This is a genomic window from Microbacterium sufflavum (genome assembly GCF_023101165.1).
Lineage (GTDB): Bacteria > Actinomycetota > Actinomycetes > Actinomycetales > Microbacteriaceae > Microbacterium > Microbacterium sufflavum.
In genome coordinates this window covers 1,124,115-1,179,837 of the sequence record NZ_CP078076.1, presented here as the reverse complement: position 1 = coordinate 1,179,837, position 55,723 = coordinate 1,124,115, and the positions used below count along the sequence as shown (strand labels likewise).

Genomic DNA, 55,723 nt, shown 5'->3' with positions numbered 1-55,723 from the left:
CCTGATCCCGCGGGCGCCGCGCACCGTGATCCTGTCGGCGTGTGAGCTGGGGCGCTCGTCGGTGCGCTGGGGGGAGGAGGCGCTGGGCATGACGCGGGTGTGGTTGCACGCGGGCACCGAGTGCGTGATCGCGGCCCCCGTCGCGGTGCCCGACGACGATGCGTGCGAGCTGCTGGCGGCCGTGCACGCCGGGCTGACCGAGGGCGCTGCACCGGCGGACGCCCTGGCCTCCGCGGCCGTCACGACGGGCGTGATCGCGCCGTTCCAGTGCCACGGCGACGGATTCTGACCTTTTTCTCCAATCGGTGTATCAGAACCGCAGGCGGTGACTCCTGTTCTTCGGAAGGTGTCGCAGGCGAAGGGCCTCGAAGGAGGAGGCGCGAGGGAGGCGCCGTCGGATCTGGGGAAACAGCGCACTGGGGAGCGCGCACGACAGGGACACCAACTGCTCTGGGGAGCCGCGGATGCAGCCGCGACACCTCACAGGGCCTCGGCGATCTGGGGACGCCGGGGCCCTTGGGGTGCGCCCGCGCGGACTCAGGCGAGGAGCACGACGTACCCGGCGGTGCGCAGTGCCTCGACCAGCGCGGGCTCGGCCCCGCGGTCGGTGATGACGGTGTGGAACAGCTCGGGCCCGCCCACCGCGGAGAACGCCTCGACGCCGAGCTTGCTGCCGTCGGTCACCACGACCGCGCGCCGGGCACGCTCAGCCATCATGCGGTTCACGGCGGCCTCGCGCTCGTCCTGCGTGGTGGCACCCGCCGCGGCGTCCATGCCGTTCACGCCCAGGAACGCGATGTCGAGCCGCACCCCGCGCAGCAGCTGTTCCACGAACGGCCCCACGAGCTCGTACGTGCGGGAGTGGATGACGCCGCCGGTGACCACGACCTTGATGTCGGGCCGCGTGGCGAGCTGTGCCGCGATGTTGACCGCGTTCGTGACGACCGTGACGCCGCCGTCGGCGGCCAGGTCCTCCCTGGCGGCGAGGGCGGCCGCGATCGCAGTCGTCGTGGTGCCCCCGGAGAGACCCACCACCATGCCGGGCGACACCAGGTCGGCCGCGGCCTGGGCGATGCTCGCCTTCTCGTGCGTGCGCAGGTGGCTCTTGTAGCGGATGGGCAGCTCGTAGGCGACCGTCTGCGCCACCGCACCGCCGTGCGTGCGCGTGAGCAGGCGCTGCTCGGCCAGGGTGTCGAGGTCGCGGCGGGTGGTGGCCGGCGAGGCGCCGAACCGGTCGACGAGCTCGTCCACCGTGACCTCACCGCTGGCGGCGAGCAGGTCGAGGATCGCGTTCAGCCGTGCCGCCCGCTTCACCGCGTGCTCCCGGAGGAGTGCTGCGGCGGGAACCCGCGACCTCCGTGGTGACGGCCGACCGCGAGCGCCTGCGGCCCTGTCGCCGCCGCGCTCATCCCGCGGCCGCCGTGTCGGTCTGCAGCGCGAACAGCCGCAGCATCCGCGCCGCCTCCTGCGCCAGCGCGTCGCGGGCGGGTGCGAGGTACTTGCGGGAGTCGACCAGCCGCTCGTCGCGGTCCAGCACATCGCGCACCGCCCGCGTGAAGAAGCCGTTCAGATGGGTCGAGACGTTGATCTTGGTCATGCCCGCCCGCACCGCGTCGGCGATCACGGCGTCGGCCACCCCGGACGAGCCGTGCAGCACGAGGGGCACGTCCGCCCCGGCCGCCCCGGCGCCGCGCAGTGCCGCCCGCAGCCGCGCGATGAGGTCGAGGTCGAGCGACGCCGTGCGGTCGGTCATGGCGTGCGACGAGCCGACCGCCACCGCGAGGGCGTCCACCCCGGTCGCGGCTACGAAGGCCCTGGCCTCGTCGGGGTCGGTGCGCACTCCGGGTGCGTGCGCGCCGTCCTTGCCGCCCACCTCGCCCAGCTCGCCCTCCACGAACACGCCAGCCCGGTGTGCGCGCGCGGCGACCTCGGCCGTCAGCGCGACGTTCTCGTCGTAGGGCAGCGCGCCGCCGTCGAACATGACGGAGCCGAACCCGAGCGCGACGGCCTCATCGACCAGCTCCGGTCGTTCGGCGTGGTCGAGGTGCACCGCGACCGGTGTCTCCGCCCGCCGGGCCAGCGCGAGCGAGGCGAGCGCGATGGGCTCCAGGCCGCCGTGATAGTCGGCGCAGTTCTGCGAGATCTGAAGGATCACCGGGAGTCCCGCGAGGGCGGCGGCGCGCACCAGGCCCTCCGCGGTCTCGAGGTGGATCACGTTGAACGCGCCGATGCCGGTTCCGGCGTCCGAGGCGGCGGTGACGAGTTCTCTGGCGGAGACGAGGGTCACGAGGGGTCCTTTCGAAACAGGGCGGGGTCGGGGCGGGTCACGCGCAGGTGCTGCGCGAGCGCGGTCCAGCGGGGCGAGATGTCGCCGGCGAGCGGCATGAGCACGGCCGCCGCCGACCAGGCCGTCGCGCGGCGGAGCACCGTCTCGGGGTCGCGCTCGCCCTCGGCGTACAGCACGGCGCAGGCGGCGACCCCGGCGTCGCCCGCACCGGTCGGGTTCCCCGCGAGGGGCTCGTCGAGTCGCGCGTGCACGAGCTCGTCGTCGGTCACCGCGAGCATGCCGTCGGCGCCCAGCGAGAGCAGCACGAGCTCGGCACCGCGCTCCAGCAGGGTGCGGGCGGCGTGCACCGGGTCGTCGATGCCGGTGGATTCGGCGAGCTCGGCGGCGTTGGGCTTGAGCACGGTGGCCCCGGCGTCGGCGGCCCGCAGCAGCGCGGGGCCCGAGGTGTCGACGACCACGGGCACGCCGGCGTCACGCGCCACGGCGATCAGCATCGGCAGCAGCGCCTCGGGGGTGCCCGGCGGCACGCTGCCCGAGATCACGAGCACGCCCGCCGCGGGGAGCCGCTCGACCACCTCGGCCAGCACCGCCCCCCATTCCGCGTCGGAGGGGCTGACGCCGCGCTCGTTCACGATGGTGGTGTCGCCCGCGGATTCGTCGACGAGGGCGATGCTGCGCCGGGTCTCCGCCGCGACGGGCACGAGCACGTGCGGGACGCCGCTGGCGCTCAGCTCGTCCGCGAACTCGGCGCCCACGCGGCCGCCCGCGGTCGTGACGGCGAGCACGGGCGCGCCCTGCGCATGCGCGACCCTGGCCACGTTGAGGCCCTTGCCGCCCGCGCGCGCGGCCCCCGCGTCGGCGCGGTGGGTGCCGCCCTCCACGAGCCGGTCGACGCGCCAGGTCAGGTCGAGCGCGGGGTTGGGCGTGACGGTGAGGATCACGTCAGCTCCCTGGCCCGCAGGGCCGCACCGATCAGACCCGCGTTGCCGGAGAGCTCGGCGGGCACGAGCACCGGCAGCCGGTGGAAGCTGAGCCGCGCGGCCAGGCGGCGCCGCAGCTCGTCGAACAGTGCTCCTCCGGCGCGCGAGAGCCCCCCGCCGATCACCACGGCCTCGGGGGCGACCACCGCGGTGAGCTGCGCAAGCGACATCGTGAGCGCGTCGAGCGCGGAGTCCCAGATCGCGGCGGCGACCTCGTCACCCGCGGCCGCCCTGGCGATCACGTCTTTCGCGCCGTCGGGCACGACCCCGGTGGCCTCCCGATAGCGCCGGGCGATCGCACCGGCCGAGGCGACGGCCTCCAGGCAGCCGCGCGCGCCGCACGGGCAGGCCGGGCCGTCGGCGATGGGCGAGTGGCCGATCTCGCCGGCGTAACCGCCCGCGGTGTACGGCCGTCCGCCCACCAGGAGGGCGCCCGCGATGCCCGTGCCGATCACAAGGATCACGGCGTCGTCGTAGGCGCGTGCTCCACCGAGGCGGTGCTCGGCCCAGCTGGCCGCGCGCACGTCGTGGTCGAACGCGACGGGCAGGCCGAGGCGTTCGCGGGCGAGGTCCCGCAGCGGGGCGTCGCGCCAGCCCATGTTGCTGGCGAACACCCCGACGCCCGCGTCGGCGTCGACGATGCCGGGCACCACGAGGCCGACCGCCTGCGGCACGACCTCGGGGTGTGCGTCGCGGAGCTCGGCGGCGAGCGCGTCCAGCCGGTCGAGGATCGCGTGCGTGCGGTCGCCGGCGACGACGGGCGTCGGGGTGCGCCGCAGCCCGAGCGCCGTGCCGTCGGCGTCGAAGAGGGCCGACTTGATGTCGGTGCCGCCCACGTCGAACGCGAGCGCCGGGGCACCGGGGCCGAGCGAGCGTACCGCGGCGAGGGTCTCGCCGGAGGCGTCCTTCTCGACGTCGGGGATCGCGTCCGCTCCGTCGATCGGGGTCATCGTTCGGCTCCGGTGCGTGCGCGGGTCATGCATCCAGGATGACGGATCGCGTGAGGTTGCGCGGCTGATCGGGGTCGAGTCCCCGCGCGAGGGCACGGTCGAGGGCCGTGCGGTGCAGGCGCACGAGGTCGGCGAGGGGGTCGATGGCGCGGTGCTCGAAGCGGGCGCCCGTGGCACGCACCTCGTCGGCGAGCCCGTCGGGGGCGTCGCCGAACTGCCAGGTGACGCGGCCGGGGGCGGCGATCGCGATCGGGCCGTGGCGGTAGTCCATCGACGGGTAGGCCTCGGTCCACGACTGCGACGACTCGCGCAGCTTGAGGGCGGCCTCGTGCGCGAGCCCGATGGTCCAGCCCCGTCCGAGGAACGTGTACTGCTCCGCGTCACGCAGCTCGGCGTCGACCTCGGGCTCGGCGAGCACGGCGGTCGCGTCGGCGATCGCCCCGCTCAGGTCTTCCCCGAGCGAGGCGCGGAAGAGGGCGAGGGCCGTGGTGGCGAAGCGGGTCTGCACGACCGACTGCTCGTCGGCGAACGGCAGCAGCACGGCGTCGTCGACGAGCGAGACCAGCGGGGAGTCGGGGTCGCCGATCACGCCCACGGTGCGCACGCGTCCGCGCACGCGCTCGACCAGGTCGAGGACCTCGCTCGTGGTGCCGGACCGCGTGAGGGCGACGATGGCGTCGTAGCCGCGGTCGACGAAGGCCTCGGAGGCGGCGAACGCGTCGGTCTCCCCGTGTCCCGTGGACTCGCGCAGCGCGGCGTAGGACTGCGCCATGAACCAGGAGGTGCCGCATCCGACGACCGCGACCCTGGCCCCGCGGGCGGGCAGCCGCCCCTGCTCGGCGGTGAGATCGGTGGCGCGCTGCCACATCTCGGGCTGCGAGAGGAGTTCTTCGCGCATGTGCGCGCCGGGCAGGTTTTCGGTCATCGGTCGACCCTTTCAGACGAGTAGTTGCGTATTTGTGATTCTTTCGGATGCGTTTCGATCATAGTATGTCACCACCATCGAGCAAGATCGGGCGAACGCTTGATTTTGTTTGTTTGCCTGACAAATAATCTGTACGTTCCACCCAAGCTTCGGCTTGACCCGAGAGGTCGCCCTCACCGCGATCGATCACCACGCACCGTCGCGTGAAGAGTGTTCTGCGACTGTGCACCACCCCCGCTCCGTCGGACGGCGGCTCGCCCGCCCACCGACCACGGCACACACAGTGAGGAATGCAATGCCCATGAAGAAGTCACTGCGGTTCGGGGCGGCTGCCGTCGCGGCCGTCGCCACGCTGTCGCTCGCCTCGTGCGGATTCGGCGGTTCGGGCGGCGACAGCGGCGGGGACGCCGACGGCAAGACCACGCTCGACCTGCTCGTCCCCAGCTACTCCGACGCGACGAAGGGGCTGTGGGAAGACGTGATCGACGGGTTCGAGAAGGAGAACTCCGACATCGACGTGAAGCTCGAAGTGCAGTCGTGGGACAACCTCGAGAAGGTCATCTCCACCAAGATCCAGGCGGGCGAGGCTCCCGACATCTACAACGGCGGGCCGTTCGCCGGGTTCGTCGGCGACGAGCTGCTCTACCCGGTCAAGGACGTCGTGTCGGACGAGGTCTACTCCGACTTCCAGGACTCCTTCATCAAGAACGCCGAGATCGACGGCACGGCCTACGCCCTGCCGCTCATCGCCTCCGCGCGCGCCCTCTTCGTCAACAACACCCTGCTGCAGCAGGCGGGCGTCGAGGCGCCCACCAACTGGGACGAGCTGCTCGACGCGGCCACCAAGGTCTCCGCGCTCGGCGGCGGGGTCGCCGGATACGGCATGCCCCTCGGCTCGGAAGAGGCACAGGCCGAGGCGGCCGTGTGGCTGTGGGGCGGCGGCGGCTCGTTCGGTGACGCGTCCGAGATCACGATCGACACCCCCGAGAACCTCGTCGGTGCCGAGCAGATCAAGAAGATGATCGACGCCGGTGCGACCCAGGCCGACCCGGGCTCCACGCAGCGCTCCCCGCTGATGGACATCTTCATCCAGGGCAAGATCGGCATGCAGGTCGGCCTGCCGCCCACGGTCGGGCAGATCGCCGACAGCAACCCCGAGCTGGACTACTCCATCGTCCCGATCCCGACCAAGGACGGCTCGCCGTTCACGCTCGGCGTCATGGACCAGCTGATGGCGTTCCAGAACGACGACGACAAGAAGGACGCGATCACCAAGTTCTTCGACTACTACTACGCCCCCGACGTGTACGTGCCGTGGGTGCAGGCCGAGGGCTTCCTGCCCGTCACCAAGTCCGGCGCCGAGAAGCTGTCCGGCGAGGAGGCGCTCAAGCCGTTCCTCGACGTGCTGCCCGACGCGCAGTTCTACCCGTCGACGAACCCGAAGTGGTCGGCCGCCGACGGTGCGTTCAAGTCGCTGTTCGGTCAGCTCCAGTCGAAGCCGGCACAGGACGTGCTGACCGAGATCCAGGCGCAGGTCGACGCGGGCTGACCCGCAGAACGGAGAGGTTCGGGTATCCCATGAGCCAGACCACAGAATCCTCGAACCTCGCGGGGGCGGCGACCGGCCGCCCCCGCACCCCCGACGCCGGGGCCGCCGGTCGCGGTCGCCCCGGCGGACGGGACCTCCTCCAGGCGCTGCCCTGGATCGCACCGGCACTGGTGCTCATCATCGGCGTGGTGCTGTTCCCCGCCGGCGTCATGTTCTTCAACTCGACGCGCGACATCTCCCTCTCCGGGCTCGACAAGGGCTCGGTCGGCTTCGACAACTTCGTCACCGTGTTCACGTTCGCGGAGTTCTGGCCCATCTTCTTCCGCACGATCGTGTGGGTCGTGTCGGTGGTCGCGCTCACCGTGGTGATCTCGCTCGGGCTCGCGCAGATCCTCAACAAGGCGTTCCCCGGGCGCCAGCTCGTGCGCATGGCCGTCATCGTGCCGTGGGCGGCCTCGGTCGTGATGACGACCATGGTGTTCTACTACAGCCTCGAGCCGTACTTCGGCATCTTCAACAAGTTCCTCTACGACATCGGGCTCTCCGACGACGCGGTCGGCTACGGGTGGACGAAGAACCCCGCGACCGCGTTCACCTGGTCGATCGTGATCGCCGTGTTCGTGTCGCTGCCGTTCACCACGTACACGATCCTCGCCGGGTTGCAGGCCGTGCCCGCCGACGCGATCGAGGCCGCGAAGATGGACGGCGCCGGTCCCGCCCGCACCTACTGGTCGATCGTGCTGCCGCAGCTGCGCAGCGCCCTCGCCGTGGCGATCCTCATCAACATCATCAACGTGTTCAACTCGCTGCCGATCCTCAAGGTGATGACCGGGTCGATCCCCGGCTACGGCGCCGACACGATCATGACCCTGATCTTCAAGTACATCGAGCTGCAGAAGAAGGTCGACGTCGCCAGCGCCCTGTCCGTCGTCGCCTTCCTCATCGTGATCGTGATCGTCGCGGCGTACGTGAAGATCGTCAAGCCCATGAAGGAGGTCTGATCGTGACCGTGACCGAGACCGCCCTCGTGACCACCGCCGAATCCCGTGGTCGCCGCACCCCGCCGATCCCCGGCCGTCGGCGCCGCTACACCGCCGACCAGGTGTCGCTGCCGCGCGTGGTCCTGCGCACGGCCGCGGGGTTCCTCGTGCTGGCGATCTTCGTGCTGCCGTACCTCGTGATGTTCTTCGGCTCGGTGAAGACCAAGGCGCAGATCCGCTCGGTCGACCCGACCTACCTCCCGACCGAGTGGCACTGGGAGAACTACCTCACGATGTGGTCGACGCCCGAGACGCCGCTGCCGTACAACCTGGTGTCGACGATCGTCATCTCGGTGTTCGCGACGCTGCTCGTGCTGCTGGTGTCGCTCCCGGCCGCGTACTACACGGCGCGGTTCACGTTCCCCGGCCGCATGGTGTTCCTGTTCCTCGTGATCGTCACGCAGATGCTGCAGCCGGCGGTGCTCACGTCGGGTCTGTTCCGGCAGTTCACCACGCTCGGCCTCGGCGACACGTGGGCCGCGATGATCTTCATCAACGCCGCGTTCAACCTGTCGTTCGCGGTGTGGATCATGCACTCCTTCTTCGCGGGCATCCCCAAGGAGGTCGATGAGGCGGCACAGATCGACGGCGCAGGACGCCTGACGGTGCTCTTCCGCATCAACCTGCCGCTCGTGTGGCCGGGCATCGTCACCGCGATCGTGTTCACCTTCGTGGCCTGCTGGAACGAGTTCGCCGCGTCGCTCGTGATCCTGTCGACCGACAAGAACCAGCCGCTGTCGGTGGCGCTGACGAAGTTCGTGGGTCAGTACGAGACCAGCTGGCAGTACGTGTTCGGCGTCTCGATCGTCGCGATCCTGCCGGTGATCATCCTGTTCATGCTGATCGAGAAGCGCCTGGTCGGCGGCCTCACCGCGGGCAGCGTGAAGTAGCCCGCGCGGGCGGGTTCAGGGGCGGGGGGCCGCGGCGGCGCGCAGCTGCTGCGGACTCCAGCGCACCCCGAGCGCGGCGGTGAGCGCGGCCTGCGCGGCACCGGCGGAGAGCGGGACCCGGGGGTCGGCGTAGCGGATGGGCGGCTGCTGGGTGCCACGCGCCGGATAGCCGGACTCCTCCCGCACGCGCTCCAGGAACCGGGGTCCCAGCTCGGTCGCCGGTCCGCCGATCACGACCTCGATCGGGTCAAGCAGGGCGCTGATCAACTTGACCGCACGGGCGAGCGCACGGGCACCCTCGTCGATCTGCCCCTGGTCGGCGCGGGCGACGAGGGCGCGCACGGCCGGGAGGTCGAGCTCGTCGGTGAAGTCCTCGCCCAGCATCGGCCCGAGCGCGGCGGCGGACTCCAGGCACCCGCGCTGGCCGCACCGGCACGGGCGCGCGGCGTCTCCGAACACGACCTGCACGTGCCCGATCTCGCCCGCACGGTCGCGCGGCCCCGGGGCGAGCTCGCCGTCGAGGGTGACCGCCGCACCGACTCCGCCGCCGAGGTGCACGAACAGCCGGTAGCCGGACGGCGTCTCGTCCATCCCGGCCTCGGCGATGGCTTCCGCGTCGACGTCGTTGAGCAGCAGCACGGGCGCGCCCGCGATGGCCTCGAACCGCTCGGCCAGCGGCACGTCCTGCCACTCCAGCTGCACGCTCTCCAGCACGGTCCGCCCGTCGGTGGTGCCGGGCAGCTGCACGCCGACGGCGAGGAGCCGGGCGCCGAAGCGGGCCGCCGCCTCGGCCACCGTGTCGTCGAGCACGCGGTCGCGCGTCGCGGGGGTGTAGGCGACCGTGCGTGCGTCGAGCGCGGTCCCGTCGAGCGCGACGAGGGCGACGTGCGCGCTGGTGGGCTGCACGACGAGCACGAGGATCAGGTGGTGGGCGCCGTCGACGCTCAGGGTGGTGGCGCGTTTGCCGCCGGTGCTGACGGCCTGCTCGCCCTCGACCACCAGCCGGCTGTCGATCAGCTCGGCGACGAGCGAGGAGGAGGTGGCGGCGGTGAGCCCGGTCGCCCGGGCGATGCCGGCGCGGGTCTGGGTGCCAGACGCCTGGAACACGAGCTGCAGGGCTCGGCGCAGGTTCGCACGGCGGACGGCGGCCTGGGTGTCCAGCGCGTCGTCGGTGGTGAACATGCTCACGGTCCCCCGGGGGTGGGTGCGGTGATTGACAGCGCGCACGGCGCTCCGTACGCTCGACCCAGTTAGTTTATTCATTAAACTTAGTCGTCCGGGCGGAGCGGGGAGGAACGACGTGCACTACCCCCAGATCCTAGAGCGCCCCGGCGACCGGGCACGAGTCTCGGCACCCACCCACGCTCGCGCCATCCGTGAACGCAACCGCGCCCTCGTGCTGCGCACCCTCATGGAGCACGCGGCGGCGAGCCGCGCCGACCTGTCCCGCCTCACCGGGCTCGCCCGGCCCACGATCTCCGAGGTCGTGCGCGACCTGCTCGACGACGGCGTGATCCGCGAGAGCGGCATGAGCCAGGACGCCCGTCCGGGGAAGCCGGCCGTCATGCTCGAGTTCGACCAGCGCGCCGTGCAGGTGATCGCCCTCGACCTCAGCACTCCCGGACGGATCACCGGCGCCCTCGCGACCCCCGACGGCCGCATCGACCACCGTGCCGACGTCGCGCTGGACGACGCGGATCCAGCCACCGCGATCGCCGCCCTCGCCGTCGACCTGGCCGGGCGTGCGAGCAGCGCCCCGCTCGGCATCGGCATCGGCGCCCCGTCCGGATCGCCCGCTCTGCTCGGCCTCGGGCCGCGTCTGGCCGACGACCTCGCCCTGCCCGTGCACGTGTTCGACGACGCCGACCTGGTCGCCGACGCGGAGCTGCGGTTCGGCGCGGTCGGCACCGACTTCCTGCTCGTGCGCCTCGGCGGTCGCATCGGCACCGCGATCCGGGTGGTGGGCGACGACGGCGCGCCCGTCGAGCGGTCGATCGGCGCCCGCGAGCTCGCCCATGTGGTTGCCGGCGGAGACCCCGGCGACCGCTGCCTGTGCGGACGCGACGGCTGCGTGCACGCGTGGGCGTCGACGCCCGCGCTGCGCCGCCGTCTCGACGAGCCCGGCGCGGACCGAGACGCGGTGCTCGCCGAGGCGGGGGCGCGACTGGGCACCTCGCTCTCCGTGATCGCCGCCGCCGTCGACCTTCCGTCGATCCTGCTGAGCGGACCGTCCGACATCGCCACACCCGCGTTCGTCGAGGCCACGGCGACCGCGGTCCGCGCGGCGTCGCACCCCTCGCTCGGGCCCGCGGTCGCCTCCAGCACGCTCGACGACGCGGTGCTGCGCGGGGCCGCCGCCCGCGTGGTCGCTGCAGCGTTCAGCCCCCGCTGAGCCCGGTCCCGCCGACACCCTGGCCCTCGCGGACCCTCCCGTCGCGAAGGGTGCAAGACTCGAGCGGTGCGCGTCTGCGCGCGGAAGCAAGCGACCCCACGGAGGCACCCATGAAGGCACTGGTGATCGGCGCGACCGGCAGCATCGGCGGCGTGGTGGCCGCGACCCTGGAGACCCGCGGCCACCAGGTGATCCGCGCCTCCCGCAGCGGCGATGAGCGCGTGGACGTGACCGACCCGTCGTCGATCCGGGAGCTGTTCGCGCGCATCGGACGCCTCGACGCGGTCGTGGTGGCCGTCGGCTCGGTGCCCTTCCGGCCGCTCGGCGACCTGAGCCGCGACGACTACCTCGCGGCGTTCACGGGCAAGACGCTCGCCCAGCTCGACGTGGTGCGCGAGGCCCTTCCCGTCGTCTCCGACGGCGGCTCGATCACGCTGACCAGCGGGGTGCTCGCCCGGGAGCCCGTCGCCACCGGCGCCGCCGCCGCGATGGCCAACGGCGCCCTGGAGTCGTTCGTGCTCACCGCCGCCGCCGAGGCGCCGCGCGGCATCCGCATCAACGCCGTCTCCCCCGACGTGCTCGCCAACTCCCCCGGCTACTTCGACAGCTTCCCCGGCCACCGCCCCGTCACCGACGAAGAGGTCGGACGCGCCTACGTGCGCGCCGTCGAGGGCGTCATCACCGGGCGAGTGCTCGCGGTCTGACCCCCGTCAAGGGGGCCGCGCCATGCGCGCCCGTGACGCAGGATGAGAACATGACCGACTCCCGTCTCTCGACCCGCCCCTGGCTCGCCGCGTACGCGGAGGGCGTCCCCGCCGAGATCGACGAGCCGACCCAGACGCTGCCGCAGATGATGGCGGCGAGCGTCCGCCGGTACGGCCGGCGTCCCGCCCTGGAGTTCTTCGGCGCGGTGACGACCTACCGCGAGCTCGGCGCGCAGATCGACCACGCGGCGGAGGGTCTGCGGCGCCTCGGGGTGAGCGCCGGCGACCGGGTCGCCCTCGTGCTGCCCAACTGCCCGCAGCATGTGGTCGCGTTCTACGCCGTGCTCCGCCTGGGCGCCATCGTCGTCGAGCACAACCCGCTCTACACCGCCCGCGAGCTGCGCCACCAGTTCGAGGACCACGGCGCCCGCGTCGCGATCGTGTGGGACAAGGTCGCCGACACGATCGACGGCTTCCCCGACGACGTGCGCGTCGACCACATCGTGAGCGTCGACATCACGACCGCGATGCCGTGGTCGAAGCGCTTCCTGCTCCGACTGCCCCTTCCGAAGGCCAGGGAGTCGCGGGCCAAGCTCACCGCCGCACCGCGCGCACGCCACGTACGGCCGTGGAAGGGGCTCCTCGGTCACGGCCGCATCTCCCGCCGCGTGCCGGCGCCCGCACTCGGCGACACCGCGCTGCTGCAGTACACGAGCGGGACGACGGGCACCCCGAAGGGGGCGATCCTCAGTCACGCCAACCTCCGCGCGAACGCGATGCAGGGTCGCGCCTGGGTGCCGGGACTGCGTGACGGGGAGGAGACGTTCTACGCCGTGCTGCCGCTGTTCCACGCCTACGGCATGACGCTGTGCCTCACCTTCGCGCTCAGCATCGGCGCGACCGTGGTGCTGTTCCCCACGTTCGACCTGGGCCTGGTGACGACGGCCGCCCGCACGCGCCCGCCCACGTTCCTGCCGGCCGTGCCGCCCATCTACGACCAGCTCGCCCGGGCGGCCGGACGCGGCACCATCGACCTGTCCCGCGTGCGCTTCGCGATCTCCGGGGCGATGAGCCTGCCCGTCGCGACCGTGCGGCGCTGGGAGGACGCGACCGGAGGACTGCTCGTGGAGGGGTACGGCATGACCGAGGCGTCTCCCGTCGCGCTCGGCAACCCCATGGGGCCCACGCGACGACCGGGCACCGTCGGCGTGCCGTTCCCCAGCACCGAGATCCGGCTCGTCGACCCCGACGACCCGGAGAAGGACGTCCCCGCCGGCGAGCGCGGGGAGCTCTTGATCCGCGGTCCCCAGGTGTTCCAGGGGTACTGGCAGCGCCCCGGCGAGACGGCCGAGGCCCTCCTCCCGGGCGGTTGGCTGCGCTCGGGCGACATCGCCGAGGTCTCGCCCGACGGGTTCGTGACGATCGTGGACCGCCGCAAGGAGCTCATCATCACGGGCGGCTTCAACGTGTCGCCCAGCGAGGTGGAAGATGCGCTCGACGCCCACCCCGATGTCGTGGCGGCCGCGGTCGTGGGCCTGCCGCGGTCGAGCGGCGGTGAGGAGGTCGCGGCGGCCGTGGTGTTCCGTGAGGGTGCGGTGCCGGACGTCGAGGCGCTGCGCGACTTCTGCCGCACCCGGCTGACCGCCTACAAGGTGCCGCGCCGGATCGTCGCGGTGGATGAGCTCCCGCGGTCCCTCATCGGCAAGGTGCTGCGGCGCGAGGTGCGCGACCGGATGCTGCGGGACCGCTGAGGTCAGCGGCTCTCGGCGGCCTCGGTGTGGTGGCGGATGACCTCGGCGACCACGAAGTTGAACCACTTCTCCGCGAACTCGGGGTCGAGGTGCGCCTCTTCGGCGAGCGCGCGCAGCCGGGCGACCTGCTGCTCCTCGCGCTTCGGGTCGGACGGGGGCATCGCGTGCTCGGCCTTGAGGTGCCCCACCTGCTGCGTGGCGCGGAACCGCTCGGCCAGCATGAAGATCAGCGCCGCATCGATGTTGTCGATGGTGGCGCGCAGACGGAGCAGCTCGGCCTTCGGATCCTCTACGGCGGTCATCCCCCCACTCTAGGGGCGAGGGGCACCCCTGACCGGCGGGGGTCCAGCGCTATCGTGTGCACATGAGCAACGACGAGTCGCCGGCCCCCGCCTCCCACGACGACGCGCTCCCGCAGCCCTCGGACGCGGCCCCGGCACCCGTCGATGCCGCGCTCCCCGGGCCGCCCGACGCCGCGGCTCCCGCGACCACCGCGACCCCGCCGCGTCCGGTGGTGATCGAGCCGACCACACCCAGCCGCTCGTTCTGGACGCGCATCGACCGTCCGTTCGTGTTCGGCTTCCTGGTCACGCTGGGCGGCCTCGGCGCGTTCGTGATCGGCCTCGCCCTGTCGAACCTGTCCACCGTGCTCATCTACATCGCGCTCGCCCTGTTCGGCGCGCTCGGCCTCGATCCGGCGGTGCGCTTCCTGGAACGGCGCGGCCTCTCCCGGGCCATCGCCGTCGTCATCACGATCGTCGCCCTCATCGTGGTCTTCGGTCTGGTGCTGTGGATGATCATCCCGATCGTCGTCGACCAGATCGCCGAGTTCGTCCGGTCCGTCCCCGGCATGGTCCAGGACTTCACCGGAACCGACCTCTACAAGACCCTCAACGACCAGTTCGGCGACCAGTTCCAAGACCTCGTCGGCGAGGTGCAGAGCTTCCTGTCCGACTTCGGCAACCTCGCCACCATCGGCGGCGGAGCCCTCGCGGTGGGCGCCTCGATCGCCTCCGGCATCTCCGGCGCGATCGTGGTGCTGGTGCTGACGCTCTACTTCCTCGCGACGCTCCCGGCCATGAAGCAGGGTCTGCTGCGCCTGGCGCCCGCGCGCGACCGGGACCGCGCGAGCGACATCAGCGAGCAGATCACCGACTCCGTGGGCGGCTACGTGATGGGCATGGTCGTGCTGGCGTTCTGCAACGCGACCCTCGCCCTCATCCTGTACGCGGTGCTCGGCCTGCCGTTCCCGCCGCTCATGGCCGCGATCGCGTTCTGCGTGACGCTCATCCCCCTCGTCGGCTCTGTGCTCTTCTGGATCATCGGCACGGGTCTCGCGCTGTTCACCAACCCGATCGCGGCGCTGATCTTCGCCGCGATCTACCTCGTCTACATGCAGATCGAGGCGTATGTGCTCACCCCGCGGGTCATGAACCGCGCCGTGGCCGTGCCCGGCTCGCTCGTGGTCATCGGGGCGCTGGCCGGCGGCACGCTGCTCGGGCTGCTCGGCGCCCTGGTCGCTGTGCCCGTGACCGCGTCGATCCTCATCATCATCAAGCAGGTCCTGGTCCCCCGCCAGGACGCCCGCACCTAGCCTCGACCGTCGGCGGGTGTCATCCGGCTCGATGCAGTCGAGACCAGCCATCGCCCTGTGCGGCACGGCGATGTGCGGCTAACACTGCACCCGGGCGTGCGGGACTCGATGCGATTATTCCAGGGATACGGAGTGAAGCGGATCCGGTTCCGAGCGAGCATCGCGTGGAATCGGTGCGAGTGCGCCATTGGCGGGGTTCAACGGAGAACGGAGACCGTCATGCGTGGAGAGAGGTATCCCGGGTTCGGTGCAGCCGTGGCTGAGCTGCTCGCTGTGCGGTCTGTGAAACGAGGCGCGGCAAGGCTCGGAGGTCTGGCGGCGGTGGCGGTTCTCCTGAGTGGGTGCACGGCGACCGCTCTGGACGCCAGCGATGTCGTGGGGAAGACGTTGGCCGAGGTGACCGCGGCCGTCCCTCACGACGCCGAGTTCCAATCCAGGACGCATCACCCGGGATCGGAGAGGCGGCTTCGTTCTCTCAGGACCAACCAGGGAAGTCGTGGACGGTGGTGGCCAGCTGCGCCGACGCCGAGAGCATCCCGGACGCGAAGTCCGTGGAGGTCGCCGTCATCCCGACGAAGAAGTTCGATGCCGATGCTGCCGCCTCCGGGAAGCTCGACGATGCCGTGAGTTGCGACGGCAGGGGCTATCGCTGATCAACGGTCGCGTCGAACGTCGACTCACGCACGCGCACGGAAGCGCCCGGCCCCGCGAGGGACCGGGCGCTTCCGTCGAGCTCAGCTCAGATCGGCGTCTCCGACGATTCGCCTCGGTCTGCCGATACCGTCCGGCGCCTGCGCCGGTCCAGGAGGTACCCGCCACCCGCGAGAACGATCCAGCAGACGATGATCGTCACCGAGGTCGGCAGCGCGGGCGCGTCCGTCAACCCTTCGTAGACATAGGGGCTGACGAACGCGACCACGATCGACAGGACGAACCCGATCCCGAAGAACATGCCGACGACACTAGCAGCCGCTCTCTCTCCTGGTTGGTTCATCACGAGCCCCTCCCGATGCCTGGTCGATGGCGAGCGGCTCCACGCGACTTCCGTCACACGCACCGCGCGTTCGTGACGTTGCCATCGACGGTATAGGTGAAACGAATGGACTTGTTGCGCGCGGCGCACGTGAGTTGCTCGATCTGGGGGGCGATCGCCGAGCCGATGCTCCCCAGGATCACGGCACCGAGCGGTCCCATGAGCAAGCCGAGCGAACCCAGCATGAAACCGCCCCAGCCGCTGAGGAATGACCGCTGGTCGGCCGGGGAGAATTGAATGTACTGCCCGTTGTAGTCCGAGCCAACCGAGACAGCTGCGGCCCGTCCGTCGATGGACCCGCCGGAGGCATGAGGGCGTTCGAACACGGTAAGCACCGATCCCTGGCCGAACCCATACTCCTTCGCGACGCCTTTATCGGTGAGCGTGACATCATCGGGCGCAACGCGCTGGTCAATCGACGACAGCAGATCGGAGATCGAGTCGTTGTTTGCTGAAGAAGCCATAGTGACGGGTAGATCGCGATCTCCGACCGATCCGACAGCGCCCGTTACAAACACTGCACTCGCTGCGACTGCCAACGCGACCACCGCGCCAGACACCCTCCTGTTCAGAACCCTCGTTCGACCATGCATGCTGCCCTCCGTTCTCCGTTGAACAACTCCCAGTGGAGTCGAGTGACACGTTACACATTTGAGGACAGAATGCCGTTATACGAGGTATGACACCTACACGCACACGGAAGCGCCCGGCCCCGCGAGGGACCGGGCGCTTCCGTGTGAGCTCAGCTCAGGCGAGGTCGTTGTCGGCCAGCCACTGCTTCGCGATCTCCTCCGCCGACTTCTTGTCGACCGTGCTCTGCACGTTGAGGGCCACGAGCTCCTCGGCCGTCAGCTTCTCGCTGATGCCGTTGATCACGTCGGCGATCTCGTCGGCCACATCGCTCGACGCGATCGGCACGACGTTGGACGCCAGGATGATGTTCTCCGGGTCTTCCAGCGACACGATGTCCTCGGTCTGGAACGCCGGGTCGGCCGAGTAGATGTCGGCCACCTGGATCTCACCGGCCAGCAGCGACTCGAGCGTGGTCGGGCCCGTGGCCGAGAACGCCAGGTCCACGCCGTAGACCTCCTTGGCCTTCGCGGGGCCGTAGGGGCGCTGCTCGAACTCCGGCGCCGCGCCGATCGTGACCGGGGTGGTGACCTTCGACAGGTCGGCGATCGTGGTGAGGCCGTTCTCCTCCGCGAAGCTCTTCAGCACCGTGTAGGTGTCCTGATCGGTCGCTTCGGCGTAGTCGAGGGCGGTGAGGCCGTCGGGCAGGGTCTCCTGCAGTGCGGCGTAGACGTCTTCCGGGCTGGTGGCGGTGGCGTCCTTGTCGAGGTACTCGAGCAGGTTGCCCGTGTACTCCGGGAACAGGTCGATCGCGCCGGACTCCACGTCGGGCATGTAGGCGTCGCGCTGGCCGATGCTGAACTGGCGCTTGACCGTGAAGTCGGCGGCCTCCAGCGCCTGGGCGTAGATCTCGGCGATGATCTCGTTCGAGTAGTACGCCTGCGAGCCGATCACGATGGTGTCGCTGCCACCCGAACCGGAGTCCTCCGTGGGGGTGTCGAGCGGGTTGCTGCTGGTGCAGCCGGCGAGGACGAGCGCTGCGGCGATCGCGGCGCCGCCGGCGAGGGCGAAGCGGGACGTGCGTGCGGTGAACATGGGACTTCCTCTTCTCTGGGACCTGCGGATGCTGTGGTTCGGACGGATGCTGCGGTTCGGACGGATGCTGCGGCCTCGGTGGCGCTGTGGTTCAGGCGGTCGCCGGAGCGGGCGCGGCGACGGGCTCCTTGGCCCGGCGACGCTGCGGACGGGTGCGCACGCCGCGCGGGACGGCGGCGTGCTGCGCGAGGGCGAGCAGGAGGTCGACGATGAGGGCGAGCACCGCGACGAGGATCGCGCCGCCGAGCACCTGATCGAAGCGGCGCAGGGGGATGCCCTGGATGATCGGCCAGCCGAGACCGCCCAGGTTCACGTAGGCGGCGATCGTGACCGTGGCGATGACCTGCAGGAGCGCCGAGCGCAGACCGCCGACGAGCAGCGAGAGCCCGAGCGGCACCTCGACCTTCCAGAACACCTGCCACTCGGTCATGCCCATGGACCGCGCCGCGTCGAGTACCCGGCGGTCGATGGCCTCGAGTCCGGTGTACGCGCCCGCCAGCAGCGACGGGATCGCGAGCAGCACGAACGTGATGATCGCCGCGAGCGGGGTGCGCAGCACGCCCAGCAGCAGCACCAGGAGCACCATGAGGCCGAACGACGGGATGGCGCGCGCCGCCCCGGAGACCGCGACGGCGATCTCCCGACCGCGACCCGTGTGCCCGATCAGCCACCCGAGCGGCACGGCGATGACCGCGGCGATCACCACCGAGACGACCGTGTAGTAGATGTGCTGCCCGAACAGCACCGGCAGCGAGTACGCGCCCTGCCAGCGGTCGGGCGAGAACAGCCACGCGAAGGCCTCCGCGAACAGGTTCATGCGGCCGATCCGATCGCCGCCGTGCGGCCGGCCGCCGCCTTCGTCGCCGTCTTGGTGACCGCCCTCGTCCAGGGCATGAGCGCCCTACCGGCCAGGAGGAGCAGCAGGTCGACGATCAGGGCGATCACGACGACCGCGACCACGCCCGCGAAGACCTCCTCGATGATGCGGCGCTGCAGACCGTCGGTGAACAGGTACCCGAGGTTGCGCACGCCGATCAGGATGCCGACCGTGGCGAGCGAGATCGTGCTGACGGCCGTGACCCGCAGCCCCGCCAGGATCACCGGGCCGGCGAGCGGGAACTCGACCGCCCAGAAACGGCGGAACGGTGCGAAACCGGTCGCGGTGGCGGCCTGCCGCACGTCGTCGTCCACCGAGTCGAGGCCGTCGGCGACCGCGCGCACCAGGATGGCGACCGCGTAGATCGTGAGGGCGATCACCAGGTTCGGCTCGCTGATCGCGGAGTAGCCCAGCACCGCGGGCAGGAGGATCAGCAGCGCGAGCGAGGGGATCGTGTACAGCAGGCCCGTGAGCGCGATGATCGGGCCGCGCACCAGGCGGTAGCGCCAGGCCACCCACCCGAGCGGCAGCGACAGCACGAAACCGAGCACGATCGGCACGACGCTCTGCCGCAGATGCGCGACGGTGAGGTCGAGGATCAGGCCGAGGTTGTCGACCGCCCAGTTCACGGGGCCGCCTTCGCCGCGGCCGCCTCGTCGACCACGTCGTCGGGGGCGTCGACGATCGCGCCCTGGGTGCGGCCCTCGGAGTCGACCACGACCGTGCCGCGCGGCGTCTGCTTGAGGTGCAGCGCCCGGCGGCCACGGTCGGCGCCGATGAACGCGGAGACGAACTCGTCGGCCGGATTCTCGATGATCTCGCTCGGGCTGCCCACCTGCACGACCCTGGCGCCCTTGTCGAGGATGACCACCTGGTCGCCCAGCAGGAACGCCTCGTCGATGTCGTGCGTGACGAACACGACCGTCTTGTCGAGCTCGTGCTGAAGCCGCAGCGTCTCCTGCTGGAGGTCGGCGCGCACGATGGGATCGACCGCGCCGAAGGGCTCGTCCATCAGGAGGATGTTCGGGTCGGCGGCGAGACCGCGGGCCACGCCGACGCGCTGCTGCTGCCCGCCCGACAGCTGGCTCGGGTAGCGGTCGGCCAGAGCGTGGTCGAGGCCGACCGTGGTCATCAGCTCGCGCGCCCGCTCGTGCGCCTCCTTGCGCTCCACGCCGTTCAGGCGCAGCACGGTGGAGACGTTGTCGATCACGCTGAAGTGCGGCATGAGGCCGGAGTTCTGCATGACGTAGCCGATGCGGCGGCGCAGGGCCACCGGGTCGCCGGCGAGCACGCTCTCCCCGTCGATCTCGACCTCGCCCGACGTGGGCTCGACCATGCGGTTGATCATGCGCAGCAGCGTGGTCTTGCCGCAGCCGGACGAACCGACGAACACGGTGGTCTTGCGCGACGGCAGCACCAGGCTGAAGTCGTTCACCGCGAGCGTCCCGTCGGGGAAGCGCTTGGTGACGTTGCGGAACTCGATCATGAGGGGTTCTCTCCGACGGTCGTGCGGGCGAGGGCGCGGCTCAGGCCGACACCTCGACGCCCGGGGCGAAGGCGACGTAGCCCGAGAAGTCTTTTCCGACGCGGTCGAACGCCGACGGGTACGGGTGCGGGTACGACCAGGCGAGATCCTTGTGCAGCTCTCCGTCGGCCTCGATGGAGTAGTACTGGCACTCGCCCTTCCACGGACACGTGTACGGCGTGGGGCTCTCGACGAGCACGTCGGGCGAGACGGATGCGGGCGGGAAGTACCAATTGCCCTCGATGCGGATGAGGTCGTCCTGTGCGGCCTCGGCGATCACGGTTCCTGCGAGTACAGCCTTCATGGTCCTGCCTCCTCGGATGTGGGTTCGAGCGTATAAGACGCGTCCGACATCGGGTGATGCCTTGCGCGCGGGGTCGTCAATATGAGAAACAATCCGGATCGTGTTCGGTGCGGTCGCGGGATCGGATTGCCCGGCTCACGCCGAGTCGCGCCCGTAGCCCTCCAAGAGTCGCAGCCAGATCTCGCTGATGGTCGGGTACGAGGGCACCGCGTGCCACAGGCGCGCGATGGGCACCTCGCCCACGATCGCGACGGTCGCGGCCTGCACGAGCTCCGCCACCTCCGGGCCGACGAAGGTCGCCCCGATCACGACGTCGCGGTCGGTGTCGATCACGAGTCGCGCCTGCCCGGCGAACCCGTCCTCGTACAGGCTCGCGCCGGCGACCCACCCGAGGTCGTAGTCCACGACCTGCACGGCCGTGCCCGCCTCGCGCGCCGCGGCCTCGGTGAGTCCGACGGAGCCGACCTCCGGGATGGAGAAGGTGACCTGGGGGACCGCGGCGTGATCGGCCGTCGCGGCGTGCCGGCCCCACGGGGCGTCGTCGACCTCGCCGCCGTTCGCCCTGGCTGCGATCACGTCGCCCGCCGCCCGCGCCTGGTACTTGCCCTGGTGGGTCAGCAGCACCCGCCCGTTCACGTCGCCGACCGCGTACAGCCAGTCCACCCCGGGCACCCGCAGCGTGTCGTCGGTCTCGATCCAGCGTCCGGGTTCGAGCCCCACGACCTCCAGGCCGATATCGGCGCTGCGCGGCGAACGGCCGGTCGCGACCAGCACCTCGGCGGCCGTGACCTCCTCGCCGCTGTCGAGCGTGATGGTCACGCCGTCGTCGCCGCGGCGCACCGCCGTGGTGCCGGTGTTCGTGCGCACATCGACGCCGAGCTCCTCGAGGCCGGCCGTCACGCGCTGCCCCGCGAACGGCTCCATGCCGCCCAGCAGCCCGCTGCGCGCGAGCAGGGTCACGCGCGAGCCGAGAGAGGCGTACGCCGTGGCCATCTCGACCGCGACGACACCGCCGCCGATCACCGCGAGGCTCTCCGGCAGCTCTTCGGCGCTGGTGGCCTCGCGACTGGTCCACGGGGAGGCCTCGCGGAGCCCGTCGATCGGCGGGATCACGGCGTCGGAGCCCGTGCTGATCGCGACCGCGTGCCGGGCCCGCAGCACCCGGGTGGCGCCGTCGGCGTCGGTCACGGTGACCTCGCGCTCGCCCGTGAGACGCCCGTGGCCGCGCGCCAGGTCGATGCCGGCCGACTGCAGCCACGACACCTGCCCGTCGTCCGACCAGTTGCTCGTGAAGCTGTCGCGGCGCTCGAACACGGCCCGCACGTCGAGCGTGCCGGTCACCGCCTGCGACGCCCCGGCCACATGCTGCGCCGCCCGCAGCGCCTGCGCCGAGCGCAGCAGCGCCTTCGACGGCATGCACGCCCAGTAGGAGCACTCGCCGCCCACCAGTTCGCTCTCCACGATGATGGCGGTGAGCCCGCCCTGCACGGCCCTGTCGGCGACGTTCTCGCCCACCGGTCCCGCACCCACCACGATCAGGTCGTACTCGTCGGTCTTGTCGGCAGTCATGCGTCGCACCTCTCCGTCGCCCGTGTCAGGCAAGTCTTGCTCATGACGAACGTCGAGTCACGGGCGCGTTGTTCCCGCCGCGCCGAAACTCCCCGGAGACGAGCCGCTCCGGTCGCGTCGGCGCGCGACGGCGACCGGAGCGGCGGACGGCGTCAGGCGACGGCGGCGCGCTCGCGCGTGTCCGCGAACGCCCGCGGGTACGCCCGGCGCAGCGCCACCACGATCAGCGTGGCCGCGGCGACCTTGATCAGATCGCCGGGGAGGAACGCGAGGGCCGACAGCGCCGTGAGGTCGAGCGGCACTCCCGTGACGAGGGCCTGCACGGGGATGCCGAACGCGTACACCACGAGCACCCCGCCGATGAGTGCGGAGAGCGCGACCCGCCACCACGCCGGGCGACCGGTGCGCAGGAGGAGCCCGATCACGACGACGCCCGCGATCCAGCCGAGCATGTACCCCGCGGTCGGCCCCACGAACACGCCGACGCCGCCGCGTCCGCCCGCGAGCACCGGCAGGCCGATCGCGGCGAGCGCGAGCACGACCAGGATCGACAGCGGGGCGACGCGCGGCCCGAGGACGAGTCCGGCGAGCATCACGCCGAGGGTCTGCGCGGTGATCGGCACCCCGCCGGGCAGCGGCACGACGACCGTGCCGAGCACGATGATGAGGGCGGCGAAGACGGCGATGCGGCCGAGCGTCGCACCGGTGTCGCGGGAGGTGGGGGTCATCGGGTGTCCTTCCTGAACGGTGTTCACCTGAACACCGTTCAACAGAGTAGGGAGGCCGATGCCCTCCGCGCAAATCACTCCGCGTCGGGAACGAGCGCCTCTTCGCCGCCCCTCGGATCGCGGTTCATGCGACCGATCCCTTCGCCCCGTCGCCCATCGCGCTCGTCCCGGCGCGAACCCTCGGCGCGAGCACGGCGGCCGCCAGCGCGAGCAGCGCCGCCAGCGCGAACACACCGAGGAAGGGATCGGCGGCGGCCAGCGCGAGGAAGACCATGCTCGTCACCGCGAGGGCCAGCGCGCTGCCGAACGAGTCGGCCACCGTCATCGCACCGCTGTTGAACCCCTGCGTCTCCGGGGTCGACAGGGCGAGGGTGAGCGCGCTCGACCGCGGACTCATCAGGCCCATCCCCGCCCCCGCCACCACCCAGGCGGCCGCGATCAGCACCGCGTCCGCCCCGAACGCGGTGATCGCGACCGTCAGCAGGATCCCTCCGAGCACGAGAGCCGTCCCGAGGCGCACCGCGGTCACGCTCGACAGCCGCATGCCCATCCGCCCCTGCACGGTCGCGGCGAGCGACCACGCGAGGGCGCCGCCGGTGAGCGCGAGCCCGGCGACCGTCGGCGTCAGGGCGTAGCGGTCGGTGAGCAGATACGGCAGATAGATCTGCGCACCGAAGAACGCGGCAGCGGCGAGACCGCGCACCAGGATCACCGACGGCAGGCCGCGCACGGCCCGCAAGGTGCCGCGCGGGACCAGCGGTCGCACGGCGATGAGCGCCACGACGACCGCGACGACGGCCAGCGCCGGGCCGACGCCGGGCACGTCGCCCACCAGGTTCAGGGCGAGCACCGCGACCGCCGCCAGCACCGACCAGCCGAGCCGGGCGACCGCCCACGGCGTCGCCGCGTCACCCTCGTTCGACAGCCCCCGCAGCGCCGGCACGATCATCAGCAGCGCGACGAGCACCAGCACGACGACGCCGAGGAAGACCCAGTGCCAGCTCCACAGCTCGGTCACCGCGCCCGCGATCGTGGGACCGATCAGCGAGGGGATCACCCACGCGGCGGCGAACCCGGCGAAGATCGCGGGGTGCAGCGCCTGCGGGTAGACCCGGGCGACCACCACGTACAGCGCCACCATGAGCCCGCCGCTGCCCAGGCCCTGCGCGAACCGGCCGGCCACCAGCACCTCCATGCTCGGCGCGAGTCCCGCGATCAGGAGGCCGACCACGAACAGCGCGATCGAGGAGTACAGCGGGGCGACCGGACCGCGTCGATCCGCCCAGTTGCCCGCCGCCACCATGCCGATCACGCTCGTGGCGAGCGGTCCGGCGAAGGCGAGCGCGTACAGCCGCTCGCCGTCGAGGTCGGCGCTCACGGCGGGCATCACCGTCGTCACCGCCAGCGACTCGAACGCGCCGAGGAACACCAGGGCGCACGCGCCGATCGTGATCCACACGTACTCGCCGCCGAGGATGCGGGGGGTGGGTGGCGTCGGTGGCGTGGACGGCGCGGCGCGCCCGGTCTCGGTGGTCATGAGGTCGACCGTAGAACCTCAAGTTTCCTTGAGGTCAAGCGGATGACGCGCATCCGCGATGCATCGGCTCAGCGCAGCGGGAGGATGCTCGTGGGCGCCGGGGCCTGCGCCGCATGTCGCACGCCGAGCGGAGCACCCGTGCGCTCGTCGAGGTCGAGCAGCGTCACCGTGTCGGAGCGCTGCCCGGCGACGAGCAGCTTGCCCTGATACACGAGGTGATGGCGCGGCCAGTCGACTCCGGAATCGGCGAGCGCCACCGGCTCCAGCGCCTCTCCGCTGCCGCGCACACGCAGCGCCGCGATCGTGTTGCTGCCGCGCAGCGCCGTGTACAGGAACTGCCCGTCGCGCGTGCGGGCGAGCTCGGCGGGGAAGTCACTGCCGACCTGCGCCACCGGGCTCGCGGTCGTCGCCGACACCACGCTCCAGGTGCCGTCGGCCGACGCCGCCAAGGTGAACACCTCGCACGAGTACTCCGTGACCACGTGCAGGTGCCCGCTCGGATGCACGACCATATGACGCGGTCCCGTGCCCTGCGGCAGCACGACCTCCTGGTCGAGCGTCAGCCCGCTGCCGGTCAACCGCCAGAACCGCACCAGGTCGAAGCCGAGATCGGTCGTGACCACGCGGCCGTCGGGCAGGAACGCGGCCGAGTGCGCGTGCGAGGTGCGGTCCGGTCCGCCGTAGGGGTCGGTCGCGGCCACACCGTCGCCCGCGGGGGTCGCGGGGGCGGCGTCGGGGTCGCCCTCGCCGAACAGCGCCGCGCGCAGTGCCGCCGCCGCATCCTCCTTCGCCGGCACGAGCCGTCCGTCCGCCGCGATGCCGAACCGCACCACGCGTCCGTCGCCGTAGCAGCTCGCGATGAGGGTCTGCCCGTTCGGAGACACCGCGACGTGGCACACGCCGTCGCCCGTCGCCACCGGATCGCCCAGGGGCGCGAGGGCCGTGTCACCCGTGCGCGCGAAGGCCTGCACGGCCGCATCACCCTCCAGCGCCGCGTACACCACGTCGATACCCGGGTGCTGCGCGAGCCACGACGGCGACGGGGTCGCCGTCACCGCCCCGCGATACGCGAGAGTGCTCGCCTCACGACCCTCGTCGCCCGCGAGCACGCCGATGCCCTCGGCGGAGCCGTCCATCGCGGGGCCGTAGCCGCCGAGCCAGAAGCGCGTCACGGTCGCCTCCCCTCGATCAGTCGAGCAGGTCGTGGCGCACGATCACCTGGTCGCGCTCGGGGCCCACACCGATCACCGAGATGCGCGTGTTGCTCATCTGCTCCAGCGCCAGGACGTAGTCCTGCGCCGTCTGCGGCAGGTCCTCGAAGGTGCGCGCGGTCGAGATGTCCTCGCTCCAGCCGGGGAAGTGCTCCAGGATCGGCTTCGCGTGGTGGAAGTCGGTCTGGTTCACCGGAACCTCGTCGAAGCGCTCCCCGTCGACGTCGTAGGCGACGCACACCGGGATCTGCTCGAGCCCGGTGAGGATGTCGAGCTTGGTCAGCACGAGGTCGGTGATGCCGTTGATGCGCGTGGCGTAGCGGGTGATCGGCGCGTCGTACCAGCCGACGCGGCGCGGCCGCCCGGTCGTGGTGCCGAACTCGAAGCCCTGCTTGCGCAGCCACTCGCCCTGCTCGTCGAACAGCTCGGTCGGGAACGGGCCGGAGCCCACGCGCGTCGTGTACGCCTTGACGATGCCGACGATGCGGTCGAGCGCACCGGGACCGACACCGGAACCCGTCGAGGCCCCACCGGCCGTGGCCGACGACGACGTGACGAACGGGTAGGTGCCGTGGTCGATGTCGAGCATGGTGGCCTGGCCGCCCTCGAACACCACGACCTCGCCGCGGTTCAGGGCCTGGTCGATGAGGTAGCCGGTGTCGGCGACCATCGGGCGCAGCCGCTCGGCGTACGACAGCAGGTCGTCGACGATCTCGTCGCACGTGACGGCGCGGCGGTTGAAGACCTTCACCAGCAGGTGGTTCTTCTGGTCGAGGGCACCCTCCACCTTCTGGCGCAGGATGTTCTCGTCGAACAGGTCCTGCACCCGGATGCCGACGCGGTTGATCTTGTCGGCGTACGCGGGACCGATGCCGCGGCCCGTCGTGCCGATGTTGCGCTTGCCGAGGAAGCGCTCGGTGACCTTGTCGAGCGTGCGGTGATACTGCGTGATGATGTGCGCGTTCGCGCTGACCTTGAGGCGCGACACGTCGATGCCGCGGGCCGACAGGGCCTCGAGCTCCGAGAACAGCACCTCCAGGTCGATGACCACGCCGTTGCCGATGACCGGGGTGACCCCGGGCGACAGGATGCCGGAGGGCAGCAGGTGCAGCGCGTACTTCTCGTCGCCGACGACCACGGTGTGCCCGGCGTTGTTGCCGCCGTTGAACTTCACCACCCAGTCGGTGCGCTCACCGAGAAGATCGGTGGCCTTGCCCTTTCCTTCGTCGCCCCACTGCACGCCGACGATCACGATTCCTGGCATGGGTTCTCCCCTGCTTTCGCCGGGTTTGCACCGGCCGATGAGCTGGCCCTCTTCGGGCGTCCCCATCCTATCGGGCGGCCTCCGACACCCCTCCGGCCCTCGGCCTCCGGAGCGTGCGGGATCGGGAAGGCACCTCCGCTGGCCCTCGACCGCCCGTTTCCGATCCCGCACGGGCCGTCACGACGACCGTGCCGCTACAGTGTGCGACGGAGGTCGGTATGACACGGTGGTGGCCCTACGCGCGGCTCGCAGCATCGGCTCTCGCCGTGGCGGCCATCGTCGCCCAGCTCCTGCGCACGCTGGAGATCGCGCGCGACGCCGACACCGCGTGGGGCGGCCACCTCCCCACCGTGATCGCGAACTTCTTCAGCTTCTTCACGATCGAGTCGAACGTGCTCGCGGCGGTCGCGCTCGCCGCCGGGGCCGTGTGGGCGCTGCGCCACCGCGACACGACCGACCCCGAGCCGCGCTGGCTCGCGGTCCTGCTGATGTGCGCGAGCAGCTACATGATCGTGACCGGCGTCGTCTACAACACCCTCCTGCGCGGCATCGCCCTGCCGCAGGGTGCCACGGTCGCGTGGTCGAACGAGGTGCTGCACGTGGTGATCCCCCTGCTGATGCTGCTCGACGTGCTGGTCGCCCCGCGTCGACGCGCACTGCCGTGGAGCGCCGTCGCGGTCGCGGCGGTCTTCCCGATCGTCTGGGTCGTGTACACCCTGGTGCGCGCGAACCTCGTGGTCTCCCCGGGGACGGGCGAGCACTGGTGGTACCCCTACCCGTTCCTCAACCCGCACCAGCCGGGCGGCTACGGGACCGTGGCGCTGTACGTGCTGCTGATCGCCGCGATCATCCTCGCCACCGCCGCACTGGTCGTGTGGGTCGGCCGCCGACGCGGTGTCGTCCGCGCGCAGTGACGGCGCGGTCAGTCGAGCGCGTGTCCGCTGCGCGCGGCGGCCGCGGCCAGCTGACGGTCGAACGTCGCGAGACGGCATCCGTGGTGCACGGCCGTGGCAAGCACACACGTGTCCGGCATCTTCAACCGGTGCTCGGCGCGCAACCGTGCAAGAGCCAGCGGCTCGTCAGGGCCGAGGGCCGCGACCTCGACGCCGATCTCTTTCAGGTCGTCCCAGGCCTGAGCCTCGCGACCGACCCTGGCCGGCCCGACCAGCACTTCGGCCAGCGTGAGCGGATGCACCAGGTACGGCGGCGGCGTGCGCTCGAGCATCTCCAGTGCCGCCCGGTGGTGCGCGTCGCGGTCGTCGAGCAGACCGATGAGCACACCCGCGTCGACGACGATCACTCGTCCCAGCCTTCGCGGACGCGCTCCAGGTAATCGTCGCCGTAGACACCCGAGTACCGTCCGGCGAGAGAACGGAGTCGCTGCGCCCGCCGGGCATCACCCTCATCCGCGTGCTCTTCGACGGCGCGGGCGCCCTCCTCGAGAAGGAGGAGGATCAGGGCACTGTCGCGCTCCTCCTCCGGCCACCGCCGTCGTGCCACGTCAAGGGCGCGGGCGACCTGCGGCGTGTGCGTGATGTTGGTCCGCGGGTGCTTGGTCGGCATGCGGCAAGTGTAACACCAGCAGTCTGCGGTGTAACACCGACGTCGACGAAAGCGGACATCACCCGGGTGATCGCCCGCCGCTGATCTTGTGGAGCGCGTGACCCGGTGTCACGCTACCCCTGTCGCCACCGAACCGTTGGGTGCAGCGGACGGTGGCGTCGGGCTCCGCCCTTTACCCCGCCAAGGACGGCACCCGACGAGGTGCTCTCGCGCCGCCCAGGGGGCTGATCGTCGCGAGAGCACCCCGACGAATCCGATCAGGCGGGCAGCAGCGCCTCGCGCTCGTCGTCGTCCGCCGCCGCGTCGCCGGTGAGCAGCGCCGCGCCACGGGCATCCGGGTCCACGTCGAGGTAGCGGTCGAGCGAGTCGTCGAGCTCCTCCAGCCAGGGCGTGTGATGCACGGCGGCGAGGGTGCCCGTCATGACCGAGGCGTACACGCGGTCGCGGTACCCCATGATGTCCGCCTTCTTGTCGCGCTTCCACGCCAGGAAGATCTCGACGACGCGGTCGAGGTCGAACGCCGGATAGTCGGTGCACTCCAGGAGGTCACGGATGTAGTCCGCCTGGAAGCGGATCTCGGTCGCCGCCGAGTCGATCCGGTCGAAGCGCTCCCGCCACTGCGCGATCGAGGCCGCCCGCTCCGCCTCGTCGGGGAGCTCGATGCGACCGAGGATCACGTCGCGGACGAACCACGCCTGCGCGTCGAACATGTTGAACGTGAACCACTGGTCCTGCGCGCCCAGGTACGCCAGCCGCGGGTTCTGCTGCCACAGCACACCGCGGTAGAGCCCGTCCGGGTAGACGTTGTTGGGCGACGACAGTGCGAGGTCGCCCGGGAGGAAGGGGTACCGGTGCAGGTAGCCGGTGCAGAGGATCACCGCATCCACGCGCGTGGAGGTGCCGTCGGCGAAGTGCGCCACGCTGCCGTCGAACCGTTGCACGACCGGACGCTCCTCGAAGCCCTCCGGCCAGTCGTACCCCATCGGCGCGGAGCGGTAGCTGGCGGTGACGGAGCGGGCGCCCATCTTGAACGCCTGGCTGCCGATGTCCTCGGCGGAGTAGCTCGACCCGATCACGAGCACGTCGCGGCCGGCCAGCGCTTCAGCACCGCGGAAGTCGTGCGCGTGCGAGATCGATCCGGGGAAGGTCTCGATGCCGTCGACGTGCGGCACGTTCGGGAAGGAGAAGTGCCCGCTGGCCACCACCACGCGGTCGAACTCCTCCGTGGTCGTCGCTCCGGTGGGCAGGTGCTCGCTGGTGAGCGTGAACACCTCGCGCTCCTCGTCGAACTCCACCCAGCGCACGGCGGTCTGGAAGCGGATCAGGTCGCGCACCCGCGTCTTCGCGAGGCGTCCGGCGATGTAGTCCCACAGCACGGGGCGCGGCGGATACGACGAGATCGGACGGCCGAAGTGCTCGTCGAAGGTGTAGTCGGCGAACTCCAGCGCCTCCTTCGGGCCGTTCGACCACAGGTTGCGGTACATGCTGGAGTGCACGGGCTCGCCGAACTCGTCCAGTCCGGTGCGCCAGGTGTAGTTCCACTGGCCGCCCCAGTCGGCCTGCTTCTCGAAGCAGACCAGGTCGGGGATGTCCGCCCCCGCACGGGCCGCGGACTCGAAGGCCCGCAGCTGTGCCATCCCCGAGGGGCCGGCACCGATGATCGCTACTCGTTCACTGTTCGTCACGTATGGTCCTCACACTCGTCGTCATGTATCGGGCGCAGCCGTATCCGGGTGAGGAGGACAGTCCTTCTCCGGGGGGAGCGGAACGCTCGACCTGCCCGGACAGTGGCTGCTCTTCGACGTTAGCAGTGCCCCACCGGCGGCCTGGCGGGAAAGCGACGACGGCTGTCGCTCCCGAGGATCGCCCGCTGTCGGAGGCCGGTGGGAGGATCGGACGGTGCCGCACACCCCCACGCCAGAGCCCACGGTCGAGCAGCGCGCGCCCGACCGCCGTCAGGGCGTGCTCGTCCTCCTCGCTGCCGTGGTCACGGTGGTGCTGTGGGCCTCGGCGTTCATCGGCATCCGCGGAGCGGGCCCGCACTACGACCCCGGTGCACTCGCGCTGCTGCGCATGGCCGTCGGCACGCTCGCGCTGACGGTGATCGCGCTCCGCCACGGCATCCGCCTCCCCGACCGGCGGCAGTGGCTGCCCATCGTGCTGTGGGGCGTCGGCTGGTTCTGCGTGTACAACCTGGCCCTGAACAGTGCGGAGCGCACGCTCGACGCGGGGACGGCGGCGATGGTGGTCAATCTGGCTCCGCTCATGGTGGTGGTGTTCAGCGGACTGTTCCTGCGGGAGGGCTTCCCTCGCCCGCTGATCATCGGCGCACCCATCGCGTTCCTCGGCGTGGTGCTGATCGGCATGAACTCCACGAGCAGCACCGGTCCGGACATCACCGGGCTCCTGCTCGCTCTGCTGGCCGCGGTCATGTACGCCGGATGCACGCTGCTGCAGAAGCACCTGCTGAGCGGGGGTGCCGACGCGACGACGCTCACGTGGCTCGGCGCGGCCGCGGGCACGGTCGCCCTGCTGCCGTGGATCGGTCCGCTCGTGGCCGACGTGCAGTCCGCGCCCCTCGACGCGACCCTGTGGGTGGTGTACCTGGGCGTGTTCCCCACGGCGATCGCGTTCACCACCTGGGCGTACGTGCTGCAGCGCAGTACCGCGGGCAAGACGTCCGCCACGACCTACGTCGTCCCGGCGCTCGCGATCCTGATGTCGTGGATGATCCTGGGCGAGGTGCCGACGCCGCTCATGTTCGTCGGTGGCGCCCTGTGCCTGCTCGGGGTGCTCATCACGCGCCTGCGCTGGCGCCGCGCCCGCTGATCCGCGGGTTCCCCGAGGCCGACGCCGCCCTGTTCGGCGGGCGCGCGTCCCGTCGTTGCGATTACGCTGGTCGGCGGAGGGGCACGACGTGGTCCCGCGTGTGAACGAGGGAGACGAACCGACCGATGACCGAGCCCGACGCGCAGACTCCGCCGACGATCTCCGCACCCCCGCCCCCGCCCGCTCCCTCCGCCGCGACGGCGCCCGCCGCCACCCCGGCTCCGACGCCCGCGCCCGGCGAGAAGCCCGCACCCACCGAGGCCGAGATGGCCCGCGCCACCGGCGTGCTGAAGACCATCTCCGACGCGTACTCGGCGAAGATGGTCGGCCAGGAGCGTCTGCGCACCAGCCTGCTCGTCTCGCTCATCGCGGGCGGCCACATCCTGCTGGAGAGCGTGCCGGGTCTCGCGAAGACCACCGCCGCGAGCACCCTGGCCGACACCGTGAAGGCGCAGTTCAAGCGCATCCAGTGCACGCCCGACCTGCTGCCCAGCGACATCACGGGCAACCAGATCTACGACGCCGCGACCGGCACGTTCCGCACCGTGCTCGGCCCCGTGCACGCCAACTTCGTGCTGCTCGACGAGATCAACCGCTCCAGCGCCAAGACCCAGAGCGCGATGCTCGAGGCGATGCAGGAGCACCAGACCACGATCGGCGGCGAGATCCACCCGCTGCCGAAGCCGTTCCTGGTGATCGCGACGCAGAACCCCATCGAGCAGGAGGGCACCTACGAGCTGCCCGAGGCGCAGATGGACCGGTTCCTGCTGAAGGAGATCGTCGAGTACCCGAGCCCCGCCGACGAGTTCGAGATCCTCAGCCGCATCGACTCCGGCGTGCTCGACCCCGACCGGCACGTGTCCAGCGCCGTCACGCTCGACGACGTGCACCTGCTGCAAGACGTCGCGAGCCGTATCTACGTCGACCCCGCGATCCGCAACTACATCGTGTCGCTCGCCTACGTCACCCGGAATCCGGCGCCGTACATCGGCGAGGAGCGCGCCCGCTACATCAAGTACGGCGCCAGCCCCCGCGCGAGCATCGCGTTCCTGCAGGCGTCGCGGGCCCTCGCCCTCCTGAACGGACGCGCGCACGTGCTGCCGGAGGACATCCGCGCCCTCCGGCACCTCGTGCTGCGCCACCGCGTGCTGCTGACGTTCGAGGCCGACGCCGAGGGCATCCGCAGCGAGGAGATCATCGACCAGATCTTCGCCTCGGTCCCCACGCCCTGACGCACCGCCATGGCCAGCCTGATCACCCAGGTGAAGAGCAAGCTCTTCATCCACTCGTCGCGCAAGTCCCTGCACGCGCTCGACGGCGCCTACGCGTCGCTGCTGCACGGACGGAGCCTCGACTTCGAGGACCTGCGCAAGTACGAGTACGGCGATCAGGTGCGCGACATCGACTGGCGCGCGACCGCCCGGCTGGGCACCCCGCTGGTGAAGCGGTCGCGGGCCACGCGCATGCACACCGTGATGTTCGTGGTGGACACCGGTCGCTCGATGGCCGCCCTGGCCGCCGACGAGCGCTCGAAGAAGGAGCTCGCGATCCTGGCCACCGGGGCCCTCGGCGTGCTCACGCTGCGCCACGGCGACGACTTCACCGTGGTCTACGGCGATGCGTCCAGGGTGCGCCGCCTGGCTCCCGGTCGCAGCGAGGGCGCCCTCGAGCACGCCCTGCGCACACTCGATCGCGCGGTGGACGACGCGGCGGCCCCGAGCGACCGCGACGCGCTGCTGTCGTTCGTCACCCGCACCGTCGCCCGCCGCATGATCGTGGTCGTGCTCACCGACGAGGCCCCGGTCACCTCCGAGACCGAGCGACTGCTGCGGAGGCTGCGCGTGCAGCACGACGTGCTGTGGCTCACGCTGCGCGACGCCGACCCCGTGCTCGACCACCGCACCGGGCGGCTGCGCGTCGACGTGGACAGCCGGTGGCAGGTGCCCGACTTCGTGCAGGGCGACCGCGGCATCGTGCAGGAGCTCACGGCGCAGCGCGATGCCGACGCCGCCCGCCTCGCCGACCTCCTCACCCGCATGGAGATCAGCCACGCCGCGCTCGACGGACAGGACGACGCCGTGCCGCAGCTGCTGCGGCTGCTGAACCGGAGGTCGAATGCCCGGCTCTGACGAGCTCTACCCGCCGGCGCAGTACGGCTGGGGCTGGATGCTGCTCGCGCTCGGCATCCTGGCGCTGCTGGTGCTCGGCGCGTGGCTGCTGATCGTGCTCACGCGACCCCCGCGCACCCCGGCCCCGGCCGCCACGGGCGCGACGCCCTCGACGCTCGACGTGCTGTCGGTGCTGCGCACGGAGTACCTCGACCGCATCCAGGCCGTGGAGAACGACTACCTCGGGCGCCGGCTGTCGGCGCGGCAGGCCAACCTCGAGCTCAGCCGCGTGGTGCGCGCGTTCGTGAACGAGTACAGCGGCCTGGAGGCGCCCGTGCTCGCGCTCGACGACCTGGTCGCCCGTGGCGTGAACCCGGCCCTGATCGACGCGATGGGCCGGCACTACTACCCGAGCATCTTCCGGCAGGGTCCGGCGATCGACCCCGTGGCGGGGGCCGCGGCCGCCAGGACGGTGGTGCGCGCATGGCACTAGCGAACGTGTGGATGCTGATCCTCGCCGCGGCCGTCGTGGTGGTGGCGGTCGCGGTCGGGCTCGTGCTGGGGTTGCGGCGCCGGGGCGGTCGTGCGGCCGGCGCCACCGCGCGGGTCGCGCGAGCCGAACGGCTGCGCACGCTGCCGTCGTTCCGCCAGGCGCTGTCACGGCGGGTGCTGGCGCTGTCGGGGATCCTGGCGCTCGGCGCGGTCGCGGCGCTCGTGGCCGGCGTGGTGGCCGCGCGACCCATGGCCGCGCAGACCATCCAGCCGGTCAACAGCAGCCGCGACATCATGCTGTGCCTCGACGTGTCGGGGTCGATGAGCGAGGTCGACGTCGAGGTGCTGTCGGTGTTCGAGGAGCTGCTGGACGGCTTCGAGGGCGAGCGCATCGGGCTGACGATCTTCAACAGCTCTCCCGTGCAGATCTTCCCCCTGACCGACGACTACGACTTCATCCGCGAGCACCTGACGAGCATGGTGTCGAGCTTCGACTACGTCGACCGCATCCCCGAGCACTGGGTCGGGACCCTCAACGGCGACGGCGCCTCGCTGATCGGCGACGGCCTGGCGGCGTGCGCGATGGGCTTCGACCATCCCGACGACGACCGGTCGCGGTCGGTGATCTTCGCGACGGACAACGAGGTGAACGGCGCCTCGATCGTGACGCTGCAGGAGGCGGCGGCGTACGCCGCGTCGAACGGCGTGCGGGTTTTCGCGATCAACCCGGTCGAGGGCAAGGACGCCGCGGTGAGCGCCGAGCTGACCGCCGCCGCCGAGGCCACCGGCGGCGCGGCCTTCGGTCTGCGCGACACCACGACCGTGTCGGACATCGTCGACCAGGTGCAGGAGCAGGACGCGACGGCGTTGCGCGGTGAGGCGCAGGTGGTGTGGACCGACGCCCCGAACCTGTGGATCGCGGTGCTGTCGGTCGTGGCGCTCGGCTTCGTGCTGCTGGCGTGGAGGGTGCGACTGTGATCTTCCAGCCCGTCCTCCCCCTGATCCTCGTGGTGCTGCTGTGCGGTGCCGTGGCCGCCGCCGCGGTGTGGATGCTGGTGCGCGCACCCCGGGCCGGCGGCGAGCGCGTGACCGACCGCCGTGCGATCGCCGCGCACCGCTCACTGTGGGCCCTGCGACTGCTGATGGTGCTCGCGTGCTTCGCGATGCTGCTGCGCCCTGGCATCCCCGGCGGCGCGACCCAGACCCTCGCGACCGACACCGACGTCGTGCTGGTGGTCGACACCACCGCCAGCATCGTCGCGGAGGACTGGGACGAGGGCTCTCCGCGGCTCGACGGGGTGCGCGCCGACGTGCGCGAACTGGTCGCGCAGTACCCGGGGGCACGGTTCGCGATGATCACCTCCGACGCGTCCGCCCAGCTGCGGATGCCGCTGACCACCGACACCACCGCGCTGATCGGTTCGCTCGACGTGCTGCGCCCCGAGGTCACCAGCCAGTCGCGCGGCAGTTCGATCGGGGTCGCCGCCGGGCTGCTGGAGGACACGCTGCGCTCCGCCGCCGAGGCCTCGCCGGACCGGTCGCGCATGGTGTTCTACCTCGGCGACGGCGAGCAGACCACGGGCACCACGCCCGAGTCGTTCGACAAGAGCGCGAAGTACACGGATGCGGGGGCGGTGTTCGGCTACGGCACTGCGGAGGGCGGTCCGATGCGGGTGACGAGCGGCGGCGTGAGCGGCGGCGAGGGCGAGTACATCCAGTACGAGGGCTCGGACGCGCTGTCGGTGATCGACGAGCAGAACCTGCAGACCGTGGCCGAGCAGCTGGGCGTGGAGTACCAGCACCGCATCGCCGACACCGAGCCCGTGCTGCCGGAGGCGCCGTCGACCACGACCAGCTACGCCGAATCGGGCGAGGTCGGCAACGTCACAGAGCTGTACTGGATCGCGGCGCTCGTGCTGCTCGCGGTCCTCGGGGTCGAGCTGCTGCGGGCGACCACGCTCATCGCGCGGCTTCGGGGACTCGCACCCGCCCGCCGCCGCGACTTCGTCGACCCCGCACCCGCGAGAGACGGAGGCGGCGCATGACCGCGCACGACGACACGGCCGCCGCGCTGCTGCGGTCCCACCGACGCCGCCGCCGCATCCGCCGCTGGGTGGCCATCGGCACGCTGCCGCTCACCCTCGCCGCACTGCTCGTGGTGGGCAAGATCCTCAGCATGTACGCGTTCGCGCACCAGTCGATCACGTCGTACGTGGTCGACGACTTCGCCGGGTCGGAGTCCGCCGCCCGCGGCCAGGAGTTCCTGAACTGGTTCGAGCCGTACAAGGCGCCGTACAACATCGGCACCGCCCTCGCCGGTGCGGAGGAGCTGCCGGCGGCCAGAGCGGAGCTGGAGCGGGCGCTCGACCTCGCCACCGGACTGGAGGTGTGCGCGGTGCGCATCAACCTCGCGCTGGTCGTGGAGCGGATGGGCGATGCGGCCAGGGCGGACGGCGACGGTGCCGCGGCCGCGGAGCTCTACGGCGAGGCCCTCACGCTCACGGTGGAGACGCCGGAGGAGTGCCGCAGCGAGGAGGCGCAGCAGCAGTCGCCCGACCCGCAGCGCGACATGTCCGACACCCTCGACGGCGCGGAGGACCGGCTCAAGCAGAAGCAGCAGGAGCAGGAACAGGAGCAGCAGCCGCAGGAGCCCGAGGAGCAGGAGCAGGAGGAGCAGCCACAGCCGTCCGACGACAAGCTGCAAGACCTCCAGGACAAGCTCAACCAGGGCACGCAGGAGCGCGACCAGCAGCAGGGCGACGATCCGGGCGGCTCGGGAACGGACAAGCCATGGTGAGCGACAACGAGCGTCAGCGCGCCCGCTACGTGGGCGGGGCCGAGGGTGCGCCGCCCGTCCCTCCCCCCGGCGGGTATGCGGGGGCCAAGCGGCGACAGCCCGACCTCACACCTCCGCCGCTGCCCGCGGCACCGGTCGACGAGAAGCGCACCCCGGGCTCCGCGTTCGGCTGGATCGCCCTCGTCGCGGCGATCCTGTTCTCCCTGACCCTGCTCGGGGTGCTGGCCGCCGGCGGCACCGACCTGCTGTACGGGGTCACGTTCCTCACCCTGCAGCTGGTGGTTCTCGGCGTCGTGGTCGCGGCGCTGTTCTCCCCGGGTGCACGACGGCTCGGCGCGATCGCCCTGGTGGTGACGGTGCTGCTGAACGTGGCGACCGTCGGCGCGCTGAGCGCCCTGCGCACGTCCGCCTCGGGCGACTACGAGGGCGTGAAGACCGCGGAGCAGCGGCACGCGGAGGGGTATCCGGGCATCAAGGGCACCGACCCCCAGCAGGCGCTGTCGCAGCAGTCGCTGGAGGAGGTGCGGGCCACGGCCGACGAGCTGTTCGCGGATGTGCGCGCCCGGCTCACGGACGAGTTCGGCTACACGTGGACGCAGGTGGGCGCGGAAGACCTGCGGCCTGAGCGCAACGGCTACGGCGGTGAGTCGATGCTGTACGAGTTCACGACGGCCGCGTGGGCGACGAACGAGCCGGTGCAGGACTACGACCGCAAGCTCGAGGTCATGCGGGTGGTGAACGAGGTCGTGCTCGACCACGGGCTGTGGGATCTGTACGCGTTCAACGACCCGGCGAACTCGGGCATCGACCCGTCGATGATCGCGAAGCTCTACGGCAGCGACGACCCGCGCACGCAGACCACCTGGGAGTACTACACCGAGAACTACCCGGATCCGCTGCGGTTCTACGCCAACATCTACGACCTGTCGAACGACGTCGACGGCGGTTTCCGCACCTCGCGGGAGGCGCAGAGCGCCCGCACCGGCGAGCCACTGGAGGGCCTGCAGCTCGTGGTGATCGCGAGCGCCGTGCTGAGCGAGGCCGACCGTGCCGAGTTCCAGGAGAAGCTGCAAGACTACCCCGGCTTCGAGTGACCTCAGCCGGCGAGGGCGAGCAGCATCCGCGCCGCCACCGGTCGGCTCCGTCGGGGTGCTGCGAGGATGGCGGGATGCGGCAGGGTGCGGTCGGGACGGTGCGACTGGTCGAGCGCGACGGGCGCCGGCTGGTCGAGAAGCGGTTGTCCGACCCGGCGCGTCACGACACCGAGGTGCGCGCGCTGCGTGCCCTCGCGGATTCGGGGCTGCCGGTGCCACAGGTCGTGGAGGAGCGCGCCGGGGTGATCCTGATGACCGAGCTGCCCGGCGGCCGGCTGGACGAGGGTGATGCGGACACGCGGCTCGCCGCACTGCGGGCGTCGGCCGTCCTCCTCCGGCGGCTGCACGACCTCGTCGCCCCGGAGGACCTGCCGCCCGCGCCCGACGACGCCGCGATCATCGCCCGGTACCGCGCCGCCGACGGTCCTGCCCTTCCCCTGGCGCTCCCGCCCTCGGCCGGCGTCGTCTTCTGCCACGGGGACTGGACCGACGGCAACGTGCTCGCGGCGGACGGCCGCATCACCGGTGTCGTGGACTGGGAGGCCGCGCACGCGGGCGATCCGGTGCGCGAGCTGTCCCGCGCGGCATGGGGCGCCGCGCGCAAGGATCCCCGCTCGGCCGATGCGCTGATCGAGGGGTACGGCGCCGACCCCGTGGCGGTGCGGGCGTGGTTCCCGATCCATGCCGCGGAGCTCTGGCTGTGGTTCGCCGAGGCCGGTCCACCCGAGTACTTCGCGCAGCTCACGGCCGAGTTGCGCGCCTGGCCGGGCTGAACGAAGCCGGGCCGAACGAAGGAGCCTCGTCCGGTCCGGGCGATGGGCCCTCGAACATCCACCGGCCGCTGGTTACACTGGCGCCACACGGAGGGAGCATCCGCATGATCCGAGAGCTCGAGCCCGATCAGTCCTACGAACTGCTGACCACCACCACGGTCGGCCGCATCGGCTTCCTGCACGACGGCCGCGTGCACATCCACCCGGTCAACTACGCCCTGTCCGGCCGCGACATCCTGTTGCGCACCTCGGCGGAGGGGCTGCTGGCCGCCGTGACGACGGTGCCGGCGGCGGTCGCGTTCGAGGTCGACTATCACGACCCGCTGGGCGCCACGGCGTGGAGCGTGCTGATGCACGGCACCCTGTCGCGCGCGCCCGAGGAGGATGCGGCCGGCATCTCGGCCCGCGTGCACCCGTGGGCCGGAGAGGACCGCGACCTGGCCCTGCTGCTGCACATCGAGACGATGTCGGGCCGCAGCGTGCAGCGCGACAGCCGCACCCCGAAGGTCTGACCCCGCGTCAGGACGCGAAGGCGAGCCCCGCGGCGAGCGCGAAGCCGAGCACGGTCGCGAGCCCCGTCGACTCCTTGGCCTTGGACTGCGCCTCGGGCACCATCGAGTCCACGAGCATGACCAGCAGCGCGCCGGCCGCGAAGCCGCTCGCCCCGGAGCGGAACACGTCGCCGGTCACACTGGCGAGGGCGAACCCGGCGACCGTGGCGGCGGCGCACGCCACCGCGACCCCCAGCCACAGCAGCAGCACGCGCGACTTCGCCATCCCGCCGTCGAGCAGGTCGGCGGCGGACCCGATCGACTCCGGCAGGTTCGACACCAGGATGGCGACCACGAGCGCGATGCTCACCGGCTCCCCCGAGGCCAGACCGATGCCGAGCACGAGCTGCTCGGGAATGCCGTCCAGCAGAGCGCCGACGGCGAGCTGCCCGCCCCCGGCTTGCCCCTTCGTGCGGGCGGCGCGGGCGTCGAGGATGCGGGCGGCGACGTAGTAGCTGAGGGCGCCGAGCGCGACACCGGCCACGAGAGGGAGCGGTCCGCCGCGGTCCAGCCCCTCCTCCCACAGCTCGAACGCGATGGAGGCCATGAGGGCGCCCGCGCCGAAGCCGAGCACGATGCCGAGCCAGCGCGGCGGCCAGGTGCGCAGCAGGGCCAGGACCGCACCGACGAACAGCGGCGCCGCGGCGACGGCTCCCCACAGGATCGCTCCACCCATACGCACCTCCGGCCCCACTCTGGCACGGGGCCGGCGGGCGCGGGCGACCCACGCCATCCATATCGTCGAGGTACGCCTGATCTGACGCACGGAAAGGCGACACGCCGCCCGCCGATAGACTGGAAGGCATGTCCAAGGTCCTCCAGTCCCTGCCCGTCGGCGAGCGCGTCGGCATCGCCTTCTCCGGAGGACTCGACACCTCCGTCGCCGTCGCCTGGATGCGCGACAAGGGTGCGGTGCCGTTCACCTACACGGGCGACCTGGGGCAGTACGACGAAGACGACATCGCATCGATCCCCGGCCGCGCGCTGGAGTACGGCGCCGAGGCCTCCCGGCTGATCGACTGCAAGACCGCGCTGGTCGAGGAGGGCTTCGTCGCGCTGTCGTGCGGCGCGTTCCACATCCGCTCCGGCGGCAAGACCTACTTCAACACCACGCCCCTGGGCCGCGCCGTGACGGGCACGCTCCTGGTGCGCGCGATGCGCGAGGACGGCGTCGACATCTGGGGCGACGGCTCCACCTACAAGGGCAACGACATCGAGCGGTTCTACCGCTACGGCCTGCTGGCCAACCCGCGACTGCGCATCTACAAGCCGTGGCTCGACGCCGACTTCGTGACCGAGCTCGGCGGACGCAAGGAGATGAGCGACTGGCTCGTCGCCCACGACTTCCCGTACCGCGACTCCGCCGAGAAGGCGTACTCGACCGACGCGAACATCTGGGGCGCGACGCACGAGGCGAAGACGCTGGAGCACCTGGACGTGTCGCTGGAGACCGTCGACCCGATCATGGGCGTGAAGTTCTGGGACCCGTCCGTCGCGATCGAGTCCGAGGACGTGTCGGTCACGTTCGAGGGCGGCCGTCCCGTCGCGATCAACGGCGTCGAGTTCGCCGACCCGGTGGCGCTCGTGATGGAGGCGAACGCGATCGGCGGACGTCACGGGCTGGGCATGAGCGACCAGATCGAGAACCGCATCATCGAGGCGAAGTCGCGCGGCATCTACGAGGCCCCGGCCATGGCGCTGCTCTTCATCGCGTACGAGCGCCTGGTCAACGGCATCCTCAACGAGGACACCCTCGCGACCTACCACGAGCAGGGCCGCCGCCTCGGCCGCCTCATGTACGAGGGCCGCTGGCTCGAGCCGCAGTCGCTCATGCTGCGCGAGTCCATCCAGCGCTGGGTCGGCTCGACGATCTCCGGCACGGTCACGATCCGCCTGCGCCGCGGCGACGACTGGACGATCCTCGACACGGTGTCGCCGAACCTGTCGTACGGCCCGGAGAAGCTGTCGATGGAGCGCGTCGGCGACGCCGCGTTCGGTCCGGTCGACCGCATCGGTCAGCTCACGATGCGCAACCTCGACATCGCCGACTCGCGCGCACGCCTCGAGCAGTACGCGGGACTCGGCCTCGTCGGCGGCGCCACGGGCGAGCTCGTCGGTCGCGTGACCGCGGGCGAGTCCGCCGAGATCACGGGCGCCGTCGAGGGTTCGGTCTCCGAGGCCGACGAGACGCTGGCCGACGCGGTGGACACGGCATCGGAGCGCGCGGCCTTCGACTCCGGCACCGACTGAGCACGGTCACGACGAAGGGGCGCTCCACGTGGAGCGCCCCTTCGTCGTGTCAGGCGTCGGCCGGCGGCACGTCCACGTGGCGGCTGCGCTCCTCGGCGCGGTCGATGACCGCCGGGAGCACGGTGTCGAACAGGGTGATGAGAGCAGCGCGCGTGCCGACCGCGTCGCGCTGCGTCATGGCGAGACCGATCCCGGCGGTGGACGAGCGGAGTGCCGCGAAGTCGAAGTCGCCTCTCGCCTGCGCGCTGAAGCGACGGATCTGCGGGCCGAGGAACTCGATCACGTTCGAGCGCGTGGCGTTTCCCTCGATGCGCGCGTACGCCACCGCGATCGTGCGCAGGGCGGCGCTGAACGCGGCGACGTCGGACGCATCCACGGCGGACGTCATGTCCTCCAGCAGCTCCGACAGATAGGTCACGTCGTCGTCGCCCATGAGCGGGGTGGCGTGTCGCACCGAGCCGATCCAGACGTCGCCGAACAGGGCGATCGCGTCGCGCACGTCGTCGAGGTCGATCGGAGCGACCCGGGTGAAGCGATTGCGCTGCATGTCCACGAGACCCAGCTCGGCAAGGCGATCGAGCGCATGCCGCACGGGCGTCTTCGAGGTCCCGAGAGCGTCGGCGAGCTCGTGATCCCGCAGCCGCTCCCCCGGTCGCAGCTCGCCCGTCACGATCGCTTCGCGCAATCGCTCGTACACGTCGTCGCTCATCGTCCGCCGCTCCAGCGGACTGTCCATCCCAGGCACACCGCACCCCTCTCCGTCATGGCGGTTCCCCCCGCCTCCTCGGACACCGCTGCCGTCGGATTCGCTCCGATCCACAGGGCCCCCCTGAATCCGCGCCCGAGCGCAACGCGTAACATAACACAGTTGAAATGGGAAGGACCGACATGTCAGCGCGGCCGTAGCGACCAGCATCCGAGAACTATCTTGCACAACCTTGTGCACGAAAAGTATCCTGGATGCATGACCACCCGTGCCCCCCGCCGCGACGCCGTGGAGAACCGCGCCGGCATCCTCGCCGCCGCCCGCGCCGCCCTCGCCCTGGACCCGCACGCCTCGATCGACGCCATCGCCCGTAGCGCCGGCCTGTCGCGCCGCACGCTCTACGGCCACTTCGACGACCGCGAGGCACTGATCCGCGAACTCGTCTCCAGCGGCGCGCAGCGCTTCAACGCCATCGCCGCCTCGGTCGACGACGCCGACCCCCGCGTCGCCCTCGCCCGCCTCGCCTCCCTGCTGTGGCGGGAGGCCGTGCACGTGCAGGTCGCCGCGGCCCTCGCTCTCGACGAGGCGCACGTCACCCACACGGCCGCGGCGCTCTCCCCCCTTCGCGACACCCTGGCGGCCCTGGTGCGGTCGGGGCAGGACGCCGGCAGCTTCCGCAGCGACCTGAGCGGACCGACGCTGGCGCGGCTCATCGAAGAGATCGCCCGCACCGTCGTCTCGCGCACCGAGGCCGCCGACCCCGCCACGGGCGACCTCGCCGTGCGCGCGGTCCTGAGCATCGCCGGGCTGTCGTGGCGTGAGGTCGACGAGCTGCTCTCCGACCACCCGGAGCTCGCCGCGACCGGGCAGGAGGTCCGCGCATGAGAATCGCCCTGCACGAGGTGAGCAAGGGCCGCAACGGCCAGGCGCTCCCGGTCACGAGTCTGGAGTTCCACACGGGGGCCGTGCGCTACGCCCTCGCCGAGACCGAGCAACGGCCCACCGTGCTCGGCCTCATCGCGAGCGGGCGCATGCGCCCCGACAGCGGGCGGGTGAGCATCGACGGAGCGAGCGACGCCAAAGACCTGCGCCACCGCGTCGCCCTCGTCGACGCCCCCGACGTCAGCGACCCCCACCCCGACATCACGCTCGCGGGGGTCGTGGGCGAGGAGCTGATGTTCGCCGGGGCCGGTGCTACCCCGCTGCACGCGCGGCGCTGGCTCGCGCGACTCGGGTTCGAGGAGCTCGCGTCGGTCCCCATCGGGAACATCGACCCTGCCGCGCGCGTGCGCCTGCTGTGCGAGCTCGCAGTCCTGCGGCGCGGTGTGGAGGGCATCGTGCTCGTCGCCCCCGACCGCCACGGCGGAAGCCCGGACGGCTGGTGGCGCATCGCGGGCGAGTTCGCCGACCGCGGCTACGCGATGCTCGTGATCGTCGGGGGCTCAGCCGCCGTGGCCCTCGAGCGCATGCACGAGCTCGACGCCGTCAACGCCTCCGGCCCCGTCGAGCCGCTGGTCCTCGCCGCACCCGACCCCGCACCCGAGGCCGAGCCAGCACCCGAACCCGAGGCCGCACCCGAGGCCGAACCTGAGCTCGAGGCCGCACCCGAGCCCGAGCACGCACCCGAGCCCCCGTCCGAGCCAGCACCCGAACCCGAACCCGAACCCGAACCCGAGGCCGAGGAGAGAGGAGACGCGCGATGAAGGTCCCGTCCATGATCGCCGCCGAGCTCCGGCGTCTCACCGCCAGCCGGATGGGCATCCTCGCCCTGGTCGCCCTGGTCTGCGTGCCCATCCTCTACGGCGGCCTGTACCTGTGGGCCAACCAGGACCCGTACGCAAAGTTCCCCGAGGTGCCCGTGGCCCTCGTGGTCGACGACGAGGGCGCCCCCGCCCCCACGACGGGCACGGAGTCCGCGACCGGCGAGACCGTGAACTACGGCGAGGAGGTGGCCGAGAACCTCCTCGACGGCAACGCGTTCGACTGGCAGCGGATGACCGCCGACGAGGCCGCCGACGCACTGCGCCACGGCACGGTCGACTTCACCGTCACTATCCCGTCGGACTTCTCCGCCGCCCTCACCTCGGCCGCGGGCACCGACCCGCACCAGGCGCGCATCGAGCTGGAGACCAACGACGCCAACAACTACCTCGCTTCCTCCATGGGCACGCAGGCGGTCGAGAAGATCCGCAGCTCCGTCGCCGAGATGGTCGGCAGCGAGGCCGCCGAACGGCTGCTCACCGGGCTGAGCGACATCCGCGACAGCCTCGTGTCGGCGACCGACGGCGCGAGCCAGCTCGCCGACGGCGCCGGAACCGCCGCGTCGGGCAGCTCCGCCCTCGCCGACGGCACCGCCCAGCTCGCCGACGGCACGGCGCAGCTCGCGAGCGGCGCCCAGACCCTCGCGAACGGCGCGCAGCAGGTCAGCGCGGGCAACCGCCAGCTCGCCGACGTGGCCGACCGTGCGGGCGCCGCCGTGCAGGAGGCCACCGCCGCCCTGCCGCAGGTGCGCTCCGACATCGCCACGGCCCTCGCCGACCAGGGCCTCACCCCCGAGGAGATCGACCGGGTGCTGGCGCGGCTCGACCCGCTCGGCACCCGCCTGGAGGAGGGCAACGCGCAGGTGCAGGCTGCGGTCGGCAAGGTCGACCAGCTCGCGGCCGGCGCCGCCGCCCTCGCCTCCGGCGCCACCGACCTCGCGAGCGGCGCGGGGACGGTCGCGACCGGCGCCGCCTCCGCGAACGCCGGCGCCGCCCAGCTGCGCGACGGTCTCGCCACCCTCTCGTCCGGCACCGTCGAACTCCGCGACGGCCTCGCCGACGGGGTGCAGCAGATCCCGGAGTCCACCCCGGAGCTTCGCAGCCAGCAGGCCGACACCATCGCCGACCCCGTGAAGGTGTCGAGCGACAAGGTGGCGTCCGCGGAGGACTACGGCGCCGGACTGGCCCCCTTCTTCGCAGCACTGTCGGCCTGGATCGGCATCTACGCGCTGTTCCTCATCGTGAAGCCCATCTCACGCCGCGCCGTCACCGCCCTGCACTCCCCCGTGCGCATCACGCTCGCCGGCTGGCTCACACCCGCCATGCTCGGCGCCGTGCAGATGCTCGGGCTCATGGGCATCCTGGCGCTCACGCTCGGCTTCACGTTCGACCACCCCCTCGGCACGCTCGGGGTGTTGATGTTCGCTTCTGCCACGTTCGCGGCGATCATCCTGGCGCTGAACGTCTGGCTGGGCTCGGTCGGACAGTTCCTCGGCCTCGTGCTCATGGTGCTGCAGCTGGTCACCGCGGGCGGCACGTTCCCCTGGCAGACGCTGCCCACCCCGCTCGCCGCACTGCACCACGTGCTGCCGCTCGGCTACGTGGTCGACGCGATGCGGCAGCTGATGTACGGCGGCGACTACGCCCGCGCCGGGTGGGATCTGGCCGTACTCGCGCTGTGGCTCGTCGGTGCCCTCGTGCTCGCGGCGATCGGGGTGACGCGCATGACGCACCGCCGCACGCTGCGCGATCTGCAGCCCAGCCTGATCGGCTGACGCGGTCGCTCGCCGCGGGACGTGCCGCGGCGAGCGCGGGCGGGCTAGGATGCGAGAGCGCGGCCCTGAAACGCGCACCGGGGCTCGGTGGGACTGAGTCCCAACCGCGACCCGAAAGAGTTCTCGACGATGATGACCGTTTCGCCGGTGTCACCCGCACCCTCCCGCCCGTCGCTCGGTGTCCGCATCGGGCGCATCGCGTTCCTCGTCGTCGCCGCGATCGTGGTGATCGCGGTGGCCGCGGCGTTCTTCGTGACATGGACCATCCAGCGCTCGTTCCCGCAGACCTCGGGCACCCTGCGGCTGGACGGCCTCGCCGCCGAGGTGACCGTGCAGCGCGACGCGAGCGGGATCCCGACCATCACCGCCGACTCCTCGGAAGACCTGTTCTTCGCGCAGGGGTTCGTGCACGCGCAGGACCGCTTCTTCGAGATGGACTTCCGTCGGCACGTGACGTCGGGCCGCGTGGCCGAGCTGTTCGGCGCGTCCCAGGCCGGCACCGATGCGTTCCTGCGCACGCTCGGGTGGCGCAAGGTCGCCGAGGCCGAGGTCGAGGCGATGGACGACACGACCCGCGGCTACTACGAGGCGTACGCCGACGGTGTGAACGCCTACCTGTCGTCCCGGTCCGGAGCGGAGCTGTCGCTCGAGTACGCGGTGCTGGGCCTGCAGAACCCCGACTACGAACCGGAGCCGTGGGAGCCGGCCGACTCCGTCGCGTGGCTCAAGGCCATGGCCTGGGACCTCCGCACCAACGTCGAGGACGAGACGGAGCGCGCGCTGCTCGCGGGCGCCCTCGCCGACGGCGGCGACCCGGAGGACACGCACGCCCTGCTCGCGAAGCTGTACCCCTCCTACCCGTTCGACCGGAACCCGGTGATCGTGCCGCAGATCTCCACGGTGGAGCCGCTCGACACCACCGCAGACGCCGCCGCGTTCACCCTGCCGCCGAAGGACGGCGAGGTGCAGCAGGCCGTCACCACGATCGAGTGGCAGGAGACGGCGAACGTGATCGAAGCCGCGAGCGTCCTGGTCGGAGACGCCGGCGAGGGCATCGGCTCCAACTCCTGGGTCGTCTCGGGAGAGCTGACCGCGTCGGGCATGCCGCTGCTGGCGAACGACCCGCACCTCGGCGCCTCCCTGCCCTCGGTCTGGTACCAGGTGCAGCTGAAGTGCTCGACGGTCGACGCCGACTGCCCGTTCGACGTGGGGGGCTTCTCGTTCTCCGGTCTCCCGGGCATCGTGATCGGCCACAACCAGCGCGTCGCATGGGGCTTCACCAACCTCACCACCGACGTGACCGACCTGTACGTCGAGCGCATCGAGGGCGACGCGTACTGGCGCGACGGCGCGCTCGTGCCGCTCGAGGAGACCACCGAGACCATCGCGGTCGCGGGCGGCGACGACATCGAGCTCACGATCCGCTCCACCGTGCACGGCCCCATCATCTCCGGCCTCACCGACGACTTCACCGCGATCGCCGACGCGCCGGACCCCGCGCTCCGGGCCGAGGGCACCGCCCTTGCCCCACCGGGAAGCGACGCCGCCGAATACGCCGTGAGCCTGCGCTGGACGGCCCTCGACCCCGGCACCACCGCGACCGCGATCTTCGCCCTCTCCACCGCGCAGGACTTCGACGACTTCCGCGCCGCCGCCGCCCTGTTCGACGTTCCGGCGCAGAACCTCATCTACGCCGACGTCGACGGCAACATCGGCTACCAGACGCCGGGGCGGCTCCCCATCCGCGGGGCCGGCGACGGGGGGATGCCGCAGCCCGGGTGGGACAGCGGCTACGACTGGACCGGCTACATCCCGTTCGAGGAGCTGCCCGTGGCGTACAACCCCGCGTCCGGCTACATCGTGACCGCGAACAACGCGATCGTCACCGACGACTACGAGTACTTCCTGTCGCGCGACTGGGACCAGGGGTACCGCGCTGCCCGCATCGCCCACCTGATCGAGCGCCGCGCGGCCGCCGCGCCGCTGACCGCGCAGGACCTGCGCGACATCCAGATGGACGGCGAGATGTGGATCGGCAAGCAGCTGGTCAGCGCCATGGGCGACGTCGAGGTCGACGGTACCGGACCGCGGACGGCCGTCGAGCTGCTCCGCACGTGGGACGCGCAGAACGACAAGACCTCCGCGGCCGCCGCGTACGCGAACGTGCTGTGGTCGCGCCTCGTGCAGAACCTCTTCGCCGAGCGCGCCGTGCCCCTGCCCACCGACGGCCAGGGACGGCTGTTCACCGTGGTCGGCGACCTGCTCGAAGACCCGTCCGACCCGCTGTGGCGCAACGACCGCATCGACGTCGACGGCATGCCCCAGATGCTGGCCCGGTCGGCCGAGGAGGCGTACGACGAGCTCGCCGCGCTGCAGGGCACCGACACGACGCGCTGGAACTGGGGCGACCTGCACGCCATCACGCTCCGCAGCGGCACGTTCGGCTCGTCCGGCATCGCCCCGATCGAGGCACTGTTCAACCGCGGACCCTACCCGGTCGGCGGCGGGGCATCGGTGGTCGACGCGACCGGATGGACCATCGGCGAGTCGTACGCCACCACGACCGTGCCCTCCATGCGGATGGTGGTCGACCTCGACGACCTCGACGCCTCCACGTGGATCCACCTGACGGGCGCCTCCGGTCACGCCTACCACGAGCACTACGTCGACCAGACGGAGGACTGGGCCTCGGGCGTACAGCGCCCCTGGGCGTTCACACCGGGCGCGGTCGACCGGTCCGCGCGCGACACCCTGATCCTGGCCCCCGCCGGCTGAGAGACCCGCAGAGGTTCCTCGGCTAGCGTGGACCGGTGCCCTCCAGTTATCTCGCCCCGAAGGGGACGACCGCGACGCTGCTGGAGTTCGAGCACGGCGGCGCGACCCTCATCGCGGAGAGCTTCGGCGAGGGGCCGCACACCTACCTGCTGCTGCACGGCATCGGCATGGGCCGCAGCGTGTACCTCGACCTCACCCAGCGCCTGAACGGACGCGTGATCGCGCTCGACCTCCCCGGGTTCGGCGAAGCGCCCGAGCCCACGCGCACCCTCACCATGCAGCGCCACGCCGACCTGGTCGCCGCGTATCTGCGCCACGTCGACGCGGAACCCGTGGTGGTGATCGGGCACTCGATGGGCAGCCAGATCGCGGCCGAGCTCGCCGCCCGGCACCCCGAGCTCGTGGCGGGGGTGGTGCTCGCGGGACCGACGGTCGACAAGGCCGCGCGCAACATCGGGGCCCAGGCGCGCTACCTGCTGCAGGACCTCGTGGGCGAGCGGCCGCTCGTCATCTGGCGCGGCGCGCGCGAGTACCTCCGCGGCGGTCCGCACCTGATCCGCAAGATGCGGGCGACCATCGTGCATCAGCCCGAGAAGGCCTTCCGCCGCATCCACTGCCCCGTGCTCGTGCTGCGCGGGGAAGACGACCCGCTGGCCCCGATGAGCTGGTGTCAGGTCATCCTCGACGCCATCCCCGGCGCGGAGCTCTCCGTGATCCCCGACCACGGGCACGGCACCCTCATCAGCGACTCCGAACCCGCCGCACGCCTGATCGAGGCGTTCGCCGACCGCACCTGACGCGCGGGCGAGGTCAGCCCGCGGCGGGCGGCGTCTGCTTGGACTCGGCGAGCTCGTCCACCACGAGCCCGCGCTGCTCGATCGTGCCGTTGCGATACGCCTGCCGTCCGACCATGTGCGCGGACAGGGGCGCCGTGGCGAACTGCATCAGCACCACCGGGGCGACCAGCACCAGGCCGAACAGCACGCCGCCGATCGACCGCTGCGACAGCGCGATCGCCACGCAGATCACCAGCAGCCCGAGCACCTGCGGCTTGGTCGCGGCGTGCAACCGTGTCGGCACGTCGCGGAAGTGCAGCAGCCCCACCGCGGCGGAGAGGCACAGCAGCGCACCGATCAGGATCAGCACCAGCACCGCGACGTCGATCACGGCGTCGGGGATCATCAGGCCGAACACGTTCATGGCGTCGTGTTGTCCCTTCTCGCGACGAACCGGGCGACCGCGATCGACCCGAACACGCCGACGGCGGCGATGATCAGCAGCACCGGGATGTTGCGGGTGTGGCCGTTGATCGCCATCTCCGCGCCCAGCACGCACATGACCTCGGTGAGCAGCACGTCGGCGGCGACCGCGCGGTCGAGGATCGACGGTCCACGCACGATGCGGATGACGGCGAGGATCGCGGCGACACCGAACACCGCCATGATCACCAGGAGCAGCACGTTCATCGGGCACCCCCCACCCTGGCCGGATCGATGCGACCCGCGCGCTCGTCGGCCTTGAGGCGGCGGTACTGCGACGGGTCGCCCAGCGCGCGCACGACCCGCTTCTCCCAGCCGAGCACCCCCTGCCGCTGCTCCTCGACGTCTTCCTTGCTGCGCACGCCGATCACGTGCAGGTAGAGGATGCGCCGGTCACGGTCGGCCTCCACCACGAGCGAACCGGGGATCAGCGACGACACCACCGCGACGTGCGTCATGACGAGGTCGTCCGCGTACCGCAGGGGCACGGCGACGATCGCGGTGCCCGGCTGCCGGCGGAAGTCGAACACCTGCACCGTGACCGACAGGGCGCCGCGCAGCACTGCCCAGAGGAACTGCACGATGAACAGCGCGGCGTACCAGAGGTTCACGCGGCCGGACAGCTCGACCGTCGGCAGCCGGAACACGCGCGTCACGAAGATCGCGACCACGAGCCCGGTCAGGAACGCGAGCACGGTGAACTGCGCCCACAGCAGCATCCACAGCACGATCAGCCAGGCGAGGAACGGCAGCTGCATGCCGATGTCGCGCCACAGGCGCCGCGTCTCCGGCCTCATCCCTCCACCTCGTCTTCCAGTTGGACGAGGTTGACCGGCTGCAGCAGGCCAGCCCCGATGCGATCGCACAGAGCGTACAGCGGACCGGCGAAGATCGTCAGGGCCACCGTGACGGTGACCATGCCCGCGGTGGCGACCGTCATGATCTTCGGGATGCGCCTGGTCTCCTGCTGCTCGTCGGCCGCGGGTGCGCCCGTCAGGTAGGAGATGCGTCCCTCGGTCTCGGTGGAGTCCTCCTCCTCGCGCCAGAACGCCAGGTTCCACGCTCGCATGAGCGCGTACAGCGTGAGCAGCGAGGTGATGATGCCGCCGAAGATCAGCACGATCATCAGGGGCGTTCCCACGGAGGCGGCGGCCTCGAACAGCGCGAACTTGCCGATGAACCCGGAGAACGGGGGCAGACCGCCGAGGTTGATCGCGGGGATGAAGTACAGCACCGCGATCACGGGCGCGATCTTGAGCAGCCCCTTCACCCGCAGGATCGAGGTGCTTCCCGCCCGACGCTCGATGAGTCCCACGGCGAGGAAGAGGGTGGTCTGCACCACGATGTGGTGCACGATGTAGTACACCGTGGCGCCGATCGCCGCAGGCGTCGCGATCGCCAGGCCGAAGATCATGTAGCCCACGTGGCTCACGAGCGTGAACGACAGGATCCGTTTCAGCTCGGCCTGCGCCACGGCACCCAGCACCCCGACGACCATGGTCGCCAGCGCGATGATGAGCAGCAGCGTGTCGATGCTGTTGGAGGCGAAGAGCTGCGTCTCGGTGCGGATCAGCGCGTACACGCCGACCTTCGTCAGCAGTCCGGCGAACACCGCCGTGACCGGGGCCGGGGCGGTCGGGTAGGAGTCGGGCAGCCAGAAGGAGACGGGGAAGATGGCGGCCTTGATGCCGAAGGCGACCACGAGCATCAGGTGCAGCACGAGCTGCGTGTCCTGCGGCAGCTCCGACATGCGCTCGGCGATCTGCGCCATGTTCACGGTGCCGAGGGCGCCGTAGATCATCGCGATCGAGGCGAGGAACAGGATCGACGACACGAGCGAGACCACGATGTACACCGCACCCGTGCGGATGCGCGACTCGGTGCTGCCCAGCGTGATCAGCACGTACGACGCGACGAGCAGGATCTCGAAGCCGACGTAGAGGTTGAACAGATCGCCCGCGATGAAGGCGTTGAAGATGCCCGCCGCGAGGATCAGGTAGGAGGGGTTGAAGATCGAGATCGGGGTCTCGTCCGCGCCGTCGGCGACGCCCTGACCGATCGAGAAGAGGAGGACCGCGAGCAGCACGACGCTCGACACGAGCACGAGCAGCGCGGCGAGCCGGTCGACGTAGAGCACGATGCCGAACGGCACCGGCCACCCGCCGACCGAGACCGCGAGCGGGGATCCCGCATCGACCACGACCAGCAGCACCGCGGCGATGACCGAGACGATCGCGAGGGTGGCGACCGTGACGAGCACCTGGAGACGGGCATTGCGCCCGAACACGAGGGTGACCGCGGCGCCCAGCAGCGGCAGGGCGACCAGGAGCGGGACGAGCGTGGTCATGACCTGCCCTCCCCGTCTGTCGTGTGGTCTGGATCCTCGTCGGCCTCGGGTTCGGGTTCGTCCTCCCGCTGCGCGCTGTACGGCGAGTCGTAGGGGGCGTCGTCGTGGATGTCGGGGTGGTCCCGCATGTGCAGCACCGTGATGGGCGCGGTCTGCACGCCGACGAAGTCGGTGGTCGCCTCGTCGTCGTCGGTCTCCGACTCGTCGTCCATGAGGTCTTCGTCGGCGTCGGTGCGCTCGCGCAGGGCGATGTCGGCCTCGTCGTCCTCGACCGTGTCGGCCTGGCCGAGCTGCCAGGAGCGGTAGATGAGGGCGAGCAGGAACGCCGACACCGCGAAGGTGATCACGATGGCGGTGAGGGTCAGAGCCTGCGGGAGCGGATCGCTGAGGTCGCCGTTCGTGCCGAAGAAGGGGGCGTTGCCCGGCACGCCCATCACGATCAGCAGCAGCAGGTTCGTGGCGTTGCCGAGCAGCAGGAAGCCGATCAGCACCCGGGTCAGGCTGCGCTCGAGCATCGCGTAGACGCCGCACGCGAAGAGCACGGCCATGATCGCGATGAGGGCCAGGGAGACGTCCATCAGCCGTTCCCCCCTGTCCGCGAGGTGAAGTCGATCGCGGTGCTCTGACCGGGGCGGAGCGCGGACTGCCGGTCCACCTCGGCGCCGAGGCTGCGCAGCACGTCGAGCACGAGCCCGATCACCACGAGGTACACACCCACGTCGAAGATCGTGGAGGTGACGAACTCCATGTGACCGATGCCCGGGATCTCCCACTCCCAGAAGGTGCTGGTGAGCGGGGCCATCCCGAAGAACAGCGGCACCACGGCCGTGCCGACCGCGAGGATGAGGCCCGCCCCGAGCAGGCGTCCGGCGTCGGTGGGTGCGGCGGCACCGAGCTCCCAGCGGCCGCCGGCGATGTAGCGCATCACGAGCGCCATGCCCGCGACGAGTCCGCCGGCGAAGCCGCCGCCCGGCAGGTTGTGACCCGCGAACAGCAGGAAGATCGACACCACGATGATGGTGTGGAACAGGATGCGCACGATGACCTCGAGCAGGATCGACCTGTTCTCCGGCTTCATCTTCTGTCCGCCGACCAGCCAGGCGCGCGGGGCGCTGCGGTTCTCGGACGTCTGGAAGCGCACGCCGTCGGTGGTCTCGACGAGCGGACGGCTGCGGGCGGCCTTGCGCACGGAGCGCGGCAGGGTCTTGGTGGCGGCGAGCAGATCGGCGCGGTGGGTCACGAAGACGAGGGAGGCGACACCGGTCGCCGCGAGCACGAGCACCGACAGCTCGCCCATCGTGTCCCAGCCGCGCAGGTCGACCAGGGCCACGTTCACCACGTTCTTGCCGTGGCCGATCTCGTAGGCGATCTGCGGGAAGATCTCCGAGATCGGGTCGGCGACGCGCGACTGGGTGGCCACGATCGCGACGAACGCCATGGTGAGGCCGACGCCGAAGCCGAGCAGCGCCCGGGGGATGCGGCTGACCGAGGCGTTGTGCTCGCCCATCCGCGCGGGGAGCCGCCGCAGCACCAGGGCGAACGTGACCATGGTGACCGTCTCGACGAGGATCTGCGTGAGCGCGAGGTCGGGTGCGCCGCTGGTCGCGAAGAGCACGACCATGCCGAGACCCGTGACCGAGGCGAGCACGACGCCGGTGTACCGCTTCCTGGCGCGCACCGCCACCACGCCCGCGACGGCCATGATCGGCGCGACCGCGAGCTGTGCCGGGGTGTGCCAGAGCGACAGCTGGTAGCGGTCGATGTCGCTCGCGATGAGCGCGGTGACCTCGGCCGCGACGAACACCACGAAGATCGTGCCGACGTAGACGGGCAGCGAGCCGCGCTGCGTGAGGGTGGTGCTGAGCACGGACAGCCGGTCGATGCCGCGCATCACGAGGTAGTAGGCGTCGGCGGCGGTGAAGGGCAGCAGGCGCGGGCGACGGTCCCAGCCGCTGCGTCGCGTGAGCAGGAACAGCCCGATCCCCAGCAGGACCGTGAGGATCGAGATCCCGAGCGCTGGTTCGAACCCGTGCCAGAGCGCGAGGTGACCGGGGCCTTCGACGGCGGCGCCCTCGTGGTCGAGGCCGGGGTTCGCGGTGAGCGCGTAGGGCTGCAGGGCGATGTCGAGCGCGGGGGCGCCGATGCCCGCCGCGAGGGTGACCCCGGCGAGGATGATCGGCGCGGAGAGGAAGCCGACGGGCGGGTCGGGCCAGGCGGTGTCGAGCAGCCGGTCGCCGCGGTCGTCGCGTTTGGTCCAGAACGCTCCCCACAGGAAGCGCACGCCATATGCCGCGGTGAGCATGGAACCGAGGACGACCCCGATCAGCGCCACGAGTCCCCAGATCGAGCCGCCCTGCGCGTCATCCAGGAGCGCCGTGAGCGTGGACTCCTTGGCGACGAAGCCGATGGTGGGCGCGATGCCCGCCATCGACGCGACCGAGATGAAGGCCGCGGTCGCCATGACCGGCGCCTGCCGTCCGACCCCGGAGAGCTCGGTGATGTCACGCGTGGAGAGCTGCCGGTCGATCACGCCGACGATCAGGAACAGCGCCGACTTGAACAGGGCGTGCCCGATCACGAGCGCGAGTCCGGCGAGGGCGGCGGCCTGCGTGCCGTAGCCGACCACGACGGCGAAGAACCCCAGCTGGCTGACGGTGCCGAAGGCGAGCACGCGCTTGAGGTCGGTCTCGCGCAGCGCCTGGATCCCGCCGAGCAGCATGGTGAGGATGCCGAGGCTGATGATGATCGGTCGCCAGGTGGCGCTCAGCGCGAAGATCGGGGCGAAGCGCGCGATGAGGTAGATGCCGGCCTTCACCATCGCGGCGGCGTGCAGGTAGGCGCTGACCGGCGTGGGGGCGGCCATCGCACCGGGGAGCCAGAAGTGGAACGGGAACAGCGCCGACTTGCTGATGGCGCCGATCAGCAGCATCACGATGGCGGCGTCGATCAGGGGCCCGGTGGGGGCGAGCGCGAGGATCTCGCGGATGCTCGACGTGCCGGCGTCCACGACGAGCAGCACGACGCCGACGAACATCACCAGGCCGCCGAGGGTCGTCACCAGCAGAGCCTGGAGCGCGGCTCGACGGCTGGCGGCGCGGCGGCGGTAGTGCCCGATCAGGAGGTACGAGAGGATGCTCGTCACCTCCCAGAACATCACGAGCATCACCAGGTCGTCGGTGAGCACGAGGCCGTACATCGCGCCGGCGAAGCCGAGCAGCACCCCGGCGAACTGGCCGATGCCGGCCGCGTCGTCGTGGAAGTACCAGCGGCAGTAGAGCAGCACGAGCGCGCCGACGCCGGTCACGATCAGGGTGAGGACCCACCCGAGCACGTCCATGTTCATGGAGAGCGAGAGCCCGAGCTGCGGGATCCACGGCACGGACTCGAACGGCACAGGGCCGTCGAGCACCTGCGGCGTGAGCACCAGCGCGTGCACGAACGCGGCGGCGGGGACGAGCGCGGCGACGGCGAAAGCCTGTGCTCCCAGCCAGCGCACCAGAACGGGCAACAGCAGCGACCCGAGGAGGAACACGGCGAGGAGCATCAGCATATACGCGGCTCCTCGGGGCTCGTCGGCCTTGCGGCTCAGGCGGGCGGTGTCCGTCCAGTTTACCGGGATGATGGGGCCGGGCGGTTCGCGGGTCTGCGCGACGTGCCAGAGTGTTCGCATGCACGGGGGCGCACGGAGGGAGCTGGCGGGGTGGCTCACGGCCCTCGCGATCGCCCTCGTCGCGGCGGGTCAGCTCGCCGCATCGCCCCGCTCCTCGCTGCTCTTCCGTGACGGGGATTCCCTGGTCGTGGGACTGATCTCGCGCGCGGTCCTCGACGGCGGCGGGGTCGGCGAGTGGGCGCTGTCGAGCGTGCTGTTC

57 protein-coding genes (2 of these 57 only partly in view) are annotated in these 55,723 nt (G+C 71.3%); 27 read left to right on the top strand and 30 right to left on the bottom strand.

All coding sequences use genetic code 11. From position 1 onward, the window contains the following. Window positions 1–289: the final stretch of a CHAT domain-containing protein gene (locus tag KV394_RS05915; protein ID WP_247982540.1), read on the top strand. Its footprint begins 2,159 nt before the window's first position; only the last 289 of its 2,448 coding nucleotides appear in the window; the start codon falls outside the window, past its left edge; the stop codon is at window positions 287–289. A gap of 248 nt (window positions 290–537) precedes the next feature. Here the strand turns inward: KV394_RS05915 and KV394_RS05910 are convergent, their stop codons facing one another. From KV394_RS05910 to KV394_RS05890, 5 genes are all read right to left on the bottom strand, one after another. Continuing rightward, a complete protein-coding gene (locus KV394_RS05910) occupies window positions 538–1,314 on the bottom strand; it encodes a DeoR/GlpR family DNA-binding transcription regulator (protein ID WP_136032255.1) in 777 nt (258 codons plus the stop codon). A 91-nt stretch (window positions 1,315–1,405) separates the two neighbouring features. Next, window positions 1,406–2,287 (bottom strand): class II fructose-bisphosphate aldolase, encoded by an 882-nt coding sequence (locus KV394_RS05905; protein WP_136036351.1) that lies wholly within the window; start codon window positions 2,285–2,287, stop codon window positions 1,406–1,408. After that, entirely contained in the window at window positions 2,284–3,228 is a 945-nt protein-coding gene (locus tag KV394_RS05900) for a 1-phosphofructokinase family hexose kinase (RefSeq protein ID WP_247982539.1), read from the bottom strand. The genes KV394_RS05905 and KV394_RS05900 overlap by 4 nt, the downstream gene beginning before the upstream one ends. After that, the gene (locus KV394_RS05895; RefSeq protein ID WP_136033336.1) at window positions 3,225–4,217 is read right to left on the bottom strand and encodes an ROK family protein; all 993 of its coding nucleotides are present in this window, start codon (window positions 4,215–4,217) and stop codon (window positions 3,225–3,227) included. Before KV394_RS05895 ends, KV394_RS05900 begins: the two co-directional genes overlap by 4 nt. A 25-nt stretch (window positions 4,218–4,242) precedes the next feature. Further along, complete coding sequence (locus KV394_RS05890) at window positions 4,243–5,142, bottom strand: SIS domain-containing protein (protein ID WP_247982538.1); 900 nt, start codon at window positions 5,140–5,142, stop codon at window positions 4,243–4,245. A gap of 301 nt (window positions 5,143–5,443) precedes the next feature. Here KV394_RS05890 and KV394_RS05885 point away from each other — a divergent pair, with 301 nt between their 5' ends. The 3 genes from KV394_RS05885 to KV394_RS05875 are packed head-to-tail and all read left to right on the top strand — an operon-like array spanning window position 5,444 to window position 8,621. Further along, the gene (locus tag KV394_RS05885) at window positions 5,444–6,691 is read left to right on the top strand and encodes an extracellular solute-binding protein (protein WP_247982537.1); all 1,248 of its coding nucleotides are present in this window, start codon (window positions 5,444–5,446) and stop codon (window positions 6,689–6,691) included. A 29-nt stretch (window positions 6,692–6,720) separates the two neighbouring features. Further along, window positions 6,721–7,692 (top strand): carbohydrate ABC transporter permease, encoded by a 972-nt coding sequence (locus KV394_RS05880; RefSeq protein WP_136045098.1) that lies wholly within the window; start codon window positions 6,721–6,723, stop codon window positions 7,690–7,692. A gap of 2 nt (window positions 7,693–7,694) precedes the next feature. Next, window positions 7,695–8,621: a carbohydrate ABC transporter permease gene (locus KV394_RS05875; RefSeq protein ID WP_205812677.1), complete on the top strand. Its 927-nt coding sequence runs from the start codon at window positions 7,695–7,697 to the stop codon at window positions 8,619–8,621. 15 nt (window positions 8,622–8,636) lie between these two features. On the opposite strand, the gene KV394_RS05870 is transcribed toward KV394_RS05875, so the two are convergent. Beyond that, window positions 8,637–9,803 (bottom strand): ROK family protein, encoded by a 1,167-nt coding sequence (locus KV394_RS05870; protein WP_247638084.1) that lies wholly within the window; start codon window positions 9,801–9,803, stop codon window positions 8,637–8,639. Window positions 9,804–9,921: 118 nt separating this feature from the next. Between KV394_RS05870 and KV394_RS05865 the strand changes: the two genes are divergently transcribed. The 3 genes from KV394_RS05865 to KV394_RS05855 all read left to right on the top strand — a co-directional run bounded on the left by KV394_RS05865 (window position 9,922) and on the right by KV394_RS05855 (window position 13,468). Beyond that, window positions 9,922–11,013 (top strand): ROK family transcriptional regulator, encoded by a 1,092-nt coding sequence (locus KV394_RS05865; RefSeq protein ID WP_247638083.1) that lies wholly within the window; start codon window positions 9,922–9,924, stop codon window positions 11,011–11,013. Window positions 11,014–11,123: 110 nt separating this feature from the next. After that, on the top strand, window positions 11,124–11,717 hold the full coding sequence (locus KV394_RS05860) for a short chain dehydrogenase (protein WP_247982536.1): 594 nt from the start codon (window positions 11,124–11,126) through the stop codon (window positions 11,715–11,717). Between the two features lie 50 nt (window positions 11,718–11,767). Continuing rightward, window positions 11,768–13,468: a long-chain-fatty-acid--CoA ligase gene (locus KV394_RS05855; protein WP_247982535.1), complete on the top strand. Its 1,701-nt coding sequence runs from the start codon at window positions 11,768–11,770 to the stop codon at window positions 13,466–13,468. Between the two features lie 2 nt (window positions 13,469–13,470). On the opposite strand, the gene KV394_RS05850 is transcribed toward KV394_RS05855, so the two are convergent. Beyond that, on the bottom strand, window positions 13,471–13,770 hold the full coding sequence (locus KV394_RS05850; protein WP_136033320.1) for a chorismate mutase: 300 nt from the start codon (window positions 13,768–13,770) through the stop codon (window positions 13,471–13,473). A 62-nt stretch (window positions 13,771–13,832) separates the two neighbouring features. Between KV394_RS05850 and KV394_RS05845 the strand changes: the two genes are divergently transcribed. Then, window positions 13,833–15,062: an AI-2E family transporter gene (locus KV394_RS05845; RefSeq protein ID WP_247982534.1), complete on the top strand. Its 1,230-nt coding sequence runs from the start codon at window positions 13,833–13,835 to the stop codon at window positions 15,060–15,062. A 503-nt stretch (window positions 15,063–15,565) separates the two neighbouring features. After that, window positions 15,566–15,715, top strand: coding sequence for a hypothetical protein (locus tag KV394_RS05840; RefSeq protein WP_247982533.1), 150 nt, complete (start codon window positions 15,566–15,568; stop codon window positions 15,713–15,715). Between the two features lie 86 nt (window positions 15,716–15,801). On the opposite strand, the gene KV394_RS05835 is transcribed toward KV394_RS05840, so the two are convergent. The 12 genes from KV394_RS05835 to KV394_RS05780 all read right to left on the bottom strand — a co-directional run bounded on the left by KV394_RS05835 (window position 15,802) and on the right by KV394_RS05780 (window position 26,775). Continuing rightward, window positions 15,802–16,014: a hypothetical protein gene (locus KV394_RS05835; RefSeq protein WP_247982532.1), complete on the bottom strand. Its 213-nt coding sequence runs from the start codon at window positions 16,012–16,014 to the stop codon at window positions 15,802–15,804. Between the two features lie 95 nt (window positions 16,015–16,109). Then, window positions 16,110–16,559 (bottom strand): hypothetical protein, encoded by a 450-nt coding sequence (locus tag KV394_RS05830; RefSeq protein WP_247982531.1) that lies wholly within the window; start codon window positions 16,557–16,559, stop codon window positions 16,110–16,112. Between the two features lie 283 nt (window positions 16,560–16,842). Then, window positions 16,843–17,760 carry an ABC transporter substrate-binding protein gene (locus KV394_RS05825; protein WP_247982530.1) on the bottom strand — a complete coding sequence of 306 codons (918 nt, stop codon included), beginning with the start codon at window positions 17,758–17,760 and terminating at the stop codon, window positions 16,843–16,845. Window positions 17,761–17,851: 91 nt separating this feature from the next. Then, window positions 17,852–18,577: an ABC transporter permease gene (locus KV394_RS05820; protein WP_247982529.1), complete on the bottom strand. Its 726-nt coding sequence runs from the start codon at window positions 18,575–18,577 to the stop codon at window positions 17,852–17,854. Next, a complete protein-coding gene (locus KV394_RS05815; protein WP_247982528.1) occupies window positions 18,574–19,266 on the bottom strand; it encodes an ABC transporter permease in 693 nt (230 codons plus the stop codon). Before KV394_RS05815 ends, KV394_RS05820 begins: the two co-directional genes overlap by 4 nt. After that, entirely contained in the window at window positions 19,263–20,123 is an 861-nt protein-coding gene (locus KV394_RS05810) for an ABC transporter ATP-binding protein (RefSeq protein WP_247982527.1), read from the bottom strand. The genes KV394_RS05815 and KV394_RS05810 overlap by 4 nt, the downstream gene beginning before the upstream one ends. A 40-nt stretch (window positions 20,124–20,163) precedes the next feature. Then, complete coding sequence (locus KV394_RS05805) at window positions 20,164–20,466, bottom strand: DUF427 domain-containing protein (RefSeq protein WP_136033303.1); 303 nt, start codon at window positions 20,464–20,466, stop codon at window positions 20,164–20,166. A gap of 135 nt (window positions 20,467–20,601) precedes the next feature. Continuing rightward, the gene (locus tag KV394_RS05800; protein WP_247982526.1) at window positions 20,602–22,035 is read right to left on the bottom strand and encodes a dihydrolipoyl dehydrogenase family protein; all 1,434 of its coding nucleotides are present in this window, start codon (window positions 22,033–22,035) and stop codon (window positions 20,602–20,604) included. Between the two features lie 152 nt (window positions 22,036–22,187). Next, window positions 22,188–22,763, bottom strand: coding sequence for a biotin transporter BioY (locus tag KV394_RS05795; RefSeq protein WP_247638078.1), 576 nt, complete (start codon window positions 22,761–22,763; stop codon window positions 22,188–22,190). 124 nt (window positions 22,764–22,887) lie between these two features. Further along, window positions 22,888–24,300 carry an MFS transporter gene (locus tag KV394_RS05790; protein ID WP_247982525.1) on the bottom strand — a complete coding sequence of 471 codons (1,413 nt, stop codon included), beginning with the start codon at window positions 24,298–24,300 and terminating at the stop codon, window positions 22,888–22,890. 68 nt (window positions 24,301–24,368) lie between these two features. Beyond that, the gene (locus KV394_RS05785; protein WP_247982524.1) at window positions 24,369–25,472 is read right to left on the bottom strand and encodes a lactonase family protein; all 1,104 of its coding nucleotides are present in this window, start codon (window positions 25,470–25,472) and stop codon (window positions 24,369–24,371) included. A gap of 16 nt (window positions 25,473–25,488) precedes the next feature. Beyond that, window positions 25,489–26,775: an adenylosuccinate synthase gene (locus KV394_RS05780; RefSeq protein WP_136045863.1), complete on the bottom strand. Its 1,287-nt coding sequence runs from the start codon at window positions 26,773–26,775 to the stop codon at window positions 25,489–25,491. Window positions 26,776–26,993: 218 nt separating this feature from the next. Between KV394_RS05780 and KV394_RS05775 the strand changes: the two genes are divergently transcribed. Further along, on the top strand, window positions 26,994–27,689 hold the full coding sequence (locus tag KV394_RS05775) for a Pr6Pr family membrane protein (RefSeq protein ID WP_247982523.1): 696 nt from the start codon (window positions 26,994–26,996) through the stop codon (window positions 27,687–27,689). Window positions 27,690–27,697: 8 nt separating this feature from the next. On the opposite strand, the gene KV394_RS05770 is transcribed toward KV394_RS05775, so the two are convergent. From KV394_RS05770 to KV394_RS05760, 3 genes are all read right to left on the bottom strand, one after another. Continuing rightward, a complete protein-coding gene (locus KV394_RS05770; protein WP_168387299.1) occupies window positions 27,698–28,075 on the bottom strand; it encodes a type II toxin-antitoxin system VapC family toxin in 378 nt (125 codons plus the stop codon). After that, entirely contained in the window at window positions 28,072–28,338 is a 267-nt protein-coding gene (locus KV394_RS05765) for a hypothetical protein (RefSeq protein ID WP_136045860.1), read from the bottom strand. The genes KV394_RS05770 and KV394_RS05765 overlap by 4 nt, the downstream gene beginning before the upstream one ends. 257 nt (window positions 28,339–28,595) lie before the next feature. Continuing rightward, window positions 28,596–30,023 carry an FAD-dependent oxidoreductase gene (locus KV394_RS05760; protein ID WP_282187143.1) on the bottom strand — a complete coding sequence of 476 codons (1,428 nt, stop codon included), beginning with the start codon at window positions 30,021–30,023 and terminating at the stop codon, window positions 28,596–28,598. Window positions 30,024–30,237: 214 nt separating this feature from the next. Here KV394_RS05760 and KV394_RS05755 point away from each other — a divergent pair, with 214 nt between their 5' ends. The 10 genes from KV394_RS05755 to KV394_RS05710 all read left to right on the top strand — a co-directional run bounded on the left by KV394_RS05755 (window position 30,238) and on the right by KV394_RS05710 (window position 38,943). Continuing rightward, window positions 30,238–31,167, top strand: a complete 930-nt coding sequence (locus KV394_RS05755) for a DMT family transporter (protein WP_247982521.1) — start codon at window positions 30,238–30,240, stop codon at window positions 31,165–31,167. A gap of 125 nt (window positions 31,168–31,292) precedes the next feature. Then, window positions 31,293–32,399 (top strand): AAA family ATPase, encoded by a 1,107-nt coding sequence (locus KV394_RS05750; protein WP_247982520.1) that lies wholly within the window; start codon window positions 31,293–31,295, stop codon window positions 32,397–32,399. Between the two features lie 9 nt (window positions 32,400–32,408). After that, complete coding sequence (locus KV394_RS05745) at window positions 32,409–33,296, top strand: DUF58 domain-containing protein (RefSeq protein WP_136030824.1); 888 nt, start codon at window positions 32,409–32,411, stop codon at window positions 33,294–33,296. Beyond that, on the top strand, window positions 33,283–33,768 hold the full coding sequence (locus KV394_RS05740; protein WP_136045857.1) for a hypothetical protein: 486 nt from the start codon (window positions 33,283–33,285) through the stop codon (window positions 33,766–33,768). Before KV394_RS05745 ends, KV394_RS05740 begins: the two co-directional genes overlap by 14 nt. Further along, entirely contained in the window at window positions 33,759–34,745 is a 987-nt protein-coding gene (locus KV394_RS05735) for a VWA domain-containing protein (RefSeq protein ID WP_247982519.1), read from the top strand. The genes KV394_RS05740 and KV394_RS05735 overlap by 10 nt, the downstream gene beginning before the upstream one ends. Further along, the gene (locus tag KV394_RS05730; protein WP_247982518.1) at window positions 34,742–35,812 is read left to right on the top strand and encodes a VWA domain-containing protein; all 1,071 of its coding nucleotides are present in this window, start codon (window positions 34,742–34,744) and stop codon (window positions 35,810–35,812) included. Before KV394_RS05735 ends, KV394_RS05730 begins: the two co-directional genes overlap by 4 nt. Next, window positions 35,809–36,564, top strand: a complete 756-nt coding sequence (locus KV394_RS05725; RefSeq protein ID WP_206252095.1) for a hypothetical protein — start codon at window positions 35,809–35,811, stop codon at window positions 36,562–36,564. The genes KV394_RS05730 and KV394_RS05725 overlap by 4 nt, the downstream gene beginning before the upstream one ends. Then, window positions 36,558–37,658 carry a hypothetical protein gene (locus KV394_RS05720; protein WP_247982517.1) on the top strand — a complete coding sequence of 367 codons (1,101 nt, stop codon included), beginning with the start codon at window positions 36,558–36,560 and terminating at the stop codon, window positions 37,656–37,658. Before KV394_RS05725 ends, KV394_RS05720 begins: the two co-directional genes overlap by 7 nt. Before the next feature lie 74 nt (window positions 37,659–37,732). Next, complete coding sequence (locus KV394_RS05715) at window positions 37,733–38,431, top strand: phosphotransferase family protein (protein ID WP_247982516.1); 699 nt, start codon at window positions 37,733–37,735, stop codon at window positions 38,429–38,431. A 104-nt stretch (window positions 38,432–38,535) separates the two neighbouring features. After that, the gene (locus tag KV394_RS05710; protein WP_136029637.1) at window positions 38,536–38,943 is read left to right on the top strand and encodes a pyridoxamine 5'-phosphate oxidase family protein; all 408 of its coding nucleotides are present in this window, start codon (window positions 38,536–38,538) and stop codon (window positions 38,941–38,943) included. Between the two features lie 7 nt (window positions 38,944–38,950). Here KV394_RS05710 and KV394_RS05705 read toward each other — a convergent pair whose 3' ends face one another. Continuing rightward, entirely contained in the window at window positions 38,951–39,658 is a 708-nt protein-coding gene (locus tag KV394_RS05705) for a ZIP family metal transporter (RefSeq protein WP_136029639.1), read from the bottom strand. 128 nt (window positions 39,659–39,786) lie between these two features. Between KV394_RS05705 and argG the strand changes: the two genes are divergently transcribed. Next, entirely contained in the window at window positions 39,787–41,232 is a 1,446-nt protein-coding gene (argG, locus tag KV394_RS05700) for an argininosuccinate synthase (RefSeq protein WP_136029641.1), read from the top strand. Between the two features lie 49 nt (window positions 41,233–41,281). Here argG and KV394_RS05695 read toward each other — a convergent pair whose 3' ends face one another. Continuing rightward, a complete protein-coding gene (locus tag KV394_RS05695; RefSeq protein ID WP_247982515.1) occupies window positions 41,282–41,941 on the bottom strand; it encodes a GntR family transcriptional regulator in 660 nt (219 codons plus the stop codon). Window positions 41,942–42,196: 255 nt separating this feature from the next. Between KV394_RS05695 and KV394_RS05690 the strand changes: the two genes are divergently transcribed. The 5 genes from KV394_RS05690 (at window position 42,197) to KV394_RS05670 (ending at window position 49,045) form a co-directional block, all read left to right on the top strand. After that, entirely contained in the window at window positions 42,197–42,823 is a 627-nt protein-coding gene (locus KV394_RS05690) for a TetR/AcrR family transcriptional regulator (RefSeq protein ID WP_247982514.1), read from the top strand. Then, on the top strand, window positions 42,820–43,641 hold the full coding sequence (locus KV394_RS05685; RefSeq protein WP_247982513.1) for a hypothetical protein: 822 nt from the start codon (window positions 42,820–42,822) through the stop codon (window positions 43,639–43,641). Before KV394_RS05690 ends, KV394_RS05685 begins: the two co-directional genes overlap by 4 nt. Then, on the top strand, window positions 43,638–45,473 hold the full coding sequence (locus tag KV394_RS05680; RefSeq protein WP_206252104.1) for a YhgE/Pip family protein: 1,836 nt from the start codon (window positions 43,638–43,640) through the stop codon (window positions 45,471–45,473). Before KV394_RS05685 ends, KV394_RS05680 begins: the two co-directional genes overlap by 4 nt. Window positions 45,474–45,605: 132 nt before the next feature. Further along, complete coding sequence (locus KV394_RS05675; RefSeq protein WP_407665466.1) at window positions 45,606–48,248, top strand: penicillin acylase family protein; 2,643 nt, start codon at window positions 45,606–45,608, stop codon at window positions 48,246–48,248. Between the two features lie 35 nt (window positions 48,249–48,283). Beyond that, window positions 48,284–49,045 carry an alpha/beta fold hydrolase gene (locus KV394_RS05670; protein WP_136033106.1) on the top strand — a complete coding sequence of 254 codons (762 nt, stop codon included), beginning with the start codon at window positions 48,284–48,286 and terminating at the stop codon, window positions 49,043–49,045. 13 nt (window positions 49,046–49,058) lie between these two features. Here the strand turns inward: KV394_RS05670 and mnhG are convergent, their stop codons facing one another. The 6 genes from mnhG to KV394_RS05640 are packed head-to-tail and all read right to left on the bottom strand — an operon-like array spanning window position 49,059 to window position 55,404. Next, window positions 49,059–49,448 (bottom strand): monovalent cation/H(+) antiporter subunit G, encoded by a 390-nt coding sequence (gene mnhG, locus KV394_RS05665; RefSeq protein WP_136036515.1) that lies wholly within the window; start codon window positions 49,446–49,448, stop codon window positions 49,059–49,061. Continuing rightward, window positions 49,445–49,714 (bottom strand): monovalent cation/H+ antiporter complex subunit F, encoded by a 270-nt coding sequence (locus KV394_RS05660; RefSeq protein ID WP_136033102.1) that lies wholly within the window; start codon window positions 49,712–49,714, stop codon window positions 49,445–49,447. Before KV394_RS05660 ends, mnhG begins: the two co-directional genes overlap by 4 nt. Continuing rightward, window positions 49,711–50,304, bottom strand: a complete 594-nt coding sequence (locus KV394_RS05655) for a Na+/H+ antiporter subunit E (protein WP_136045762.1) — start codon at window positions 50,302–50,304, stop codon at window positions 49,711–49,713. The genes KV394_RS05660 and KV394_RS05655 overlap by 4 nt, the downstream gene beginning before the upstream one ends. Further along, window positions 50,301–51,854, bottom strand: a complete 1,554-nt coding sequence (locus tag KV394_RS05650; RefSeq protein WP_136033097.1) for a Na+/H+ antiporter subunit D — start codon at window positions 51,852–51,854, stop codon at window positions 50,301–50,303. Before KV394_RS05650 ends, KV394_RS05655 begins: the two co-directional genes overlap by 4 nt. Next, window positions 51,851–52,432: a Na(+)/H(+) antiporter subunit C gene (locus KV394_RS05645; protein WP_136033094.1), complete on the bottom strand. Its 582-nt coding sequence runs from the start codon at window positions 52,430–52,432 to the stop codon at window positions 51,851–51,853. The genes KV394_RS05650 and KV394_RS05645 overlap by 4 nt, the downstream gene beginning before the upstream one ends. Then, entirely contained in the window at window positions 52,432–55,404 is a 2,973-nt protein-coding gene (locus tag KV394_RS05640; protein WP_247982846.1) for a Na+/H+ antiporter subunit A, read from the bottom strand. Before KV394_RS05640 ends, KV394_RS05645 begins: the two co-directional genes overlap by 1 nt. Window positions 55,405–55,522: 118 nt before the next feature. Between KV394_RS05640 and KV394_RS05635 the strand changes: the two genes are divergently transcribed. Beyond that, on the top strand, window positions 55,523–55,723 hold the 5' end (the start) of the coding sequence (locus tag KV394_RS05635) for a hypothetical protein (RefSeq protein ID WP_247982511.1). It continues 1,302 nt past the right edge of the window; 201 of the gene's 1,503 nt are visible here — the first part of the coding sequence; its start codon is at window positions 55,523–55,525; its stop codon lies off the right edge, out of view.

What these genes read in the sequence shown, in the direction of transcription:
- KV394_RS05725 (WP_206252095.1), top strand. Translation starts at nt 35,809, where the DNA reads ATGACCGCGCACGACGACACGGCCGCCGCGCTGCTGCGGTCCCACCGA.
- KV394_RS05790 (WP_247982525.1), bottom strand. Translation starts at nt 24,300, where the DNA reads ATGACCACCGAGACCGGGCGCGCCGCGCCGTCCACGCCACCGACGCCA.
- KV394_RS05895 (WP_136033336.1), bottom strand. Translation starts at nt 4,217, where the DNA reads ATGACCCCGATCGACGGAGCGGACGCGATCCCCGACGTCGAGAAGGAC.
- KV394_RS05780 (WP_136045863.1), bottom strand. Translation starts at nt 26,775, where the DNA reads ATGCCAGGAATCGTGATCGTCGGCGTGCAGTGGGGCGACGAAGGAAAG.
- KV394_RS05710 (WP_136029637.1), top strand. Translation starts at nt 38,536, where the DNA reads ATGATCCGAGAGCTCGAGCCCGATCAGTCCTACGAACTGCTGACCACC.
- KV394_RS05675 (WP_407665466.1), top strand. Translation starts at nt 45,606, where the DNA reads ATGACCGTTTCGCCGGTGTCACCCGCACCCTCCCGCCCGTCGCTCGGT.
- KV394_RS05645 (WP_136033094.1), bottom strand. Translation starts at nt 52,432, where the DNA reads ATGGACGTCTCCCTGGCCCTCATCGCGATCATGGCCGTGCTCTTCGCG.
- KV394_RS05705 (WP_136029639.1), bottom strand. Translation starts at nt 39,658, where the DNA reads ATGGGTGGAGCGATCCTGTGGGGAGCCGTCGCCGCGGCGCCGCTGTTC.
- KV394_RS05860 (WP_247982536.1), top strand. Translation starts at nt 11,124, where the DNA reads ATGAAGGCACTGGTGATCGGCGCGACCGGCAGCATCGGCGGCGTGGTG.
- KV394_RS05830 (WP_247982531.1), bottom strand. Translation starts at nt 16,559, where the DNA reads ATGGCTTCTTCAGCAAACAACGACTCGATCTCCGATCTGCTGTCGTCG.
- KV394_RS05810 (WP_247982527.1), bottom strand. Translation starts at nt 20,123, where the DNA reads ATGATCGAGTTCCGCAACGTCACCAAGCGCTTCCCCGACGGGACGCTC.
- KV394_RS05800 (WP_247982526.1), bottom strand. Translation starts at nt 22,035, where the DNA reads ATGACTGCCGACAAGACCGACGAGTACGACCTGATCGTGGTGGGTGCG.
- KV394_RS05845 (WP_247982534.1), top strand. Translation starts at nt 13,833, where the DNA reads ATGAGCAACGACGAGTCGCCGGCCCCCGCCTCCCACGACGACGCGCTC.
- KV394_RS05835 (WP_247982532.1), bottom strand. Translation starts at nt 16,014, where the DNA reads ATGTTCTTCGGGATCGGGTTCGTCCTGTCGATCGTGGTCGCGTTCGTC.
- KV394_RS05775 (WP_247982523.1), top strand. Translation starts at nt 26,994, where the DNA reads ATGACACGGTGGTGGCCCTACGCGCGGCTCGCAGCATCGGCTCTCGCC.
- KV394_RS05695 (WP_247982515.1), bottom strand. Translation starts at nt 41,941, where the DNA reads ATGAGCGACGACGTGTACGAGCGATTGCGCGAAGCGATCGTGACGGGC.
- KV394_RS05885 (WP_247982537.1), top strand. Translation starts at nt 5,444, where the DNA reads ATGAAGAAGTCACTGCGGTTCGGGGCGGCTGCCGTCGCGGCCGTCGCC.
- KV394_RS05825 (WP_247982530.1), bottom strand. Translation starts at nt 17,760, where the DNA reads ATGTTCACCGCACGCACGTCCCGCTTCGCCCTCGCCGGCGGCGCCGCG.
- KV394_RS05690 (WP_247982514.1), top strand. Translation starts at nt 42,197, where the DNA reads ATGACCACCCGTGCCCCCCGCCGCGACGCCGTGGAGAACCGCGCCGGC.
- KV394_RS05735 (WP_247982519.1), top strand. Translation starts at nt 33,759, where the DNA reads ATGGCACTAGCGAACGTGTGGATGCTGATCCTCGCCGCGGCCGTCGTG.
- mnhG (WP_136036515.1), bottom strand. Translation starts at nt 49,448, where the DNA reads ATGAACGTGTTCGGCCTGATGATCCCCGACGCCGTGATCGACGTCGCG.
- KV394_RS05720 (WP_247982517.1), top strand. Translation starts at nt 36,558, where the DNA reads ATGGTGAGCGACAACGAGCGTCAGCGCGCCCGCTACGTGGGCGGGGCC.
- KV394_RS05750 (WP_247982520.1), top strand. Translation starts at nt 31,293, where the DNA reads ATGACCGAGCCCGACGCGCAGACTCCGCCGACGATCTCCGCACCCCCG.
- KV394_RS05655 (WP_136045762.1), bottom strand. Translation starts at nt 50,304, where the DNA reads ATGAGGCCGGAGACGCGGCGCCTGTGGCGCGACATCGGCATGCAGCTG.
- KV394_RS05795 (WP_247638078.1), bottom strand. Translation starts at nt 22,763, where the DNA reads ATGACCCCCACCTCCCGCGACACCGGTGCGACGCTCGGCCGCATCGCC.
- KV394_RS05805 (WP_136033303.1), bottom strand. Translation starts at nt 20,466, where the DNA reads ATGAAGGCTGTACTCGCAGGAACCGTGATCGCCGAGGCCGCACAGGAC.
- KV394_RS05745 (WP_136030824.1), top strand. Translation starts at nt 32,409, where the DNA reads ATGGCCAGCCTGATCACCCAGGTGAAGAGCAAGCTCTTCATCCACTCG.
- KV394_RS05870 (WP_247638084.1), bottom strand. Translation starts at nt 9,803, where the DNA reads ATGTTCACCACCGACGACGCGCTGGACACCCAGGCCGCCGTCCGCCGT.
- KV394_RS05880 (WP_136045098.1), top strand. Translation starts at nt 6,721, where the DNA reads ATGAGCCAGACCACAGAATCCTCGAACCTCGCGGGGGCGGCGACCGGC.
- KV394_RS05850 (WP_136033320.1), bottom strand. Translation starts at nt 13,770, where the DNA reads ATGACCGCCGTAGAGGATCCGAAGGCCGAGCTGCTCCGTCTGCGCGCC.
- KV394_RS05765 (WP_136045860.1), bottom strand. Translation starts at nt 28,338, where the DNA reads ATGCCGACCAAGCACCCGCGGACCAACATCACGCACACGCCGCAGGTC.
- KV394_RS05740 (WP_136045857.1), top strand. Translation starts at nt 33,283, where the DNA reads ATGCCCGGCTCTGACGAGCTCTACCCGCCGGCGCAGTACGGCTGGGGC.
- KV394_RS05855 (WP_247982535.1), top strand. Translation starts at nt 11,768, where the DNA reads ATGACCGACTCCCGTCTCTCGACCCGCCCCTGGCTCGCCGCGTACGCG.
- KV394_RS05660 (WP_136033102.1), bottom strand. Translation starts at nt 49,714, where the DNA reads ATGAACGTGCTGCTCCTGGTGATCATGGCGGTGTTCGGTGTCGCCGCG.
- KV394_RS05820 (WP_247982529.1), bottom strand. Translation starts at nt 18,577, where the DNA reads ATGAACCTGTTCGCGGAGGCCTTCGCGTGGCTGTTCTCGCCCGACCGC.
- KV394_RS05715 (WP_247982516.1), top strand. Translation starts at nt 37,733, where the DNA reads ATGCGGCAGGGTGCGGTCGGGACGGTGCGACTGGTCGAGCGCGACGGG.
- KV394_RS05650 (WP_136033097.1), bottom strand. Translation starts at nt 51,854, where the DNA reads ATGACCACGCTCGTCCCGCTCCTGGTCGCCCTGCCGCTGCTGGGCGCC.
- argG (WP_136029641.1), top strand. Translation starts at nt 39,787, where the DNA reads ATGTCCAAGGTCCTCCAGTCCCTGCCCGTCGGCGAGCGCGTCGGCATC.
- KV394_RS05685 (WP_247982513.1), top strand. Translation starts at nt 42,820, where the DNA reads ATGAGAATCGCCCTGCACGAGGTGAGCAAGGGCCGCAACGGCCAGGCG.
- KV394_RS05890 (WP_247982538.1), bottom strand. Translation starts at nt 5,142, where the DNA reads ATGACCGAAAACCTGCCCGGCGCGCACATGCGCGAAGAACTCCTCTCG.
- KV394_RS05640 (WP_247982846.1), bottom strand. Translation starts at nt 55,404, where the DNA reads ATGCTGATGCTCCTCGCCGTGTTCCTCCTCGGGTCGCTGCTGTTGCCC.
- KV394_RS05680 (WP_206252104.1), top strand. Translation starts at nt 43,638, where the DNA reads ATGAAGGTCCCGTCCATGATCGCCGCCGAGCTCCGGCGTCTCACCGCC.